Consider the following 56,193-nt stretch of genomic DNA (forward strand, 5'->3'; position numbering starts at 1 on the left):
CAACTTCGCCCGGAAGTAATAACCGACGCAACCTCCACCAGCCGCCTTGCTCCCACCTCAGCCAGAAAAGGACATCGCCTTACGAACCGCTCACTAAGACGGTCCGCAGCAGGGTGGCCACCCACGGCTGGGCCGACTTGGGCACCTGGCTCAGCAACGTGCGGGCGTAGTGGGTGCGGCAGCGCTGCCAGCTCGCGCCGGGCAGGGTGGCGCCGATCGCGTTGACCAGCCCCATGTGCGCGTCGGAGAGGACGAGTTGGACGCCGGACAGGCCGCGGGCGACCAGGGAGCGCAGGAAGGCGAGCCAGCCGGCGCCGTCCTCGGCGGTGGCCACGTCGATGCCGAGGATCTCGCGGTGGCCGTCGGCGTTGACGCCGACGCAGGAGACCGTTGACCGCGACTATGAGGGACGTTTGGTTCTACCGGAGACGGTGACGACGATTGCCGCCATCGTGCCGCTGGACGCGCTCATCTCTGCAACGCCGAATACGGGCAGGTCAGCGACGAACGCGTAACCGACAGCTACCGCGGCCAGGGCAAGACCGATGCCCGAGATGCCCGAGTCATCGCCGACCAGGCGCTCATGCGCCGCGACCTCCTGCCCATCCGCCTCGACGACGAAGACGTCGTTGAACTGAGACTGCTGACCGACCGCCGCAGCGACCTCGTCGCTGAGCGCACCCGCGTCATCAACCGGCTCCGCGCCTTGCTGAACAGCATGTTCCCCGCGCTGGAGCGGGCCTTGGACCTCGACAACACTGGGCCTTTGCGGCTCTTGAGCGGCTACCAGACTCCTGCCGCGATCCGCCGGGCCGGCGCCAAGCGGCTGACGACCTGGCTGCGCAATCGGAAGGTTCGCGGCGCCCAGGCTCTCGCTGAGAAAGTCGTCGAGGCCGCCGAACGGCAGCACACCGCAGTCGCCGGGGAGAAGGTTACGGCCAGGATGGTCCACACCCTCGCCGAGGAGGTGATGATCCTCAACGAGAAGATCGCCGCGACCGACACGCTCATCGAGGTGCGGTTTCGCGAGCACGAACTCGCCGAAGTGATTACCTCGATGCCCGGCATCGGGTCCACCCTCGGCGCGGAGTTCCTCGCCGCTGTCGGCGGCAGCCTGGACGCCTTTGCCACTGCGGACCGCCTCGCGGCCTTCGCCGGCGTCACCCCAGCCCCGAAGGACTCGGGCAAGGTCAGCGGCAACCTGCACCGGCCCACGCGCTACCACCGACGCCTGCAGCGCGTCTTCTACACCTCCGCGCTGATCAGCATCCAGCACGACCCCAACTCCCGAGCCTTCTACGACCGGAAGCGCGCGGAAGGCAAGCGTCACGTCCAGGCCGTCCTCGCTTTGGCCCGGCGCCGAGTCAGCGTGCTCTGGGCGCTGATCCGTGAACGAAGGTGCTACCAGGTGGCACCGCCCGTCACCGTTGCGGCTTGACTTCAGCATTGGGAAGCACCAGCCGCTCAACGATCGAAACCACAACCGACAGGCTACCGAGCCAAATGAGATGACGTCTTAGCGTGCGATGATGGCGCTGGTGTACCTGCGCGAGCACGCCACCTTCGCGAAGATCGCTGCCGAGTTCGGGATCAGCGAGCCCGCCGCTCACGCCTTTCATCGACTGGCTCGGCGGACGTGCGCCGGGACTGCCGAAGGTCCTGCGCGACTCCGACCCCAACTCCTCCTGCTGGTCGGCACACTCGCCGAGTGCGACCGGGTCGGTACGCGTGGTTGCACCGGTCGGCACGGGCGCCTGGAGATGGGCGCCATGCCCAAGAGCGCGGGCCGCTCGTGAGGATTGATGACCTCAGGCGCAGTGACAGCTCGCTGGTGGCGCGGATACGGCCGGAGTGTCAGCTACTGCTCAGCGGGCCATAGAGCGGCCAGAGGGGCGGGCAAGATCTCTCGGGCCGTGTCGAGGAACTGTAGGCCTTCGTCCGTGGCGTCTTTTCCCCCTTCGTGAATGGCTCGTATGGCCCGCTCCACCCAGTCGTGCTCGAGCCTTTCCCACTCCGCTGCAAGGCGGCGCAAAAATACATGGCGAAAGCGCCGTCTGGTGTCCGCGTCGAAGGGGGCGAAGCCGTTGAGTGCGATCTGGAGGCAGACGTCGAAGGCGGCGGTGAGGTCCGCTGGCGTGCTGTCCTGATCGCTGGTCAGCCACAGGTGAACAAGCGCGTTCGCAGCGGATACAACGGGGCGTCCTGCGGTCGCGTGGAAGGTGACGACGGCCGTCTCCCACACACCGGCCCACGGTTGCATCCCATGCGCGAAGATGTCATCAGCAGTGTCACAGAGGAACTTCGCCTGCTGGTGCAACTGATGGTTGTCGTCCCGGATCCAAGAGAACCAATGGTCGTCCGTCCGGGGCCGGTACGGGTTGTCTGGCCCGAAGTCGTAGGTCCAGAACGGGTCCGTGCTCCATGGCTCGGCTTCCGAATCGTCTCGCAGGCGCACCCGGATCTGCCGACGGCCGTCGTCCCAGAACCTGTCGATCGCCACGGTGGAGAGGAGTCCGCTCCAGCTCTCCGGCGGACACTGGGAGCGCCACAGCAGTGCCAGGCGGCGCCAGGCGGGGACCGTTTCGCTGGTGTCGGGGAAGAGGTCGTCGGCGCTGAGGCCCTCAGCGGTGGTCGCGGCTACGGCGAGGAGCATCAGGTTGAGCGAGTATGTCGCCGGCCGGGCCGGCACCGGCAGGCGCTGCGGCGTGTAGTCGTCGTAGCGGGTGTCGTGGCGTGTGTGCAGTGCTTGGTGGAAGAGGCTGAGCAGGACCGTGAGCGACTGCGTTCGTAGTGACTGCGGCCAGCCCTGCAACCGTTCCACGAGGAAGGAGACGGTCGTTCCGCGTGTGGTCAGGGGTATTTGGGACAGCAGTGCATACAGGTACGCGTCGTCCAGGGTGGACGGCCTGCTGCGGCGTGTGGGGTGGCGCACCGTCTCGGCCAGCTCGTGCAGTTCCTGCGTGGCGAGCCGGGCTACCAGGTACTCCCCGAAGGTGGCGTGGAGGAATTCATAGGCGCTTAGGGGCCGGCCTTCGCGGCTGGCGCGCGCCTCATGGACGAAGAAGAACCGACCCAATAGCAGTTGTGCGGCGGTGAGGCGGGCGCGCAGGCCGGTGGGGTCGGAGTGGCTTTGCGGTGTGAGGGCGTCGAGGTCGGCGTTCAGTTCTGCCGCACTGATCCATTGCTGGCCGCGGTTGAACATCGCAAACGCCACGATCGACAACTGGGTGAGTTCTTCCTCCACTGCGTCGCCGAGTTGTTCGTCGGTCAGCCCAGCCGCACTCTTGCGGACCTCCCGTTCGGCGAAGCTGATGAGGAGGCGTTCGTAGAGTTCAGCCTGGCCCAGCGCGGCACTGTGGAGTTCCAGCGCGTTGCGGTCGGCGTCATACAGCGCCAGCATGAGCAGTAGCAATGGCTGGGACGCCAGTTCGCGGTGCGCAAGAACGGTGTTCGCAGTGAGGGGTTGAAGGCCGCGGGCGGCGAAGCCAGCAGCGTTGGTGGTGTTCCACACCTGCAACCACTGTGCCACCTGACGGTCGTTGAAGGGCTCCAGTCGCAAAGCGATCATGCCCTCCGCGGGACGCGCCCGGTCGGCGACCGCCGTGCGGCTGGTGACGAGGACGGCGACGGGACGTCCCTGACTGGCCTCGCGTGCCTGAAATTCGGCCACCCGCAGCAGATAATCGGTCTGGCTGGTGCCGGTCGCCTGCAGCAGTTCATCAAAGCCGTCCAGCATGATCACCGGAAGCGCGCACTGGCCGCGATGGACCAGCTCAGGCCAGTCTACGGACTCGCCGGTGGAGCCGCGGACCGCATGCTCGATCTGAGTCTGCAGGTCGGCGTCGGCAGCGGCTTCCCGAAGTACGACGCGCACGACGAGGAAGTCGGCCGGAGGGAGACGGGCCGCTAGCACCTGCGTAAGCACCGACTTACCCGAACCAGGCTGGCCCAGCACGAGCAGCGGGACGCGCACGGCCTGGACCGACGTCAAGTGCCCCAGCAAGAACGCATCCAGGTCGCCGCGCACCGGCCGCTGTTGCCACCAGCTCTCCGTGGCGAATGGATCGGACGGGCCCACATCACACACCCGGAAGTCCGGATTGAGATACGCGGCGCCCAGGAGCGGCAGGCTCGTCCCGTCCAGGGCATCGCGGGAGGTGAGGATCGGACGATTAAGCACCGCCGCGTGAGCACGCGCCAGACCGGTGACCCAGGCATCGGCAGGTCTGCGCTGTGCCATCGGCGCGAGAACCTCCTGCAGCCCTTCCAGGGAGGCTCTCACCGCCCCCAATTGCGCCCGCGTCGCCTGGTGATCCACCAAGTTGGCCCAGAAAGCGACCTCCGGGCATTCAAGCGCCAACTGCACGAAGAGTTCCTCATAGCGGGCGACGGCCTTCCCAGGAAGATCGTTCGCCAGCGTCCCCGCGAACCGCTCTTTGCGCGTGTCGTCGAGACCGTCCCACACTGCCAGACCCGACACGAACCGGGTCACTTCGCCCGACAGACGCCGGTAGAACACTGAAAGGGCTTCCAGCGTCGTCTCGTAAGGCCGCTGCGGCACGGGCATCGGGACCTCGGCCTGAAGCAAGCCGGCGGCAAGAGAACCCAGCCGCTGGGAAGCCACCGCATCACCCCCCGCCAGGGTCGTCTGTTCGGCAGCCGTCAGCTCAAGATCTTGTGGATTGCACGGCAGCTCCGTCTCGGAGAGGACCTCGAAATAGGCGGAGAGAACTACCACCGCATGGGCCGCAGCCAGGCGTTCGCTGCGATCGAACCGGGCCAGACCGCGCGCCTGTTCACCAAGCCTGCGCCCCAGACTCGCACTCAGCCGGGCCAACTCACCCCGCACGTCGAACAGGCTGGAAAGCAGACTGATGCCCGTGGCTGAGGTGGCGAGCAGCAGCCCGCCCGTCAATCGGTCCAACGCCTCGACCGTACGCTCCTCTGACGCACCCAGCAGGCGAATGGCATCCCGATAACTCAGCCCCACCCCAACCCCCGACAGAGGACCTTCACCACCGTCCGGATGAACACCGTATCCGCACTCGGCTGTCCGGCGGGAGTGAATCACACGCTCCGCAAGCGAGTGTCAAGAGCACCAAGGGCTCATAGATTTGATCACCTGGCTTTAATGCAAAAGGAGCCACCCGACGCGCCGGATGGCTGCCAGACTGGTAAATGGCCCGTCGCGCCCCTGACCGCGATGCGTGCTATTCCATCCGCCGCCCGGCTGCCGGGACGCCGTGCCGCTGGGTCACCCGGCCCGAAACCGGGGAGGCGGGAACAGCGGAACCGGGCCGCGTGCGTATCCCCGAGTCCGGTGTTTTCTGTACGCGAGGTAGTGGTCGGGCCTCGAGTGGAAGGCAGTGGTTCCGACACGCTAGACTTGATCACGAGCTGGTGGCCGCAACTCAAGCCAACCGGTGCTGCGTTGGTGGTCCAAGGAAAGACGCCCTGCTTCCTGTGGGGAAATGCAGGTGCAAGGCCTGCCCGGCGCTCGAGTGTGGGGCCCGTCCGCTAGCGCGGACGGGCCCTGCGGCTTTCTCGGTTCACGGTCCTGGGCCAGGCCCGGCCCAATCGTCATCGCCGTGATGCACTGCGTCCTCGGCGCCAGCGAGGCACTGCACGCACGCCGATTTTTGTTCCCGGACCCGTACGGCACATGCTTTGGACACGTTTGAACCGGCCGGGAGGCTGCCCAACGGCAGACCGGTGACAGGCTGTTCACACCCGGGTGCGGCTCGCTGGCCGTGTGCGGCGGCCGCGCGCAAGGCGTCGATCTACAGGGAGCGCCGGCGGTCAGGAAGTGCGGTGGGCCGTTACCAGGAGGGTGGCGGCGCAACGAGGCCCCGCGGTCGGCGAGGGCAGTAGGTGAATGTCGATGCCGGTGAATCCGGCCTCGTCCAGGAGCTTCACCCACACGTGTTCCTGAAGCACCCAGCGGCGCATCGTGGTCTCCTTCCCCTGGGGGGTTCGCGCCGGGATGTCGGCAGCCACGACGTCCGGCTGCGCAGGCCGGCCGCCCAGATAGTGCGCCAGAGTGGAGAAGGTTAAACGGCCGCCTGGGCGCAGTGCGGCGGCTGCCGCTGGCAGCAGCGAGTGCGGGTCGGTGAAGTCGACGGCGCCGAAGACGCTGTACAGCACGTCGTAGGTGTCAGGATGCGCCGTCAGGTGGCGTACGGCGTCGGCTGCGACGATGCGCAGCCGCGGTGCGAGGTGGCCGAACAGCGTGGCGGCCATGTCGCACTGGGCCGGTGAGCCGTCGACGGCGACGATGCGGGCAGGGGAGTGGTGAACCGCCAGATAGGCGGCGTGCCGGGCAGACCCGGCACCCAGGTCGCCGACGGCGCGGCCCGTCAGATGGCCGAGGACCTCCGGGCCGGGACCGCCGTCTTGGCTCCAGATCCAGTGGAAGGTCTGCGGGACAGCGCGGTCGCGTTCGGCGCGGACGCGACCGTAGTGGTGCCAGAGGTCTGCGGTACTCGTCACCGCCTCATCCTGGTGGCGATGGCCGGCCGGGTGGCTGATTTCGGGGAATCTCACCCGGACGATGCGGGGGCCCGACCGGAATCCGGCCGGGCCCAAGAGCCGGGTCAGTGCGAGTCGCTGCCCGGGTGGCACGGGCCGCAGTCGGCGGCGTCCTGCCAGAGCGACAGATCGACTTCCCAGCCGTCGGCGGCGACGAAGTGCGCCGTCTTCATCACTGAGCCGTCGTTCTTCATGTCGACCTTGGGCACGTGATGCAGGAAGTGCCCGCCGTTGAAGCGCGCGCACAGTTCGGCGTAGGCCACGGTGTCGAGGATGATCGTGTGCACGCCGATGTCCACGAGCTTGCTCGGGGCCAGGCCCAGGGACTCGCCCCGGTGGGTCATCGCGGTCAGCAGGTAGGCGTAGCCCTGGTCGAGGACCCTGGCCGCCATGACCGTGTCGTATGGGTAGTCCCGCACGAGGAGTTGGACCTGCTTCTCCCACAGCTGGGGCGGGACGACCTCGCGTGCGGAACGGATCGGGCCGAGCACCGGGTCGATGGCCAACGTGGCCGCGGCTGCGCTTGTCATGATGCCTCCCAGGGACGGGCCCCGCACGGTTGGGGCGCTGTACCCAGCACACCGCGCCGACGCGCCCGGTGGTGGTCAACCATCCTGCTGCGCAAGGCATTTGCACGTCGTGCAAGCCGCCTCGACGGCACCTTCCGGCGCCCGTACCGTGGAAGGCCCTCGGTCGTGCGGTGTGGGAGGGACCAAGTGCCCGTTGACCCGCTCTGGAACACCCCCAAGGCGCGCGCTTTAGCCGCACAGCGGCTGCCTGGCGCGCTGATCCGCCTCGGCCGTGAACACCGTTCCTGGTCTCTTGCCGCCCTCGGCGACCGGCTCGGCTGCTCGGCGGCCACCGTATCCCGGCTGGAGCGGCGCAGCCGGGTCTTCGACCTGACCCTCGTCCACCGCGCTGCGCGCGAAGTGGGCATTCCGCTGCCCATTTTGGTGAGTTCTCTTGCGCCACCGGCCCCGTCGGCATCTGCGGACACTAAAGTGACGGCCAGTCCGCACGCGCAGGAGGACCCGATGCACCGCCGCACGCTGCTCACCGCCACGGCGACCGCCGGGCCCGTCGTCCTGGTGCTCGGCGTGGACCAGGCGCTGGCTGCCACTCCGCCACCAACCGGCAGGGGATCGCTGGACGCCCGCATGGCCACCGCCCGCGACCTGTACGACCACGGCACACACGCGAAACTGCTCGCCGCCCTGCCCGGACTCATCGCGGACGGACATGCGGCTGCTTCCTCCCGGCGGGAGCTCGACCAGGCGCGGCTCTCCTGCGTCTACAGCCTCGCCGCCTCCGTGCTGAACAAGCTCGGCTCCTACGAGCAGGCCCGGCTTGCCGCCGACCGCGCCCGGACCTGGGCCGAAGTATCCGGCTCGCCGCTCGCCTCGGCTGCCGCCGCCCGCGCGCTCGCCGTGGTGCTGCGCCACCAGGACCGTACCGAGGAAGCCCAGCACCTGATGATGGCTGCCACCGCGCAGGTCGAAGCGACGGGACTACGGACCGACGCTCTGGCCTCCGCCTACGCACAAATGCTCTGCACCCTCGCCTACACCGCTGCCCGGGGCGGCCGACGCGCCGAGGCCTCGGCGATGACAGAGGAGGCCCGCCGCGCGGCCCGGGCTCTTCCGCATATCGCCCCGGCGGGCCGCCTGTTCCCGATTAGCCCGGCCGGCGTCGACCTCTATGCGGTCGGGGTGCACTGGGCGCTCGGCGACGCGGGCGCCGCATTGGAGGTCGGGAAGAACCTGCGCCCGGATCAGTTCGCGACCGTCGAGCGGAAGGCGAGGCTGGGAACGGACATGGCACGCGCTTGGTGGGCCTTGGGACGGCCCGCGCAGACTGCCAGCGCCCTCCTCGATGCCTACCGGGCGAGCCCCGGAGAGGTACGCGATCGTCCCGCGATCCGCAGCGTGGTCACCGAGCTGGCCGAGCGGCACCCGCAGACCACAGGGGTTCGCGACCTGCAGGCTGCCGTGGCGAAGACGGCAGGCTGAAGCCAGCATGCAGGTCTCCGATAGCCTCGCCTCAGCAGCATGAGCAGGAGCGATCCCATCGCGGCAGCGGAGCACCAGGCCCAGATCTCCGGGACCTCCGCCGATGTGCAGCACGGCCAAGGCCAGCGCCACAGGGGACACGGCGGTGCTGGCCCACGACAGGACACGGGCTGTGACGTGCCGTCGGAACAGGGGATATGGCAGCGGCCGGCAGGCCGTCACATACGGTGGAACAAGGGACGGCACCCCATACTCGTGCACCCCGCGGGACACCGATCCCCACGGGATGTGGAGCCCCGGAGGCCTCCGAAGGCACACACCCATGCCGACTCTTCTGGGCCGACCGCGAGAACGACGCAGCCCTACGGCTGCCACCCATCGGCGCCGGCCGGACATTCTTCCGGGCTCCGATTCCGGTCCTCCCGGCCGGGCGGCGTCAGTTTCTGTCACCCGGACTCGCCCACGAGACCACTGGACTGCGCCAGCCACGGTCACGACTGGGCGAACGTGCATGCGAGCTCTCGTGGCTACGGGCTGACAAATCATAGGACCGTCCGAAAGTGATCGTCTACTGTCCTCAGGGACAGTAGACGATCACTTTCCGCCTTGATTCACTCTTCGTTTGCAGGATCTTGATGATTCAATTGCATAGAGCAGGAGGCGGAGTTGAACGGTAGTAGAACGGTAAGACGTGCTTCGGCACTCACTGTATCGCTGGTCGCGATCGGCGGACTCGCACTGGGCACCGCGGGACCGGCGGTGGCCGAAACCCAGGACGACGGCATTCTGGAGGCGGGAGAGTTCGGCCTCTACTACAACTCGGGCCGGGGCGGCTGCGTCTTCGACCTCGATGCCGGGGACAACGACTTCACCAACAACAACTTCAAGGATCGCCCGACCTATGTGAACTGCCCCGGCGAGGGGCAGACGGTGAACGACAACACGGCGTCGTACTGGAACCGTGACACCAGAACCTGGTACGTCTACACCGATACGTTCCACGAGGGTACTCGGGGCGATCTCCCTGCCGGTTACATCGGCGACGCCACCTCCACCTTCAAGAACGAGATCTCGTCAAGCTATTACTACCTATGAACCGGCTCAGTGTGACCGCTCTCGGCGCCGTCCTTGCCCTGACGGGCTGCTCCGTCGGTGGCTCGGACGGCTCCGGCGGGAGCACCGGACCAACAGCGCCCCCCACGCCTACGATGCGCGGAACCGCCGACCTGAGCTTCCCGCTGGACGCCTACCAGGCCACCACCGAGCAGCAGACCACGCTCGCACAGGCCCAGGGCGTCCTCACCAGCCGGTGCATGGCCCGCCTCGGCTTCACCTACCGGGCTCCCGAGCAGCCCGCCACCTCCGCGAGCGGGTCGAACGCACGAGTCTTCGGCCTGGTCGACCAGGACATGGCCGCCAGGTACGGCTACCTGAATCCCGAGACGGCGAACGCCCCCGTGCGAGCAGTCACGGAGTCACTGTCCGAGGCCGAACAACTCGCGCTCAACGGTGAGGACGATCTCGACCCAGCCGATGCACCCGCGAACCTGGAGGAGGCTGAGAAGACTGGTGGCAGCGACGTGACGTTCAACGGGGAGCGAGTGCCCGTCGGTGGCTGCGTCCGGGAGTCCTACCTCAAGCTCTACGCGCGCAAGGCCAACGAGGTCGACATCCTCTTCGTGTTCAACCTCAAGAGCGAGGCCCAGTCGAGAGCACGCGCGGACTCCCGAGTCCGCGCGGTCGACAAGCGCTGGTCGTCGTGTATGTCGAAGGCGGGATACAAGCTCACGGAACCCGCCAACGCGGTCAAGGAACTGGGCCTCACCGAGTCGAACCTGTCCAGTTCGAGAGCAGTCGCCGCGGCCAAGGCCGACGTGGCGTGCAAGCAGCAGGTCGACTTCGTACAAGTGCGTTACGCGGTGACGACCACCTACCAGCATCGGCTGATCGAGGAAAACACGCAGGCCTTGTCGATGGCCAAGGAACAGCTGGAGAGTCGCCTCCTACTGGCGGCCGAACTGACCTGAACCGATCCGAGACGATCTGATGCCGAACACATGTCGGCTGTGCCGGCTGCCAAAATCGCTGCGCGAGATCCTGGCTACGGCACTATTCCGTGTGCCCACCCTCACCGACCGGGAGCGCCAGATACTTGGGTTACTCGTCTTCGCCGAGGAGTACAGTGAACTCGCGAGGTCACTAGGGATAGCCGAGCGCACTGTCAAGTTCCATGTCGCGAATCTGCGCACCAAGCTGGGCGGGTTGAGTCGGCTCCAGCTGTGCCAGGTGGCCCTGCTGGATCTGACCGGCCTGCTGGACACCGTCGAGATCTGCGGCGCGCATCCGGCGCGATGAGTGGGTGAGGCCCGCCGCGTTCGTCCTTCCGTTCTAGCTAGGACTTGCCCCGTAACTGCTGTTCACAGGTGAGATGTTCTTGGTGTAGCTGGTGTGATCACGGCGTCGGAGCCGCGCTGGATAGGCCAGTTCACGGGTCTGAGTCCGCGTCAGTTCGGCAAGCTGCTCACCGCGTTGCGGCGCGAGGGCGCGGATCCGGTCCGCAAGGGCCGGTCCTGGAACCTGTGGCTGGAGGACCGGGTCCTGCTGGTCGCCGCGTACTGGCGAACCAACCTGACGCTGCGCCAACTCGCGCCGCTGTTCGGGGTGTCAAAGTCTGCGGCGGACCGCATCGTCAACCACCTCGGGCCGGCGCTGGCACTGCAGCAACGCAAGCGGTTCCGCAAGGACAACCCGTCCGGTCCAGGCGATCCTTGCTCTCCACTCCAGCGCTTGAAGCCGAGGTTGGACAATGCTGACTCACTCGGCCGTGTAGGGATCAACAGCGTGGTTGAGCCTGTCAACTGATCTTCCCGCGACGTCTTCTCGAACGCTGCGACACGATCTGTTTATCCAACTCGGCGGCGCGAGGATCACCCAGCACGCGGAGCTCCAAGACCGCCCACTGGTGGAATTCGAACGTGGTGTCGGTGGCCAAGGTGTGTAGCAGGCCGGAGGCCCTAGGGTCACCCAGCCTGGCCAGCTTCGCGGCCGCCATCATGCGGCGGGCGCCGTCGAGGGTGGTGTCGGTGGCCAAGGTGTGCAGCAGGTCGGGGGCGCGGGAGTCGCCCAGCCTCGCCAATGCCTCGGCGGCGAGCACGCGGGCGCCGTCGAGGGTGGTGTCGGTGGCCGAGGTGTGCAGCAGGTCGGGGGCGCGGGAGTCGCCCAGCCCCACCAGTGCCTCGGCGGCCCGCACGCGGTAGTCGTTGTCGAGGGTGGTGTCGGTGGCGAGCGAGGCGTAGAGGTCTCGGACGCGGGGATCGTTCAGCTCGGCCAGAGCCTTGGCGGCCCGTACGCGCTCGTAGTCATCCAGGGTGGTGTCAGTGACGAGCAAGGCGTAGAGGTCCGCAGTACGGGCGTCGCCCTGTCTGGCCAGCGCCTCGGTGGCCCGCATGCGGTCGTCGCTGCGGAGGGTGGTGTCGGTGGCCAAGGTGTGCAGCAGGTCGGGGGCGCGGGAGTCGCCCAGCCTCGCCAGTGCCTCGGCGGCGAGCACGCGGGCGCCGCCGAGGGTGGTGTCGGTGGCCAAGGTGTGCAGCAGGTCGGGGGCGCGGGAGTCGCCCAGCCCCGCCAGTGCCTCGGTGGCCCGCACGCGCAAGTCGCTGCGGAAGCCTGAGTCGATGGCGAGCGAGGCGCAGAGATCCGTGGCGCGGGGGGCGTCCAGCTCGACCAGTGCTTCGGCGGCCCGTACGCGCTCATAGTCATCCAGGGTGGTGTCAGTGACGAGCGAAGCGTAGAGGTCCGCAGTACGGGCGTCGCCCTGTCTGGCCAGCGCCTCGGTGGCCCGCATGCGGTCGTCGCTGCGGAGGGTGGTGTCGGTGGCCAAGGCATGCAGAAGGGCGCGGCCGCGGGGATCGTCCAGCCTGGCCAGCTGTTCCGCCCCCTGGACGCGTAACCCGCCGCTGGAGGTGTTGTCCGTGGCCAAGGCGTGCAGATGGTCGCCGGCCGCACGGAGGACTTCCTCAGGGAGTCGGGTGCGCAATTGGACTTGCTCGCCGAGGAAAGCGTAGCCAGACGGGCCTGCTCGGGGAGAAGCCAGACGGGCCAGGTATCGGGTGCACAGCCGGCTCAGCTCGGGGTTGGGCAGCACGGCGTCGATGAAAAAGCCCACATAGGACCAGCTTTGCCGCGGAGGATTCCAGTGCCTTCCGAGTCGCAACCTCAGACTGACGCTTGGTGACCTGGTGAGGAGGCTGTCGTCCCGAAGAGGTTGGTGAAAATGCCGGTGGAGCGCGCGAGCCGCGGCACGGGAGTCACGGGCGGCGTAGCGGGCGGCGAGGTACTCCCGGAACGTCTGGTGGAGGAAGAAGAAGTCGCCTGCGACTTCGGTTACCAGGCCGGTTGCTCGTAAAAGCATGCCTAGAAAGCGATTCCAGTCCTCCCGGTCCACCTTGGTGGGACGGTGAGCGAGTGGGTGCTCGGCCAGCACCTCAACTGCCAGGTCAGCGATCCGTATGCGGCGGAGGTGAGCGAGTAGTGCTGGCTGCTCGGCCAGTATCTCGAACGGGAGGCCAGTTCCAGCGACGCCGGTGGGGCGCCGGTAGGCGAGGTACTCGATCAGCTCTGGGAGCCTGTCTTGCACTTGCACTGCCGCAGCTTTGACGGCGGCCCTTTCTGAGGGGATCTGGAAGGATTCCGTCAGGGCGGTGATGGCCCGGTCGTGGATGTTCTTGACTTCTTTGTGGGCGTTTTGTTCATAGATCAGTGTGACGAACTCTTCGTAGGCGCCGGTGCGGTCTTTGGGAAGCGGCTTACGAGGGTTCGCGGCGTGAAGCTGGCAGAGTACGGAGGCCATCAGTGGGATGCGGGCCAGCTCGGTCAGTCGGGCCTGGGCCAGAGCCTCGATGTACTGGTGGGCTTTCTCAGTGGCATCGGGCAGTTGGAAGAGGTCGAACCAGCGGGCGGCGACCTGCTGCATGTCATCACGGTTGAAGGGCTGCAGGTCGTAGCGGGGCACCTCGGGTCCGAGGATGTCGAGTTCGCCGTCGGGCAGGGGACGGGTGGCTACAGCGAACCGGTACAGGTCGGCGTGCGGGTCCTTAGCGGTGTCGGCGATGCGGCGCAGGATCTGGCGTCGGGTGTCCGCGTCGGGGATCTCGTCCAAGCCGTCGACCAGCACCAGCCAGCGGACGTCCGGCCGCGGCGGGGTGGCGAAGAAGGCCGGGGGCAGTGAAGCCCTCAGATTCTCCCCGGCGAGCTCGGTCTTGACAGCTGCGGCGAGAGCCTCGGAAAGCGGTCCGACCAAGGCTGTGGCCCGGACCAGCACAGGCACAACGTCTTCGCCGGGCCCGGTTAGCCAGCTCTCGGCCCCGTTTGCGAGGCGGGTGCGCAGCAGACTGGACTTGCCGCCGCCCGGTCCGGAGATCACTACGGTTGTTTGCTCCCCGGCCAGGATTTCCTCGGCTGGCGACCGGCCGGTATCGGGGCCAAGCGCGCCGCTCTGCTCGTCGCCGGCCGCAGGTGTGTGCTGCAGAATTGCCTGCTGGCCTTGGTAGACCGCGGGGAGCCGTCGTTTCTCTTCGGAGATGTTGATGACGAGTGGATAGGGGTGCCGCTGAGCTGCGTTCCTGGCGGCTTTGAGGTAGTCCCGGAGGCGGACATCATCGGGTGACTCGGTGGTTGGCTCCAGGTCCTGGAGTACGCCGATGGCGGCTGCGGCCGCGTTCCTTGCGGCCTCGCGCTGGGAGCCCTCCGCGTCCCTTTCGTGCTTCTGCGTGTCGGCCTTGTCGCTGATGCCGCGGATGATCAGCGTGTCCAGCTTGCCGGTGAGGTGGGCGGCGTGGGCGACGCCAGCGCTTTCCATCTCGATGGCGACGGCGTCGTTGTAGTGCTCGTGGAGGTGGCGTGCGATCGCGGACTCGGCGTCGGCCAGGACGACGTCCCCGACGGCGATGGGCTTGAAGTGGGCTTTGCCGCGGAGGGCGTGGCGGGCGGCCTGCTCCAGGCGGTAGGAGGAGTGCCAGGCCTCGGGGCGTACGAGAAAGCCTTCGGGGGTCTGCTTGCCGCCGTGGATGCCGTACACCTTGGTGGCGACGACGACATCGCCGACCTTGATGTCGTCCTTGAGCCCGCCCGCGACTCCGACGAGGAACAGCACCTCAGGCTTCAGCCAGGTGTTGAAGCGCTCGGTGATGGCGGCGGCGGTGAGGGTGCCCTCGCCGATTTCCGCGAGGGCCACGCACCACGGGGTGCCGGCGAGCCGGCCGCGCTCGGCGCGGGTGCCGGTGGGCTGGTGCACGAGCTTCTCGACTTCGGTGAGGTGGGCCCGTACGGCCTCGTACTCCAGCGGGAGAGCCGTCAGGATGACGGCGGTGGGGCGCCTTACGTGGTCTGCTGCCACGAACCACCTCGCCGCGTACGGACCAGAAGCCTGGAATTGCCGGAGTCCACGGTAAAGGATACGAGAGAGGGCTTAGCAGTTCCCTTCGCGATCCCTGTCTACTCCTACTGATTGATCACGCCACTGGAGCCTCGCCCTCGTGTCCGTCCTGCCGGATCCGGCCGCGGATGGCGAGGGCCGCCGTGCCGGTCCCACGCAGACATTGCGTCATCGGTTCCGGGCCTCATGTTGGAGACCCCGGCCGGACCCCTCTTTACGGCTCACAGCCAGCCTTCCACTCCTCGCGCGAGGCAGCGGCGCAACTGGGGTTCTGCGGGCTGAAGCAGAGGCACAGAGTGGCAGAGGGCTCGCGCGATGATCACCCGCGCTGCCCATACGGTCAGCATCCGGGTGCATGCCAATGCTGACGCGTCGACTCACTTTGCCGTCGACAGGCCATCGACCAAGCATCGAGAACTTGCTGCTCCCTCTCGCTTGGCGGATCAGCTCCCCAGAACCCGCTCTCTCCTGGAGACAGGGAACCTTAGACGAACCAGCGGAACATCTGATCGGACGGTTCCATCCGCAGCAGCTCAGACGCCCTCCATGGGTTTCAGGGTTCTGGAACCTACACACGGGATCTCGCCGCCCTGTTGACCGTACGAGCCCAGGCGGATCTTAGGCTAGGCGGCGGCGAGTTGGAGGAGCTCGGGTACGCCGTGCGCGCGGGCGTAGGGCTCGAAGCGGGGGAGGAGGTTGTCGACGAGGCGGGCGCAGCGGGGTGCTCCGATGCGGCGGGCCAGGAGCAGGGACTGGGTGGCGGCGGCTGCGGCGGGTTCGGGTTCTTTCAGGTCGAGGTAGCTGGCGGCGCGGTAGGCGAGGAAGACGCCCTTGGTTTTGTCCCGGGTGGGCGGCAGGAGGTGTTCGCCTTCGCTGATGAGCTGGTGGGCGCGGCGGGTGTCGCCGAGGTCCAGGAGGGCTTGTCCGGAGTCGACGGCGAGGTCGGCTTCGGATACCCAGGTGCACCAGGAGGGCCGGTCGGTGCCGGCGTCGTTGAGGTGGTGTTCGGCGGAGGTGAGGGCGCGTAGTACGGCGCCGCGTTCGCTGCCGTCGCCCCGTGCGGCGATGGTGCGGGCCAGCCGCAGTTGGAGCAGGCAGCGGGCGGCGGGGTTCTGAACGCGGGTCAGGGCGTGGTGGAGGATGTTGGCTGCGGTGGTGTGATCGCGGCGCCAGGCGGCCTGGTAGGCGAGGTCGCCCAGGAGGCCGGAGCCCAGGTCGCGATCCCCTGCCGCGTGGGCGTGGTGCAGGCCCGCGATCCAGTTCTGGCTGGTGTGGGTGTGGCGGCGCAGGTCGAAGGCGGCGATGGTCTGGGAGAGGGAGGCCGCCGGGGTGTGCAGGCGCATGCCGAGGGCGGGCGTGTAGCGGCCGGTTTCGAGCAGTTCGGTTTCCGTGGCGAGCTGGCCGTCGAGGAGCGCGGGGGTGTGCTGTCGCTGCTCGGTGGACGGGCCAGCGAGATGCTGGGTGGAGTTCTCCAGGTAGACGACGAGATCTTCATCGATGGGTTTGCCCTCGTGGGTGGCAGCCTGGACGGCGCCGTGTTCCACTCCGACCACGGGGCCCAGCCCGGATCCCGGGCCTTCGCCGGCCTCTGCGACCAGCTCGGGGTCACTCGGTCGATGGGCGCGGTCGGCACCAGCGCCGACAACGCGGCCTGCGAAGGCTTCCACGCCACCCTGAAACGCGAGACCCTCCAGGGCGCCCACGACTACGGCGACGCCAGTACCTTCCGCAGGACCTTCTTCGCCTGGCTGAGCCGTTACAACGCCCCTTGCTCAAATTGATCAGTGATGTGCTGGAGTTGAGCGGCGGTGAGCCGGTGACGTGGGCGATCGACCTCAACGTCGGCGGGGCTGCCCTGCTGATTGCGCTGCTGACCGACCACGGGCAAAAGGTCCTCTGCATCCCCGGCCGCACCGAAATCTGGGCAGTTTGACCGTCCGCCATCTCCTCCAACGCATCGACGCCTCGCGTGTGTTGGCGTTGTCCCGCACTCCCGGAAAGGAGCGCCGGCCAGGGCGTGGGCACGCGCCATGGCGACTTCGACGAACCGGAGGCGCTGGTGCGGGCCCTGGACGGGGTGGAGCGGCTGCTGGTCATCAGCGTTGCTACCGACGACCGGCTGCCACCTCAGTGCAGGCCGTCACTGCTGTAGTCGTGGCGTTGAGGAAGAGCATGAACGTCCACGACGCGTCGGCGGCGTCGATGCGGCCGATCCGCCTGTTGCGAGATGTGGGGCGGGCGCTGGAGCCGGGCTTGGTCGCCCAGCTCACCGGGAGATGGAAGACCGGCAGAGCCCCGAACGGCAAGACCATTTGGTGCGACCATGCCCTTGGCGAACGGTCGCGATCAGAGTGTTGCCGCCGCAAACACACAGAGCTGTGGGCACCCAGTGGTCCGGGTGGCCACAGCTTGTGTACAGGCGGTCAGGCGAGGGTGACCTCGACCGGCAGTTTCTTGATGCCGTTGACGAAGTTGGAGCGGACCCGGGGGACGTCGCCGGCGAGGCGGATGTCGGCGAGGCGCGGGATCAGTTCCTCGAACATGATGCGGATCTCGGTGCGGGCGAGCAGGTTGCCCAGGCACAGGTGGGGGCCGCCCTTGCCGAAGGTGAGGTGGTCGTTGTCCTGGCGGGTGACGTCGAAGTCGTACGGGTTGCCGAAGACCTCTTCGTCGCGGTTGCCGGAGGCGTACCACATGACGACCTTGTCGCCCTCCTTCACCCGCTTGCCGCCGAGTTCGACATCGCGTGTCGCGGTACGGCGGAAGTGGTAGACGGGTGTGGCCCAGCGCAGGAACTCCTCGACGGCGACCGGGATGAGAGAGGGGTCTTCCTGGAGCCTGGTCAGCTGCTCGGGGTGCTGGATGAGGGCCAGCATGGAGTGCGAGATGGTGTGCCGGGTGGTCTCGTTGCCGGCCACGACCAGCAGCAGGAAGTAGTTGTCGAAGTCCTGCGCGGAGAGCGGGACGCCGTCGCGCGGGGTTTGGTTGATGAGTCTGGAGATCAGGTCGGTGCCGGTGCCGCCCCGCCGCTGGCGGGCCAGCTCCTGTCCGTACTCGAAGACCTCCAGCGAGGCCGGGCTGCGGAAGGGCAGGTCCTTGTACTGCTCGCTCTCCTCGCTGTGGAGGAGGACATCGGCGTAGTCGGGGTCCGTGTTGCCCATAATCCGGTTGCCCCAGTCGATGAGCTGCTGGTTGTCCTCCGGGGGGACGTCGAGGAGCCGGGCGAGGACGTTGATGGGGAAGTCGGCGGCGACGTCGGCGACGAAGTCGAACGTGCCCTTGGCGAGGGCCGTGTCCAGCGTCCTGGCGGTCAGGCCGCGCAGGAAGTCGGCGTACTCGTTGATGACGGCCTGGCCGAACTGACGCTGTAGCAGGCTGCGCATCGCGCGGTGGCGTACGCCGTCCAGTTCCAGGATGGAGGCGCGCTTCTTGATCTGGTCGTCGTCGAGTTCTTCGAGGTTGGCGAACTTGGTGGAGGTGAAGGTCTGCGGGTCGCGTCCCACGCGGGCGATGTCCTCGTGCCGGGTGACGGCCCAGAAGCCGTGGTTGGGCTCGGGCTCCGGTTGCCAGTGGACCGGGTCCTGGTGGCGCAGGGTGTGGAACATGCGCCAGGGGGTGACGCCGTCGAGGAACTTGTCGTTGTCGGCGAGGTCGACCTCGTCCAGCGGCATCGGGTCGTCGGGGGCGTGGTGGGTGTCGGTGGTGTTCAGGGTGCTCGTCATGGTGTGCTCCTGCGGGGTGCTCAGAGGTGGTAGGAGTATTCGGCGAACTCCCAGTCGGTGACGTGTCGTTGGAAGCGTTCGGCCTCGTCGCGCTTGTAGGCGAGGAAGGACGCGGTGAAGTCCTTGCCCAGCAGGTCGATGAGCGCTTCGTCGGCTTCCAGGGCGTCGAGTGCGGCGGTCAGGTTCATCGGCAGGACCTGGGACTTCTCCAGGTCGTAGCCGTAGCCCTCCAGCGGCGCGGGCGGCTCCTTGCCCTCCTGGACGCCGAGCAGGGCGGCGGCGGTGAGCGCGGCGATCGCGAGATACGGGTTGGCGCCGGCGTCTCCGAGCCGTACCTCCAGGCGGGCGCCGGAGCCGCGCTCGGGCGGGATGCGGACCATGGCGCTTCGGTTGTCCAGGCCCCAGTTGATCAGCCAGGGCGCGAGGGTGTCGGGCCCGAAGCGCTTGTACGAGTTGACGGTCGGGTTGAGCAGCGCGGCGAGCGCCGGGGCGTGGGTGAGGATGCCGGCGATGGCGTGCCGGGCGTTGCCGGAGAGACCGAAGGCGCCGGCCGGGTCGTCGAAGACGTTGCGGCCGTCGGCGTCGACGCAGGAGAAGTGCAGGTGGAAGCCGGAGCCGCCCGAATCGTTGAAGGGTTTGGCCATGAAGGTGGCCAACTTGCCTTCCTTGCGGGCCAGTTCCTTGACAGCGGCTTTGAAGCGGAACGCCCGGTCGGCGGCGTCCAGGGCGTCGGAGTGGGTCAGGTTGATCTCGTACTGGCCGCCGTCGAACTCGTGGTTGCCGGTGATGGCGCCGATGCCGAGGTCGCGCAGCTGTCGCAGGGTACGCAGCAGGTGGTTGTCGGGGTCGGCGCGCAGGCCGGCGGTGTAGACGGACCCGGTGACGGTGGGGCTGCGCCGCCAGCCGTTCGGCGCGGTGGCGTCCTCTTCGAGGAGGAAGTACTCCAGCTCCGGGCCGACCACCGGGCTCAGACCCGCGTCCGTACATCGGGCCAGCACCGAGCGCAGCAGATCGCGCGGCGACTCCGCGGCCGGGCCGCCGGTCGCCGGGTCGGTCGTGTCACCGAGACACCACGCAACGCCGGGCTCCCAGGGCACGCGTGCGAGGGTGGTCAGGTCCGGTCGCACGGAGATGTCGGGCAGGCCGGCATCGATGCCGCCCTGGATCGCGACGACGTCGCCGCGCGGAGTGGTGTGGTAGACGGCGCGGCAGAAGGCCAGGCCGTGCTCGTAGGCCGACGGCAGGTGGTCGAGCAGCACGTCGCGGGCGCGGTCGGTGCCGATGAGGTCGGGGTAGGTCACCCGGACCACGTCGATGCCGTCGGCGGCGAGCCGGTCCTGGTGCCGGCGGACGGATGGGGTGTCGTGAGCGCTCACCGATGTCTCCTCGGCGGATTCGGGGCACCTCTCGGGCGTCGCGCCCGGGGGAGGGTGGCGGAGCGAAGACTGGTTGGGGCGCCGGGCGATGCCGCGGTCGTGAAGCCCCGGTCAATCATTTGAAGCCAAACGGTATGGAGGTGGCCACCTTCCCGCAAGGGGGTGTGCCAAAGAATTTATCCATCCGGATAGGTATTGACCAGGGCGTGGTGGCTTCCTATGTTGTTTGAAGCCAAACGAGTCAGGGGTTCGGCTTCCCGTACCCCTGTGGCTGGGGGCCCGGCCACCGGCCGGGCCCTTCCATCCCGCCCCTGCCCCTCGCTCCCGCCCGCTCCGGCGCACCCACCTTCCAGGAGGACCGGCCATGAAGGTCGTCGTCGACATGAACAAGTGCAAGGACCACGGACAGTGCGTCTTCGCGGCCCCCGACGTTTTCCAGCTGGACGACAACGGACGGCTGGCCTACGTCAGCGACCCGGACGACACCCTGCGCGACGAGGTCGAGGAGGCCGCGGACGTCTGTCCGCTGCAGGCCATCCGGATCCAGGACTGACCGGCATGACGACGCAGCGCATCATCGTGGCCGGGGCCTCCATGGGCGGCCTGCGCGCGGCCGAACAACTCCGCGGCGCCGGGTGGACCGGCGCGATCACCGTGATCGGGAACGAGCCCCACATGCCGTACAACCGGCCGCCTCTCTCCAAGGAAGCGCTGGCCGGAAAGGCGTCGTTCGAGTCCCTGGCCTTCACTCCCAAGGCGAGCGCGGCCGACGTGGAGTGGCGGCTCGGTACGAGCGTCACGAGCGCCCGACTCGCCGAGCGGGTCGTCGTGCTCGACAGCGGCGAGGAGCTGCCCTTCGACGGACTGGTCGTCGCCACGGGTATGCGTCCCCGGCGCCTGCGCTGCGAAGGCCCCGCGGTCGGCCGTCACACCGTACGGACTTTCGGTGACGCTCAGGCCCTGCGGGCGGAGCTGGTCCGGCCGGGCGCCCGGGTCGTCGTCATCGGTGCCGGGTTCATCGGCTGCGAGGTGGCCGCCACCGCGGTCGGTCTCGGCGTCACGGACGTCACCGTGGTCGACCCGCTGCCGCTGCCCATGGTCGGACCACTCGGCGAGCTGCCGGCCCGCGCGCTGCTGGGGCGGCACGAGGAACGCGGTGTGCGCTTCGCTCTCGGTGCGGGTGTCTCGGGGTTCGAGGGCGAGGAGCACGTCACCGGGGTCGTACTGAGCGACGGGACAGTGCTCCCGGCCGATGTGGTCGTGGAGTCGGTCGGCTCCGTCGGCAACACCGAGTGGCTCGACGGCAACGGTCTTGACCTGACCGACGGCGTGCTCACCGACGGGCAGCTGCGGGTCGGCGGACTGCCGTACGTCGTCGCGGTCGGCGACGTCGCCCGCTTCCCCAATGCCCGCTACGACGGCGTACCGCGCCGGGTCGAGCACTGGTCGATCCCCGGCGACACCGCGAAACATGCGGCCAAGGCACTGATGGCTCATCTCACGGGTGCGGAAGCCGGCTTGCCGCCGTTCGCGCCGCTGCCCACCTTCTGGAGCGACCAGCACGACTTCCGGCTGCAGTCCTTCGGTTCCCCCGTACTCGGCCTCGCCGACATCCGCGTCCTGGCCGGCGATCCGGGCGGCGACATGATCGTCGGCTACCACACCGACGGCGGGCAGCTCGTCGGCGTCGTCGCCCTCGGCGGCCCAGCCGCTGCCACCGGCGCCGCCCGCTACCGCGCCCAGCTGCTCAAGCAGCCCGCCCTCACCGCGTAAGGAACCAACGTCATGGCCAGCGTCCGTGGTTACTTCCACCCCAAGACGGCGACCGGATCGTCGTCCCTGATCCCCTCACCCCCCTGGCACTACTCCGGCGACCTGCTCACGATCGAGTACCGCACTGATCCCGCACGTGTACGGGAGTTGCTGCCCGCACCGCTGGAACTCGCCGAGGAGGACCCGGGCGCGGTCGCGCTGATCTGGGCCGACTGGCAGTCCTGCTCCGGTACGAAGGAGGAGCTGCTGGACCCGGTGCGCGCCCAGTACAAGGAGGCCTTCGCCGTCGTCCGCTGCTCGTACCAGGGGCGGACATACTCGCGCTGCGTGTACATCTGGGTCGACAAGGACTTCGCGATCGCCCGCGGACTGCACCAGGGCTACCCGAAGAAGCTCGGTTCGATCCACCAGACGCGCCCGCACCTGTACGGTCCGGCCCCGCGCATCGAGGCCGGAGCCCGCTTCGGCGCCACCCTCGCCGCAGCCGACCGACGCCTGGCACAGACGGTGGTGACCCTGCGCGAGCCGTCCGAGACCAACGGCTTCGTCAACGGCCACCCGATGGCCCACCACCGCTGGCTTCCCTCCATCGAGAACGGCAAGGGCCTCGCGCTCGACGAGTTGATCGAGACCGGCGCCGCGTCCTTCGAGGCCGGACAGCCGTGGGTCGGCGATGCGGAACTGGAGCTGTTCGAGGCGCCGACGGAAGAGCTGGCCCGGCTGGAGATCCGAGAGCCGATCGCCGCGTACTACCGGCAGGTGGGCGTCGTCTGGGACGGCGGTCGACTGCTGGAATCCGGCACCTCCGAGGCCGAGTAACCCCCTAACACATCAGAAGACCTGGAGACCGGACATGACCGAGCACATCACCACGGTGGCCGGGGTCGCCGTCGACACCCGGCACTGGATCGGCGGCGAACGCGTGGCGTCCGTCGAGACGTTCACCGACGTGTCGCCGATCGACGGAAGCACCCTTGGAGAGATCTCCCGGGGCACGGCGACGGAGGCCGCGGCCGCCGTCGCCGCCGCTCGCGCCGCCTTTCCCGCCTGGGCCGCCACGTTGCGCGCCGAGCGTGCCCGCATCCTGCACGCCATCGCCGACGGAGTCGAGAAGCGCATCGAGGACCTCGCCAATGTCGAGACACTCGACAACGGCGCCCTCCTGCGTTCCCACCGCCGCGGTGTGATGCCGCGCGTGGCGCACAACTTCCGCTTCTTCGCCGACTGGCTGCTGAAACTGGAGCACGAGGACTTCGACACCCGCGGCCACACCAACCACGTGAGCTGGGACCCGGCGGGCCCGTGCGTGCTGATCACGCCGTGGAACGCCCCGCTGATGCTGGCCACCTGGAAGGTCGCCCCGGCGCTGGCCGCCGGGAACACGGTGATCCTCAAGCCCGCCGAGTGGTCCCCGCTCACTGCTTCGCTGCTCGCCGACATCGCGGCCGAGGCAGGGCTGCCGGCCGGTGTCCTCAACGTCGTGCAGGGATACGGCACCGAGGTCGGCAACGCTCTTGTCCCGCACCCGGACGTCCGCCGGATCAGCTTCACCGGTTCCGTGCCCACCGCCCAGCACATCGCCCGGGCGGCCGCCGCCAACCTCACCCCTCTCAGCCTCGAACTCGGCGGAAAGTCACCGCTGTTGGTCTTCGCCGACGCGGACCTCGACCTCGCCGTGGACCTGGCGGTGGAGCAGTACGACAACGCCGGACAGGTATGCCTGGCCGCGACCCGCATCCTTGTCGAGGAGACGGTCTCGGACGAGTTCACCCGCCGGTTCGTGGAAAAGGCGAGCCGGCTCAGACAGGGTGACCCGCGTGACGAGGGCACCGACCTCGGCCCCAACATCCACCCGCGCCAGCTGGAGAAGATCGACGGTTTCGTGCGTCGCGCGCTCGACGACGGGGCTCGCGCGGTCATCGGCGGCAAGCGCAAGGACGCTCTGTACTACGAGCCGACCCTCCTCACCGGCGTCGCCCAGGACTCGGAGATCGTGCAGGAGGAGGTCTTCGGTCCGGTCCTGACGCTCCAGACCTTCGGCGACGAGGAAGAGGCCGTGCGCTTCGCCAACGACACCCGCTTCGGTCTGGCCGCCACCCTCGTCACCGGCGACCACGAGCGCGCCGAGCGGGTCACCGCGCGGCTCGTCGCGGGCACGGTCTGGGTCAACTGCTTCTTCGTACGCGACCTCCAGGCTCCCTTCGGCGGCTCCCGCCACTCGGGCGTCGGCCGGGAGGGCGGCACATGGAGCTTCGACTTCTACTGCGACGTCAAGAACACCGTCACCGCGCCGAACGGATGGCAAGACCATGGGTGAAATCGTCGGGGCGGGTCTGCTCGCCCACGTCCCCACCATCGTGCTGCCGGAGGGGGACCGGCTCGAGCTGAACCAGGGCAAGGAGATCACCCTCGTCACCGGCTTGCGACAGCTCCGCGAGGACGTCTTCGACAGTGACGACTACGACACCGTCGTGGTCCTGGACTCGCACTGGGCCACCACCGTCGAGTTCGTCGTCACCGCCCAGCAGCGCAGGGCCGGACTGTTCACCTCCGAGGAACTGCCGCGCGGCATGTGCCGGATGCCGTACGACTTCCCGGGTGATCCCGAACTGGCCCACAACATCGCCCGGTTCGCCGACAAGCACGGCACCTGGGTCACCGCGATCGACGACGAGTACCTCCCGATCTACTACGCCACCATCAACCTGTGGAAGTTCCTCGGCGAGGGGCTGCCGGACAAGCGATGGGTGACCATCGGCGTCTGCCAGACCGGTGACATGGAGGACCACCTGCGGCTCGGCCGCGCCCTGGCGGACGGTATCAAAGCCACTCCTGGCCGCCGCGTGCTGCTGATCGCCTCCGGAGCGCTGTCGCACACCTTCTGGCCGCTGCGCGAGCTTCGCGACCACGAGTCGAGCGACCCCGGCCACATCTTCACGTCCGAGGCCCGCGATGCCGACTACGAACGCATCGCCTGGTTCAAAGAGGGCCGCCACGGCAAGGTCCTCGACACCATGGACGAGTTCTGGAAGTACAAGCCCGAGGCCCGCTTCTACCACTACCTGATGATGGCCGGCGCCCTCGGCGAGCAGGCATGCGTCGCCGAGGCACGTCAGTACGGCGAGTACGAGAACTCCATCGGCACCGGCCAGGTCCACCTCTGGTTCGACCGCCCGGCCGGGGGCTGGACCGGCACCGGCGCGTCCGCGTCCGCCTCCCCGCGCACCCCGCACAGCCGCTCCTAGAAAGGCCCCGCCATGCCCGAATACCGCCGTGTCCTCCTCGACGGAGCCGCCGTCGAGACCGTCCGTGACGGTGACGAACTCGTCGCCGGGGACGGCCGCCGGGTCAAGATCGAGGACGCCCAGCACCTGCCGCCGGTCGTGCCGTCCAAGGTCGTCGCCGTTCACCTCAACCACCGCAGCCGGGTCGACGAGTTCCAGATCCAGCTGACCCCGACGCCGACGTACTTCCACAAGCCGACCTCCGCCCTCAACTCCCACAAGGGCGCCATCGTCCGCCCCGAGGGCTGTAAGTGGCTCAACTACGAGGGAGAGGTGGCGATCGTCATCGGCCGGACCGCGCGCAACATCTCCCCTGCCGAGGCGGGCGAGTACATCGCGGGCTACACCGTAGCCAACGACTACGGCCTGCACGACTTCCGCGACACCGACGCCGGTTCGATGCTGCGGGTGAAGGGCTCCGACACCCTGTGTCCGCTCGGCCCGGGTCTGGTCACCGACTGGGACTTCCACGGCAAGTACCTGCGCACGTACGTCAACGGCGAGGTCGTCCAGGACGGTTCGACGGATGAGATGGAGTGGGACATGCACTACCTCGTCGCCGACATCGCGCGCACCATCACTCTCCACCCCGGCGACGTGCTGCTCTCCGGTACCCCGGCCAACTCCCGCCCTGTCCAGCCCGGTGACGTCGTCGAGGTCGAGGTCGAGGGCCTGGGGCGGCTCACCAACCACATCGTCACCGGACCCACCTCGATCCGTACGGACGTCGGAGCCCAGCCCACCGAATCGGAAGAGGTTCTGTCCACCGCGCTCGGCGGCGACTGGGAGTTCCGCGGTATCCGGCCCCCCAAGCGCTGATGCCCACCGCAGGCGGAACCGCACCCGGCCTGCCGCGACGGTGCCAGGCGTGGTGCTTCACCTGTCCGTCCCGTGCGGCCGGGCAGGGGAGAGGCCGCCGTGCGTGTACGGGCCGGTAGGGTCGCACCCATGACCGAAGCCACCGGGACCCCTGAGGGCCGCAGGCCGCGCAAGCGGGTGAACTACGGGGAGGGCCGGGAGGCCCTGCTCAACGCGGCCGTGCGGGTGGTGGCCCGGGGTGGTCTGCGCAAGCTCACCTATCGCGCGGTGGCGGAGGAGGCAGGGGTCACCCACGGTCTTGTCGTCCACCACTTCGGCACCCGTGACGCGCTGATCGAGGAGGCGCTCGCCTACACCGTACGCTCCAGCCTGAGCGTCAGCGCGGTCGAGCCGGGGACCGGCAAGGTGTCCGACTTCTCGGCCGGAGTGTCCGAGATGGTCACGGCCGATCCGGACACCCAGGTCTTCCAGTACGAGCTGCTGCTCGAATCCCGGCGAAGGCCGGAGCTGCTGCCGCTGATCCGTGGGCTGTACGACGAGTACTTCGATGCCACCGAGCGCGAGCTGTCCCGGATGCTCCCCGAGGGTGCGAACCGGGCGATGACGCGGCTGGTCTTCGCCGCCCTCGACGGTCTCGTCCTGCACCAGCTCGTTCTGGGCGGCGGACCCGAGGTCACTGACGCGGCCATCGAGGAGCTCCGCTCCCTGCTGCGGTTGCTCGACGCCGACGCAGACGGCGAGAGTGCGGGCGACAGCGGCGCCTGACTCGCCGACCTGCCTGTTGTGCGGCCCCGGACGCTTGGCGCCCGGGGCCTCGTTCGGCTCGGATGCCACCTCGGCCACGGCCTCGTACAGACGATGCGGTGGCCCAAAAAACACCACACAAACCCTTGCCATCTGGATAGTTCCAGCCCACTATGAGGCAACTCGTTTGGCTCGAAACGAAACCTCTCCCCCTTCCAGGCAGGTGATCCGCGTGGACAGTCAGACGGTCGAACCAACACAGACCGTACAGAGCCCCTCCGCTGCAGGCCGGCTCAAACCCAACTCCCTCGGTGTTCTGGGAATCGTCTTCTTCGTTCTCTCCGCGCAGGCGCCGCTGACCGGCATAGCCGGTGCCGTGCCCATCGCCGTCGCCATCGGCAACGGCGCGGGCGCGCCCGCCGCGTATGCCGCGGTCGGCGCCGTCATCCTGCTGTTCTCCGTCGGCTTCGTCGCCATGGGGCGACATGTCGTGGACGCCGGCGCCTTCTACACCTACATCGGCAAGGGGCTCGGCCGCCCCATCGGCTCCGGGAGCGCAGGAGTCGCGCTCTTCGCCTACTGTGCGGTCCAGGCCGCCATGTACGGCTTGTACGGCTTCATCGTCAGCGGCCTGGTCGAGCAGTACGCGGGGCTGAGCGCACCGTGGTGGGTCTGGGTCCTGGTCACCGTGGTGATCGTCCAGATCCTCGGTGCCGCCGGGATCGAGATGGGCGCCAAGATCCTCGCCGTCTTCGTCCTGGCCGAGTTCAGCATCCTGTTCGCCTTCGCCCTGGTGACCTTCTTCAAGGGCGGCGGTACCGAGGGGCTGGGCTTCGCCGACAGCTTCTCGCCCCATGCGGCCCTGCAGGGGGCACCGGGCGTGGCGCTGATGTTCGCTGTGGCGTCGATGTTCGGCTTCGAGGCCACAGCGATCTACGGCGAGGAGGCACGGGAGCCCCGCAGGACCGTCCCCCGGGCCACGTACCTGTCCGTCATGGTCGTCACCGTCTTCTTCGCCTTCACCTCGTGGATGCTGGTCTCCGCCCATGGCGCCTCGAAGGCCACCGCGGCCGCCGGGAAGGCACTGGAGAGCGGCGACGCCACGTCCTGGGTCTTCGCGCCGATCACCGCGCAGTTCGGCGGCTGGGCAGGCGACGCGCTGCCCATCCTGCTGGTCACCTCCCTCTTCGCCGGCGTCCTCGCCTTCCACAACTCCGCCAACCGCTACCTGTTCTCGCTCGGCCGCGACGGCCTGCTGCCGCGCGGGCTGACCGCGGTCAACCGACGCCACTCGCCCTGGGCGGCCGGCGGCGTGCAGACCGTGATCTCGCTCGCGTTGGTCATGCCCTTCGCGCTGCTGGGCAAGGACCCGGTGCTGAGCCTCTTCTCCTGGTTCAGTGGGGTCGCGGTGCTGGCGGTCATGCTCCTGTACTTCCTGACCTCCGTCTCCGTGGTCGTGTTCTTCCGCCGGGAACGGCTGGACACTCGCGCCTGGAACACGCTGATCGCCCCCGTCCTGGGTGCGCTCGGCATCGCCGGCGCCATCTGGCTGATCCTGGCCAACTTCACCACCCTCATCGGCGGGGACCAGGGCACGGCGATGTGGCTGGAGCTCACCGTCCCGGCGGTCCTGGTCCTGGGCGTCATCGCCGCGCGACTGCCTCGTGGCAGGGCGATGGCCGACGTCTGAGCCTGGCCCGCGGTGTGGTCGGCCAGGTCCTTGTCCTCCCCCTCGGGCCCGGACCGGCCACACCGACCTCTCCGGGCCGGGGGAGGGCTTGCCCTGAGCCCGGGGTGCGTGAAGAAGCCGTCAGTCGGCCGCTACGTCAAGTGGCCGACGTGCCAGCCGTACGCACCGCTCCGCGCCGCCGAGGTCGAGGCGGTCGCGCGTCATAGCCCTGGTGATCTCCGGATCCGCATCCCCAGAAAGCGCCCCACCTGGAACGCCGGCCGATCTCCGGGCGCGATGACGCATTGACCGATCCACCGAGCGCGGTGGTCGGCCCCCGGCCGCCGAAGCAGACACCAAGCACCGGTACGCCGAGGCGGTGATCCGTGCGCAGGGACGCGAGTTCGCCCGTGCATGCCCATAACCCGTTGACCGTACGACCGAACGACAAGCCGGTCGAGACCCCGGTCTCCCGTGCGGGGACCGCCCGTGGCTTATCGTTTGGATTCAAACGTAATGCCCTGACCTGGAGGCTACGCATGCTGGACACCACCCACGACGACTGGCTGCGCCGGGCCACGGCACTGGACGTGTCAGGTGCGCACCACATCGACGGCGCCGACGAACCCGGCGGCGGGCAGTCCTACCCGGCCCTCTCGCCCCGCGACGGGCAAGTGCTGGCGCACGTGGCCGACGCCCAGCCCGCCGAGGTGGACGCTGCCGTGGCCGCCGCACGCCGGGCCTTCGACTCGGGGCCGTGGCCACGCCTTGCACCTGCCGACCGAGGCCGGGCCCTGTTGCGGATCGCTGATCTGCTGGAGGAACAGCGTCACCGGCTGGCGCTGACGGTCAGCCTGGAGATGGGCAAGCCGATCACGGACGCGTACGACATCGAGCTGCGCGCCGCGATCAACACCTTTCGGTGGTACGGGCAGCTGGCGGACAAGCTCACCGACGAGTCGCCGCACACCGCGCCCGACGCGCTCGCCCTGGTCACCCGCGAACCGGCGGGTGTCGTCGGCGCGGTCGTCCCCTGGAACTTCCCTCTCACACTGGCGAGCTGGAAGGTCGCTCCGGCGCTCGCGGCCGGCTGCACCGTGGTGCTCAAGCCGTCGGAGAACTCGCCGCTGTCCGCGTTGCTGCTCGGTCGGCTGGCGACCGAGGCCGGGCTGCCGCCGGGCGTACTCAACGTCGTCACCGGCGACGGGCCCACCGCCGGACGGGCGATCGGCCTCCACCCGGACGTCGACGTGCTGGCCTTCACCGGGTCCACCGTCGTCGGGCGGCACTTCCTGCGGTACGCGGCCGACTCCAACCTCAAGCGCGTCTGGCTGGAGCTGGGCGGCAAGTCACCCAACATCATCCTCCCGGACGCACCCGACCTGGAGAAGGCCGCCGAAACCGCCGCCTGGGGCATCTTCTTCAACCAGGGCGAGATGTGCACGGCCCCTTCGCGGCTGCTCGTCCACTCCTCTATTGCCGAGCGCGTGACGGACACCATCGTGGCGCGGGCCCGGGAACTACGGATCGGTGACCCGCTCGACCCGGCGACCGAGATGGGGGCGCTGGTCGGTGAGTGCCACCTGCAGCGCGTACTGGAGCACATCGGCACCGGCCTCAACGAGGGCGCTCGGCTGCGGGCCGGGGGCAGCCGCACGCTCGCCGACACCGGCGGCAGTTACCTGCAGCCCACCGTCTTCGACCACGTGGATCCGGGCATGCGGCTGGCCCGTGAGGAGATCTTCGGCCCCGTCCTGTCGGTGCTCACTTTCGACGACCTCGACGAGGCCGTCGCGCTCGCCAACGACACCGAGTACGGCCTGGCCGCCGGGCTGTGGACCTCCGACCTGTCCACCGCCCACCAGGTCTCACGCGCGCTGAAGGCCGGCACGGTCTGGGTCAACTGCTACGAGGAGGGCGACCTCACCGTGCCCTTCGGCGGCGTGAAGCAGTCCGGCAACGGACGCGACAAGTCCGCCCACGCCATCGAGAAGTACACCGAACTCAAGACCACCTGGATCCAGCTGTGACGACGCCCGCGCGACCGCTGATCGCGATCCCCGCCCGCTTCGCCGCCTCCACCTCCGCCCTGCGCTACGCCGCCGAGGTCAACGCCCGCGCGCTGGTCGAGGCGGTCTGGCGGGCCGGCGGCGAACCGGCCACCATCCACCCCGCCGAGCCCACCGCCGCCGGCGTGGCCGCCCGCCTCGCCCGCTTCGACGGCGTCCTCCTCCCCGGCGGCGGCGATCTCGCCCCGTACCGCTACGGCGCGACCGACACCCACGACAGCGTGTACGACGTCGACGACCTCCAGGACGCCTTCGACCTGGAAGTGGCCCGCCAGTCCCTCGACCTGGGCCTGCCCCTGCTCGCGATCTGCCGCGGCCTCCAGGTCGTCAACACCGCCCTCGGCGGCACCCTCCACCAGGACATGGGCGGTCCGGACCGCGAGCACCGACATGTCGTGCACCCGATGGCGATCCGGCGCGGCTCGCTGCTGGAACAGGCCACCGGCGCCGAGAAGGTGGAGGCATCCTGCTACCACCACCAGCGGGTCGACCGTACGGGCGCCGGCCTCACGATTACCGCCCGGGCCGCCGACGACACGGTGGAAGGGCTCGAACTGCCCGGAGTTCTCGGCTGGTTCGCCGCGGTCCAGTGGCACCCCGAGGACACCGCCCATGAAGACCCCGCCCAGCAGGGACTGTTCGACGCCCTGGTAGGCGCCGCACGGGACCGCCGTTGACAGCACGAGAACCTACCGCCGTCTTCCTCGTCGGACGCCGCGCAAGTCCCGCTCCCGCGGCTGCCTCGGTCCCGGCATGACTCTGCGGCGCATCACCGCCGCCCGAGGGCTGGGACCACAGGACATCGCCATCGCCCGATGCGATCAGCCGCCGCGGTCCACCGGCGGGGAGGGGGATCGCTGCCACCGCGTCACCGGTAACGCGAGGGCTCCGAGCGCCGCCGGCCGTCATCGCGGCGGAGGCGTTCTCCCTCTGAGTCCTGCCCCGCTGCGCGGGCTCCCCTTCACGCCTTCGGCTTCGGACGGCGACCACTGCGACGCAGGGCGGGCTCGGCACCGTTCAGCAGGGCGCGCCGACGCTCCTCGCCGTGCTCCTCGACCTGGAGCACAACTCGCCGCAGTCCGTCCGCGACGCTGCGGCACTCGTCGTCGTCCAGCTGCTCGGCCACGAATGCCTCCTCCTCGTTGAACTGCGGAAACACCCGCCGCATCAGTTCCTCACCCTCGTCCGTGAGGCTGAGCAGAACCAGCCTCCCGTCGGTGGGATGACCGCCCCGCCGCATGAGCCCCCGAGCCTCCAGCGTGCGCGCGACCCCAGTGAGTGTGCCCTTGGAGATCCCCGCTTCCTCAGCCACGTGCCGGGTCTCCGACTCGCCCCAGATCCAGACCACCCAGAGCACGACGAACGCCGTCCAGGTGAGATCGGATCCGCGGAGCACGGAGTTCTCCAGATGCTGTCGTACCGCCGAGGCCGCCCGGTGGATATTGGCCACCACAGCCATCTGCTCATGGCGGATCGGGATGCCGCCGAGCTTTGCAGCGGCCAGCTTCTCGGCTTCGGTGATGGATCGATGGCCGGGCACGGGCACACCCCTTCGACGTCTCTGCGACGCACTGGTTCGACATTACCGTTCGGACCCAAATTGTACGAAGCCCGAGTGAGGGAGCGCTCGGCCATCGGCCGCCGATGTCCACGGCACCTGCCTACGCCGCCGCTGCCGAGAAGCCCGACGCATTCGATTCTCGCCCCTTCGTATGTCTGCAGGGCGGAGGACGGCGCGAAGCCGGGACGGCGGTGGTCCACGCCACCCGGACCACGGGACGAACGGGTTGCTGAGGCGCCCCGGCTGCCGTAGTTTTCCGCTGCCGACGGTGGTGTCGCGGGTCCATGGGCACCGGTGGTTGTGACACAAGGGGCGGATCAGATGCAACTGATCCAGAGGTGAGTACTTCTGCGCCTGCGTGTTCACATCATGAGGTGCCGGTCTGCAACCCCGCGATGAGTCCGTCGAGTATCCGCAACTGGCGGGAGGGTGTGGTCAGGCGAGCCGCGAAGATCGCGTTGATCTGGAGTCCCATCAGCGTGGCCATCGCAAGGTCCAAGAACGCATCGAGATCGCAGGATGGGTTGATCTCTCCCGCTTCAGCCGCAGTGTGCAGATACGAGAGCATCTGATCGCGCCAGCGCGATATCGCCTGGTCGTAGACGCCGATCAGTTCCTGATCGGCTACCGCGTAATTCCAGAAGCCGATGACCACGCGGGCCTCATTGAGACGCTCGTCGTCCAGGGGCATGATCTCGACGCAGAACTTGCGGAACGCGTTCAGGCCGTCGGCGCCGGCGATGGTGCGGGCGGCCCGCTGCTCGGTGGCCGCATTGGCGCGCTCCAGCGCGGCCCGCAGAATGGCTGCTTTGGTGGGAAAGTATCGTGCGAGCGCACCGTTGGTGAATCCAGCTTCGGCGGCGAGATCCCGCATGTTCAGCGCCGCGAATCCTCGCCGCGCGACAAGGCGCCATACGGCTTCGATGATCTCTTCACGCCGCGCGTCGTGGTCCACGATCTTGGGCATGGTGACACCTTACCAACGGGTAGACGCCTGAATGCTGAGGGTTGTGGTCGCACTCGCGGGCCTCACGGCGGATGAGTCCGAGGGGTCGTGTGACCCGCAGACCCAACCCTGTGACCTGGTGAACCTCTTACGCCACGTGCTCGCGGCAGGGGCGCACGGAGCGAGGGCAAAGAGCTGTCATTCCCGGTCGCCGTGAGAGTGGTCCCCATGGCGCCCCCTTCCCAGCGACCCCATAAGGGATTACATTGGAGCTATTAATCTACAACTGTAGACTCAAGGCTCTGGTGCGGCACCAGTCGGTACGCGGCATCGAGGCCCTCTGAATCCGGTAGCGGCCGGCTCGCCCCGGACACCTGATCGTCCCCAGCGCTCAGGTGGGCGCTCAGCCCTCGTCATGACCAACACCACCTCTTAAGGACAGCGCATGCCTGATCTTGAGCCAGATGAATTCCGCCGCCAGGGCCACCAGTTGGTCGACTGGGTCGCCCAATACCGCACCTCGCTCCCTACCCTGCACGTGCGGCCGAAGGTCTCACCGGGCTCCGTGAAGGCGCAGCTTCCTCGTGAACTGCCTGAGCAGCCGTCCCAGGCGCTGGGCGATGATCTCATCGCCTTGCTCAACGACGTGGTCGTCCCCTCGTCGCTCCACTGGCAGCACCCGGGCTTCTTCGGCTACTTCCCAGCGAACGCGTCCCTGCTGTCGCTCCTCGGCGACATCGCATCGGGCGGGATCGGGGCGCAGGGAATGCTCTGGTCGACATCGCCGGCCGGGACGGAGATCGAGCAGGTCCTGCTCGACGGCCTGGCGGAAGCCCTGGGCCTGGGTCGCGAGTTCACTTTCGCCGGAGGCGGAGGCGGTTCGCTGCAGGATTCTGCTTCGTCGGCATCGTTGGCCGCCCTGCTGGCTGCGCTGCAGCGCAGCAACCCGGACTGGCGCGAACACGGCGTGGACGGCACCGAGACGGTGTACGTCACTGCCGAGACCCACTCGTCACTGGCCAAGGCCGTGCGTGTGGCCGGGCTCGGCGCGCGAGCATTGCGGATCGTCCCCTTTACCCAGGGCACGCTGTCCATGTCGGCGGATGCCCTGGCAGCCATGCTGGCCAAGGACGCGGCCGCCGGAAAGAGGCCGGTCATGGTCTGTCCGACCGTGGGAACAACCGGCACGGGTGCCATCGACCCCGTGAGAGACGTCGCGCTGGTAGCGCGTGCGTACGAGGCGTGGGTGCACGTCGACGCCGCGTGGGCAGGAGTCGCGGCGTTGTGTCCCGAGTTCCGCTGGCTCCTGGACGGCGTGAACCTTGTCGACTCGTTCTGCACCGACGCACACAAGTGGTTCTACACCGCCTTCGACGCCTCGTTCATGTGGGTGAGGGATGCCCAAGCGCTGCCCACAGCGCTGTCCATCACGCCGGAGTACCTGCGTAACGCTGCGACCGAATCGGGCGAAGTCATCGATTACCGCGACTGGCAGGTCCCGTTGGGCCGTCGTATGCGCGCGTTGAAGATCTGGTCGGTGGTGCACGGCGCCGGACTGGAAGGCCTGCGCGAAAGCATCCGCGGCCACGTCGCCATGGCCAACTCCTTGGCCGGCCGGATTGAGAGCGAGTCGGGCTTCGCCCTGGCCACCCCGCCATCACTGGCCCTCGTATGTCTGTACCTCGTCGACCGGGAAGGGCGCCCCGACGACGCCGCTACCAAGGCAGCAATGGAGGCGGTCAACGCCGAAGGGCATTCCTTCCTCACGCACACATCGGTCAACGGTCACTTCGCGATTCGCGTCGCCATCGGCGCGACGACGACGCTGCCCGACCACATCGACACCCTGTGGGACTCGCTTCGCAAAGCCGCTCGCCAGAGCGGTGGATGACTACTGACCTTATCGGATTGGCCTCGGGTGCCGGGGTTGAGGGTCAGGCCCGTTTCGGTGAGGCAGCCGTCGATGAGTCCCGGGTGGCGCTCAATGTGGGCGGGCCTCGGCGGAGGGGGCGGGTGAGGTGGTCAGGGTCGGTGAATGCGGTGCTGGCCACCGGGTCTCCTCGTAACAGGCGCCAAACCCCTTCCACCGGGTTCAAGTCGGGGCTGCAGAAGGGGAGCTGGACGATCGTGAGCCAATCGTGGCCCGCAGCGTAATCACCCAGGCCGGCGGTGCGATGGGTGATGAGACGCATACCGCATGACACAGGCGGGGCGATCTGACAGACCTGGAGTGGGCTCGGCTGGAGCCGCACTTGCCGAAGACCACAGGACGGGGCGGACGGTGGAAGAGCCATCGCGTGATCATCGACGGTATCTTCTTCCGGCAACGGACGGGCATCCCCTGGCAGGATTTGCCTGAGCGTTTCGGGAGCTGGAAGACCGTGCATGACAGGCACCGCCGCTGGTCGGCGGACGGCACGTGGGACGGGATACTTCAAGCCGTCTTGACCGCGGCTGATGCCGATGGCCGCATCGACTGGTCCATGGTGGGCGTGGATTCGACGGTGTGCCGTGCACATCAACACGCGGCGGGCGCCCGCAAGGCGCCTCCACGGATTCCGGGCAGACGGGCCCGGTCTGCACATCATCGGGGCGACGAGGGGCTGGGTCGTTCCCGAGGAGGGCTGACCACGAAGATCCACTTGGCGGGCGAAGGCGGTCGGCGGCCGCTGGCCATCTTGGTCACAGCCGGTCAGGCTGGCGACGGGCCCAAGTTGATCCCTGTACTGGAGCGTATTCACGTACCGCGTCCGGCCGGTGGCCATCCTCGCACTCGACCCGACCACCTGAGCGGGGACAAGGCGTACAGCTCCCGCCGCAACCGCCGTTACCTGCGTCGCCGACACATAAAGCACACCATTCCCGAGCGCCGCGATCAGCGAGACCATCGACAGAAGCGTGGCAGCAGGGGAGGGAGACCTGCCGGCTCCGACCGGGCCAAGTACGTCCGCAGGAACGAGGTAGAAGGAACGATTAATGGCCTCAAGGGGTCACGCGCCGTGGCGACACGCTTTGACAAGCGCGTCTATGTCTTCCATGGCACGGTCACTGCCGCAACGATTCGGCTCTGGCTTCGTTGACGAGGCTCAGTCGAGAAGGCGCATCACACGCCCTGAGCCAGCAGCCCGTCCGCGGTACCGAAAAGCAAAGGACTGTCCTTCCTCCAAGGCGACAGGCCGTTCAAGCGTGATCGTCACGTCGCCCCAATGGAGCGGATTCAACACATCCAATCCCCCGGTAAGCGTCACGTCTCCCGCTACAGCGGCAGTGCCGAACTGGAAGTGGAGTCGCTCACCAGTGCGTACTTCAGTACCACCGTGCTCCTCTGACAAGAGCGTGATGTCCGCGGCAAAACGGGTGTGTCCGCTGATTGAGCCAGGCGCCGCCAGCACCTGCCCCCGCTCCACCGCGCCGGCTGCCGCCCCACGTATCAGCAGGCCCACGTTCATGCCTGCACTCGCCTCGTCGACAGACCGCCGCGAAGCTTCGATCTCTTCGACGGCGACGAGTGCGGTCCCACCGAAACCGACGATCTCCACCACATCGCCCTTACGAACCCGCCCGCGCTCGATCAAGCCGGCCAGCATGACCACCCTGCCCTGGTTCTGCCAGAAGAGATCTCCGACATGCATCAGGAACGGCCTGCCCGGTGCTTCCATCTGGGCTCCCTTCCCAACGACCAGCCATCAACGGACTGCCGAGGTTAACAGCGATCACTGGCCACCCTGTGCCCGATCAGTGCTGCGTCCCATCGGACAGGCCCTAGTCCTGCCGCACCGCCGGGCTGGTGACGTACACGCTCTCCAGCGGGGAGACCGCGACGAACCCGCCCTGGCTCGGCTTGAGCACGTTGTTGCGGTGGTCGACGTCGGCGAGCCGGTCCAGGCCGGTCTGAGCGAACACTTCCCGCAGTTGCGGCTCACCGTATGACAGTGGTGTGTCGAGGGTTGTGCGGCCATCGCGTAGCAGGGCCGTGGCGTGATACTCGGATTTGCCGACGTCCAGGGCGCCGCTAGGCAGGCTGAGCGGCGCTGATCGACGCGCGCGGCGCGGCGTCGTCGATCAACTCGTCGATGGCCAGCGGGGGTCGCTGGAACCAGGACCCCGCACGTGGTCAGCGCGCGCTATGGACAGCGTACGGCGCGCCCATGTCGCGGCTGGCTGCAATCCGACCACGCCGTATGACAACCCGAGGCCGTCGAACTCGCCACGTACGAGGCTTGATGGAGAGTCAGGCGCCCGGGTGCAGACCGGGCCAGCCGGGTGTCGGGTCGCCCTTGACCTCGCCGAAGTAGAGGGCGAAGGTCTGCTTCAGGCGCTCGACCTGGGCCCTGTCCTCCATGAAGCGCGGGAACCCGTCCACGTTGGCGTTCGGGTACTCCCAGATCGGCTTCAGGCCGGTGGGCGGAGCGATGTCGGTGCGCACCGACCAGCTGTTGGAGGTCTGACGCTCGGTGGACAGCTGCCAGTTGAGGTAGAGCTTGGCCGCTGTGGGGTTGGCGGCCTGCTTCAGGATCGCGATCCGTTGGCCCCACGCCATGAACGGGTGTCCGTCGGGCATCATCCAGCGGTTCGGGGTGGTGATGAGCGGGCTGCCGCCTGTGCCGACGCCGATGATCTTCTCCTTGTTGGTGACGGCGGTGCCGGGGGAGAAGGAGCCTCGGGCGAACTGCGGTTGCTGGGCGGCGAAGTCGGCTATCCAGTCCCAGCCGTAGGTCTGCGCGTAGAGGGCGAAGAGGTAGAGCACCGCGTCGTCGTCGTGCGGGTAGGAGGAGGCGATGGCGCCCTTCCAGCGCGGGTCGACCAGGTCCAGGGGCGTCTTCGGGGCGTGGTCCCCGGCCGCCGCCACGTCGTACAGGTAGCTGAAGGCGATGACCATGCCGGCCACCCAGGCACCGTCCGGATCGCGGAACTTCTTGTGGAGCTTGCCGAAGCCGGCGGGCTTGTAGTGCAGCAGCCGTCCCTGGCGCTTCCAGCGAGTGAAGTCGTGCAGCGTCTGCAACTGCACCACGTCGGGGACCAGGGTGTCGGTCGCGAACTGGTTGTCCACGCGGACGTCGTGGTACTTGCTGTAGTCCACGATGAGGTTGAGGTCGATCTGCGGGAACCGCTGGCGGAAGGCGGTCCGGGCGCCGGCGCCGCTGCCGGAGTTGGCGAGGTCGCCGCCCGCGTAGACGACGAGCTTGCCGCCTTCGGCGACGGCGTCCTGGTACAGCTCGTCGAGGCTCCTGGTCTCCTCGGAGCCGGCGCCGCGTACGGCTGTGGCCGGGGCGGCCGCGGTGGGGGTCGCGGTGGCGCCGAGCGCGCCGAGTCCGAGTGCGGCGCCCGCTCCGGTGGCAAGGAGGCGCCGTCGACTGGGGAGGCTGGTCACTGGGGTAACCCTTTCTGCGTGGGGGCAGGGGTGTTCCCGGAGCACGGGCGGCGGACCGCTCCGGCCGGGACAGCGGAAGGGGGAACGGCGAAGCCGGTGTTCTGGTACGGCGTGCTCAACAGGCCCATATCAACCCCATGTCGTCTCGCCCCGGAGTCCTGAGCCGTGGCTGACGAATACGGTGGTGAGCTTCTTGCCGCGATTGAGGATCTTGGCGGCGAGCCGGCCGGGTTCGCGGGTCGGACCGGGCGTTGACAAGTCCAGGCCGAGGACGGTGAATTCGAGCGTGCTCATCGGATCTGTCCTTCGTGGATACCCCGGCCTTCAGGCCGGGGAGGAATCGAAGCTCCTGCGGAGCAGGGCAGGGCAAGCCGGTTCGCCGCCAGGGCGGACCGGCGTGCGCCGTCCACCGGACAACACCCGCCGCCAGCAGGGAAGTTGATACGGTGTGAGGCGTGACGCGGCAGGTCAAGCGGGCGTTCAAGTACCGCTTCTACCCCACCGGCGTGCAGGCGGCTGAGCTGTCGCGCACGTTCGGCTGTGTCCGCCTCGTCTACAACAAGGCGCTGGAGGAGCGCACTCGGGCCTGGTCCGGGGAGCAGCGCCGGATCTCCTACGTGCAGTCCTCCGCCGCGCTCACGCAGTGGAAAAAGACCGGGGAACTGGCCTTCCTGGCGGAGGTGTCCTCGGTTCCGCTGCAGCAGGCGCTGCGCCATCTGCAGACGGCGTTCGGGAACTTCTTCGCCCAGCGCGCGAAGTATCCGCGCTTCAAGTCGCGCAAGAAGTCGCGTGCGTCGGCCGAGTACACCCGCAGCGCCTTCACGTGGCGCGAGGGGAAGCTGACGCTCGCGAAGATGGCCGAGCCGTTGGATATCCGCTGGTCGCGTCTGCTGCCCGAGGGGGCGGAGCCGACCACGGTGACGGTGTCCCGGGACGCGGCGGGCCGCTGGTTCGTGTCCCTGCTGTGCCAGGACACCATCACCCCGGCCCCGGCCACCACGGCGGCCATTGGCCTGGACGCCGGGATCACCTCCCTGGTGACGCTGTCCACCGGGGAAAAGATCGCCAACCCCCGGCATGAGCGGCGTGACCGTGCCCGTCTCGCCAGGGCGCAGCGTGAGTTGTCGCGCAAGGCGAAGGGCTCCAACAACCGGGAGAAGGCCCGCCGCAAGGTCGCCCGGGTGCACGCGCGGATCGCCGACCGGCGCCGGGATTTCCTGCACAAGCTGTCGACTCGACTCGTCCGCGATAACCAAACGGTCGTGATCGAGAACCTGAGTGTCCGCAACCTGCTGAAGAACGGCACCCTCGCACGCGCCATCTCGGACGCGGCCTGGACGGACCTGCGCTCGATGCTGCAGTACAAGTGTGCCTGGTACGGGCGTGAACTCGTGGTGATCGACCGCTGGTTCCCCAGCAGCAAGCTGTGCGGGAACTGCGGCACGGTCGCATCGAAGCTGCCGCTGAACGTCCGTACGTGGACGTGCGCCTGCGGCAGCGTGCATGACCGCGACGTGAACGCGGCGCGCAACATCCTGGCCGCCGGGCTGGCGGCGTCTGCCTGTGGAGACGGTGTAAGACCTCAACGGGAGTCCTCCCGGACGGGGCGGTCGTCGGTGAAGCAGGAACCCTGGCGGGCGACCGCTGGAATCCCCCGCCTTTAGGCGGGGGAGGAAGTCAACGGGGCTCTTCGCTCTTCGGTCGGGAATGGGGCTCGTTGGGCGCGAGCGGTTCACCTGGAGAGTATCTGACGAGTCAGGCGTTCTCGGGGTGGATGCACACGGTGTGATCCGAGTCGCATGGCCCGCTCCTTCGAGGCTTCGACACTTCGAAGATCAGCCGGTGGCAGTTCATCTATGCGGGCACCATCCCGATGCCGGAGCAAACCCCCGGATCAGGTCGAACCCGTACACCACTTCCCTGGACGCAACCTTCGGCCGCTGGGCGATGAGCGTGAGGCGGTCTCCTGGCACCTCTCACTGGCTTGTGCTGAGGCCTACGCCGGGGACCCCGCGCAGCGGAGACGGGCCAGCAGGTGATCGCTGCGTTCGAGGCGAATGGGAAGCGGTGGGGCCGTGCGCAGGTGCTGATGGCGCTCGGCCACGCCTCCTGGGCGCGCGGCGACCGGGAGGCGGCCAAGGCGCTGGCCCGGTCCGCACTGGACAAGCATGCGGGGCTTCAACGACTACGCGAGGATGCTTGAACTGCTCGCCTGGGCCACCGCCTCCGGCGGCGCCCCCCGGACGGGCGGGCGGTCTGCTGGGCCCTGCCGGTGCCCTGTGGCGTGGCGTCGGCACCTCCGGCGGCATGTGCGGGCGGCCAGGTGGAGGGGAGGCAAGCAACCCCGCAGACTGGTGAGCTGGGTGAACGAGGGAGCGGCGGGACAGGCGGGCCGCCCCCGTGACGTCAGCCGCTCACCGCCCGCAGGGCTCCGGGCCTGCGGCCGTTGAGACGGTCGAGCGCGGTGGCCGTGGCCTCGTCGGCCGGGAGATGCACCACCAGGCGCTGGCCCTCGTCCGAGAGCGTGAGTGTCTCGTAGGAGAGGCGCAGGCGGCCCACCTCCGGGTGGTCGACGAGTTCGGTCCCGAACCGGGAGGGCAGGGCCGGTACGGCGAGCCGGTCGCTGAACGGCGCTCCCACCGTCGCGGTCAGCTCCTCCGCGAGGGCGGCTACATGAGGGTCGTGCGGCGAGGCCTCGTCGCGCAGATGGGAGACCTGTTCGTCGGCCAGTCTGTCCCATCCCGGGTAGACCGCGCGGGCCCTGGCATCGGTGAACAGATACCGCATCATGTTGGGCGGGTCGCCGTCGAGCAGGCCGAGCGGGCGGGCAAAGCGCTCATAGCCCTGCGTGCAGGCCACGATGTCACCGATCCAGTTGAGCAGGACGGCCGGCGCGGGCTCCAGGCGGTCCAGAAGCGCCTGGACGGTGGGGCGCACTGTGCGTACTGGCGGGACGGTGACCGACTGACACACCGCCTTGGCATCGCCGTGGTCCTTGGCCAGCCTGTGGAACAGGAGACGGTCCGCGTGCGACAGCCGCAGGGCATCGCCGAGGGCGCCGAGGACCTGGGGCGAGGGGTTGCGGTCGCGGCCCTGTTCGAGTCGGGTGAGGTACTCGACGCTGATGCCGGCAAGCGTGGCGAGTTCGGCCCGGCGAAGCCCCGGCGTGCGGCGGCGCAGGCCCGTGGGCAGGCCCACCGCGGCGGGGGTGACAGCTTCACGGCGGGCGCGCAGGAAGGTGCCCAACTCGTTGTCGTTCACCTGCCGAACCGTACAACGCGTGCCGTCGCGGAGGATGGCCCTGTCACTACCACCCTTCGCCCGGCCTCCCTCGCGTGCCACGGAGCTCGCACGATGGAGCCATGAGCAATGACAACTCCGCGAACATCACCGCCGCTTCCGTCGCCGCGCTGCCCCTTTCCCCGGGTGATTGGGAACTCGACCCCTTTCATTCGGCGGTCAACTTCACCATCCGCCACCTCGGGATCGCCAAGGTCCGCGGCCGGTTCACCGACCTGAAGGCCGCGCTGTACGTCGGTGAGACCGCCGACGACGTGCGGGTGAGCGCCGAGATCGCTCTCGCCTCCATTGACACCGGCAACTCCGACCGCGACGCGCACACCCGCTCCGCCGAGCTGCTCGATGTGGAGAAGCGGCCGACGATGACGTTCCGCTCGACTCGGGTGATCGGAGAGGGCGAGGACTGGACGATGGCAGGGGATCTGACCATCGGGGACGTGACCTGCCCGGTCACGCTCGCCGTCGAGTTCGGCGGGGTGGTGGACTCCCCTGTGGACCAGAGGAAGCACGCCGGGTTCGAGGCGACGGGTGAGATCCGGCGCAGCGACTTCGGGCTGGACTTCGGTACCGGGCTTCTCGGCGATGTCGTCAAGCTTCACCTGGACATGCAGTTCGTCGGACCGCAGGGCCAGGACGGCTGACCGAGGACGGGCCGCGCCTCGCTGGGAGTCTCCCCACCGAGTGGTCTGGTTAGGAGTTGGTGAGCCTCTTCCAACCTGGCGAGGTTGACTGCGTGTTGGACGGTTCTGCGGAACGGCGAAGCTCCTGGTAGACGAATTGTCGACCAAGATCAACTGTCGTTCCAGGAGCTCCGTGTGCTTGTCTACCCGTCGGCGATACATCTGTCCACCGCGCGCCTGCGCCACCTGAGCCGGGAGCCGGCCGCACGACGCCGGGAGATCGGGAGTCGGTGGCGGCGGCTGACTCCGGGGCGCCAGGCCCTGCTAGCCCTGGCCCACCTTCGCTGCGGCGACACGTACGCGCAGCTCGCGGCCGGGTTCGGCATCGGGATCGCCACCGCGTACCGCTACATCCGCGAAGCGGTCGACGTCATGGCCGCGTTCGCACCGACGCTCGACAAGGCGATGGTGACGGCTCGCACGAAGGCGTTACGTGATCCTGGACGGCACCATGCTCCCGATCGACCGGATCGCCGCCGACCGGCCCTACGCTGTGCCGGCCGCCGCATCTGCGGTCCGCATGTTGGTTCGCCCCCTGTTCGTCGACCGGCATTCTGTCTGAACTCAGCGCCGATCGATGCGAGTCGGGCCATCATGGATGGGTGAACGGATCGAGGCGCGTGTGGATGTGGGCTGAAGTTGTACCCGCGGCCGCTGTCGGGCCCGGTGTCGCCGCATCGGGTGAACGGCCCATCGGCATCGGCGGAGTGCGGGCTGTCCTCTCCACCGGGGACGACGCCGCGCTGAGTGCTCCTGCTGCGGGCCCGGCGGCTCCGACTCCATCGGGCGGTTCACCGACACCGGGCCCGGTCAGCGCGGCTGGCGACCGCGTTCTTGTGATCGGAGCCGACCTGGACGGCATCGCGTCGACCGGCGACGACGCCTTGACACCCTCTTGAGCGAGGCCCCAGCCCCCGTACCGGAGCGCGCTGAGAACCGTGACTCCGATGCCCGCCGTTCCAGGCCCGCCGCACCGACCGCCGGTTCACGGTCTGCCCCTGTCACTGCCTCGGGACAGGGTGCGGTCGCCATCGGCGGCGACAACCTAGGGATCGTCTCGACGGGCGACAGGGCCACGATCCACTTGGAGATCCACCCCTACGGACCCGCTCCGACGGCGCTGGCCTCCCTGCCCCCGAAACCGGCAGGATTCACGGGCCGCGACGAGGAACTCACCGTCCTGATGGATCTGCTCCGGCCGACCGTCGGCGCCGGACCCCGCCAGGTTTGCGCCGTCAGCGGCGCGAGGGCCGCCCCCGCTCACGACGGCATACTCGAAACCGGTGCAGGGGTGGTCGCAGCGGTGGCAGGCACCGCGGGCGTCGGAAAGACGTCACTCGTCGTGGCCGCCGGCCACGTCGCCGCGCAGCTGGGGTACGTCGACGCCTTCCTCTTTATCGACCTGCGCGGGTACGACACGGCTCCGGTCCTGCCGGCCCAGGCCCTGGACGCGCTGCTGCGCTCCCTGGGCGTCGAGGACGCGCACATCCCACCCACGCTGGAGGAACGCGCCTCCCTATACCGTTCCCAGCTCGAGACCCTGGCCGTCAGTGGCTCGACCGTGCTGGTCATCGCTGACAATGCCTCCACGCCTCAGCAGGTCCGCCCCCTCCTGCCGGGCAACGACTCACACCGGCTCCTCGTGACGTCCCGGCACACCCTGCCGACTCTGGGCGCCCGCCTGTTGGACCTCGATGTCCTCGCTCCCTGCGGCGCCCTGCGGCTGCTCGACACCGCTCTGCGGATCGCCGATCCGGCCGACACGCGCGCCGTTCTTCAGGAAGCGGATGCCCTGGCTGTCGCACGCCTGTGTGGGCATCTGCCCCTGGCTCTGCAGATCGCCGCGGCTCTGCTCATCGACGACCCGCAACAGCACTTCGGCGAGCTGGCCGCCGAACTGGCTCGTACCACCAGCCCCCTGGATCTCTTGGACGATGGCGAGCGCGCTCTGCGCTCCTCGTTGGATCTGTCCTTCCAGTCGTTGACCGGACCCCAGGCCGATTCCTTCCGTCGACTGGCGCTGAACCCCGGACCTGACATCTCCACCGCCGATGCCGCGCTTCTCCTGGAGCGCGACGAGCGGGAGACGGGCGCACTGCTGGCTGCCCTGACCCGAGCGCATCTCCTCGTTCGTGGTGTGGTGAGGGATCGGTGGCACATGCTCGACCTCATCCGTGCCTACGCTCAGGAACTGGCCGACCGGTACTCCACGACAACTGACGTGTACCGCCGAGTTCAGCGCCTGCTGTTCGACCATCGTGTCGCCACCGTGAAAGCCGCCGACGAGCACCTCACAGCATTCCTCGGACAACCCGTGCCGCAGGTCTTCGCCGGAGAACGGCAGGCGCTGGACTGGTTGGACGCCGAACGGGCCAATCTCCTGGCCACCGTCGAAGCGGCCCACCTGCTCGGTCACCACGACCTGGCCCGCCGTCTGCCGCCGCTGCTTGCCGAGTACCTCGAACGGGGCCGCTTCATCGACGACTGGGTGGCTGCAGCCACCACCGCGCTCGCTTCCGCACGCGTTCTCCTGGTCCGGAGAGACCAGGCCACGGCCTGGATCCGTCTCGGCGCCGCCCTCGACGGAGCACGACGGTTCCAGGAGGCGGCAGAGGCCCACCGGCAGGGTCTGATCATCAGCCAGGAGATCAAGGACCGGGAACTCGAAGGCGTGGCGCTGAGCAACCTCGGCTGTGCCCTGCTCGAACTGGGCGCATACGCAGAAGCGGCCGACGTGCACCGGCGGGACCTGGCGATCTGCCAGGAGATCAACGACCTGAGCGGGGAAGGCAAGGCATGGCACAACCTCGGCAATGTGATGCGCCACCTAAGACGCTTCGACGAGGCCCTCCGCGGCCACGAGCGGGACCTGGACATCTGCCGGTCCCTCGGCGACCGGCGCGGTGAGGCGGCGGCGTGGCAGTGCCTCGGCACCGTGCTCACTGAAGTCCGCAGGTTCGACGAGGCGGTCGACGCGCTGGAGGAGGCCCTGGCGCTCTTCGTGGCGACCGAGGACAGATTCGCCGAAGCCGGCGTGCTGACTGATCTAGGTGTCGTGTTCCGCGAGACGAGACGATACGAGGAAGCAGCCGCGACGCACCGCGAAGTCCGCGCGATCTACGAGGAGTTCGATGACGCGCACGGTGTGTCCTGCGCATGGGACAACCTCGGCAGGGCTCTCACGGGCCTGGGTGAATTCGAGACAGCGCTGGACGCGCACCGAAAATCCCTGCGCATGTGTCAGGAAGCGAATGACCTGTTGGGCGAGGCGGCGGCATGGTGCAACATCGGCGTCGCACACTCCGCAGCCGGAAACTTCCCCGAGGCCATCGAGGCACATCTGCGCGACTTGGCTCTGTGCCTGCAGGCGGAGGACCGGTCACGTGAAGGCGCCGCATGGAACGGGCTCGGCATCGCTTACACAGGCGTAGGAAGGTTCGACGAGGCCATCGAAGCCCACATGCGTGACATCGCCATCTGCCAGGAGACCGAGGACCAGTACGGCGAGGGTACGACCTGGAACGACCTCGGCGCCTCACTTGCCGCATCAGGGGCGTATGACGAGGCGGCACAGGCCCATCGACATGCCATCGGCTTGTTCCGGAGAACGAACGCCCCATACGAGGAGGGCGAGGCATTCGCGGGCCTCGCGACAGCGCTGGCTTGGGACGGGCATGACCGAAGCGAGGTCCGTGCCGCCTGGGAAGCGTCGGCCGCTGCCTTCATCACGGCGGGCGCCGATCCCGAGGCAGCCGCATCCCAGGGTGCCGCAGCAGCGGTCTGACCGGAGCCGATGCCCCGCTCCGGTCCACAGTGCTGCGAAGGGAGGGTGGCTGTCGTTTGGACATCTTGGACGAGGGCGGTGGAGCATCGGAGCTTGCGTAGGAGCCTCCTGACGCGATGATGCCCCAACTGCTTCGCAAGTCGAGTAAAGAGAACACAGGACTCATCCCTCTTCAGGTGTGACGGCCGTTTCCAGGACGGGAACGAGGCCGGATCCAGAGGGGACGGGCGAGATGGATCTCATGTCGATGGTGCTGGTAGTGCTGGGCGTGCTGTTGCCGAGTGTGGTGGACCTGGTGCGGAGTGCGGCTGACCGCAACCGAGCGGTGGCCCAGCGCACCCGTGCTAGCGGGGAGGCCGAAGTGGTGCGGGCCAAGCTCGGTCAAGGCGGCGAGAGTGGTACGGGGACAGGGCGGGGGACCAATGTCTGACAACGAGCAGACCGTTGATCTCGAAGCCGTGTTCGCTTGCTACTACGGCGAGATGGTGGGCTACGCCCGCAAGTGGCTGCGCGCGGCCGGGGTCGCGGACTGGCACGAGGAAGCCGAGGACATCGTCCAGCACGCGTTCGCGAAGGCCTGTCGGGATCCGGGACGGATCAGCCAGCCGCGGGCGTACCTGTACAAGGTGATCAAGAATCAGCTCAAGGAGTACGAGGCGCGGGCCCAACGCGCTGAGCGGACAGCCCTGTTGGAGGCGCCCGCCGCGGTCGTGGGCGTCGAGGAGATGGTCGTCGAGATCTGCGATGTGCAGCGCGCCTTGGCCAAGCTGCCCCCGCAACAGCGGATGGCGGTCTACGCGGCGAAGGCGCTGGCGTTCACTCAGGCCGAGGTCGCGGAGGCCATGGGCAAGCGCCCGGGTACCGTCGCCGTTCATATCGCGCGGGCCGTGCAGATACTGAGGGCCACCCTGGTCACGACCGCGGCGGTGGCAGGCGTGCTGATGTGCTTGGGAGCCACTGCCGGGCTCCGGTTCATCAGCGCCGCGTCCCGCGACTGGCGCCGGCTGCCCGATCAGGGAGGGCTGCTGCACTGGGGCGGGCTCGTTCCGTGGCTCGCGGTGGCCGGTGCTGCGAGCACCATGGCCCTGGGCTTCTCGCTCTACCGGATCCGCCCGGAGCCGACAGGCCGCCATCGCCCGGACTTCACGACGATGGGGCTGCTGCTCGTTCGGGTGCCGAACCTCCTGTGCAGCTTCTTCGTGGTCGTCCTGCTTGCTTCGCTCCTCGGCCGGTTCTCCGTGGTGGCGGTTGTGGCGTGGCTGGCCAGTGGCGTGCTGATGTTTCACCGGGCTACCGAAGACCTCATCGCACGGTACGTGCTGCGGATGCGTCATCCCACCCCACTCGAACGGGCCCGCCTGGAGCCGGTGTGGCGGGAAGTCGCTGCTCGGGCCGGCCTGAAGGAGAGGACCTACACGCTGTGGATGGAGGACAGCAACGGGCTGACCGCCGTCTCCGCGGGCGGCCACATCCTCGGCGTCACCCGCGCCGCCCTCCACCAGCTCAACGACGCCGAGCTGGCCGCGATCCTGGCCCACGAGCTGGGCCACCAGGTCGGCGGGTCTGCCTGGTCGTCGCTGCTCGCCTACTGGTACGCCCTCCCCGGACGCATGGTGTGGTTCATTCTTCGCACACTCGCGACCGCCCTGTTCGCGGTTGCCCGTGTGTTCGGCCTGGTCGGCATCACCGCTGTCGTCCTCCTCTTCGCAAGCCTCGCCTGGTGCGCGCTCCTGGTTCTCTACGGGCTGCCGGTGCTGATGCTCGCAATGCCGTACTTCCTGGCGGCCGTTGGACGTCGCGCCGAGTTGAACGCTGACCAGTTCGCCGCTTCACTCGGCTTCGGACCGGTCCTGTCCGACGTGATCCAGCGGCTACAGCATCAGGAACGACCGGATCAGGGCGCTGCCGGCGGGAGAACCACACCGCATAGGTTCGCGAAAGTTCTGGCCCCGCATCCGGACTGTGAGACTCGGCTGGAGCTGCTGAAGCCGTACGGCGATACGAGCAGCCGCCGATAGGTCAGAGTCACTGCTGAGGAATGGCTTCGGTATCTGCGGTTCGGCCGGGACCGTGCGGAGCCGACGACGGCTCAACGAGCCCAGGGCCGTCCGGGAGGCCAATCGCGGGACTACGTAATGCCGTTCGTCAAGCCGCGGGGTATGCACGAGGCGGGGGCAAGGAGGTGTCGGAGCGCGGTAGTGTCCGTTTCTCCGACTGGGGAGGGCTCATGGCGACCAAGTGGAGCTTGACGATCGACTGCGCGTACCCGGGGAAGCTGGCCGCGTTCTGGGCGCTGGCGCTGGGCTATGCGGAGAAGCCCGCGCCCGCAGGGTTCGGGAGCTGGGAGGAGTGGTTCTCACATCATGAGGTTCCGGAGGACGAGTGGGATGACGGGGCGTACCTCTCGGATCCGGACGGCGCAGGCCCCACCTTGTCCTTCTTGAAGGTGCCGGAGCCGAAGGTGGTAAAGAACCGGCTGCACATTGACGTGCAAGTCGGTGGCGGCCGCGAAACACCGTGGGAGGTGCGCTGGCCGCGCGTGGTCGAAGCGGTGGAGCGGTTGACTGCTGCGGGCGCGACCGTGGTCCGCGAGGACGAGTTGCAGGGCAGGCCGGATCACGTGGTGATGGCAGACCCGGAAGGTAACGAGTTTTGCCTGGTCTGACGAGGGCCGTCAGACTGGCTGGCCCGCGTGCAGCGGGTCGCGTTCTTTCCTACACGCGGCAGCCCTTGCCAGTGGAGCTGGCTCGTAGGGACGGCATCGACGGCTCCGGCATCTCCACGCTGATGTCGGACGCCGGACATCGCGTCCCCAAACTCGGGCCGGGCAGCCCCCGCAAGAAGCCCGACAGCGTCGCGGCGGACAAGACACCCCATGCAGCTGTTGGTCAAGCAGCTGCCGCGAGCTGGGCTGATGCGGGGGTGCTGAAGGCGATGGCTTCGTCGAACGTCTGGCGGTTCGTCAGGCAGTGGTGGAGTTGACCGAGCATGCGGTTGAAGAGGTTGCGGAGCGCGGCGTGGTAGCGGTCGCCGGTGTCCCGGCGCCGGTTGTAGTGGGCATGTGCGCCGGGTGAGGCGGTCAGCGCCGCGAAGGCCCAGTGCCGGCCGGTCGCGGCCAGCCGGCTGTTCTTGATCCGGCGGTGGGTGACGTGGCGGCTCTTGCCGGACTCGCGGGTCACGGGTGCGCTTCCCGCGTAGGCCTTCAGATTGCCGGCGCGGCTGAACCGGGCACGGTCGTCGCCGATCTCGGCGAGAATCCGCGCGCCGGTGAGCGTGGCCAGGCCAGGGAAGCTCGTGATGATCTCCGCGTCGGGATGTTGCAGGAACAGCTCTTCGGTGTGGGATGCGAGGTCATCGCATGCCTGGCAGGCTGCGTCGAGTTGGGCAAGGAGGGCAAGTGTCTGGCGGCCCATCGCTTTCTCGACCAGGGCAGGCCGGCGGAGCCAGGTCCGGCGGAAGACTTCAAGCAACCGGTCGGTCTCGGCCTCGATGCGGCGTTGGCGTCCGGCTCTGGTGACGGCATTCCGCAGCCGTCCGCGGGTCAGCCGTGCGGCCTCGGCCGGAGTAGGCGCGACCGCCAGGATCGTACGGGCCTCCCGGGACAGCAGCCGTTCGCGCTTTGCTGCGAACGCCTCGACGATCGCGGGGTAGTACTCGCACAGGTGTGATCGGAGCCGGTTGTGGGCGCGTGTGCGGTCCCAGACCGCGTCCTGCTGAGCCCGCGCCAGGACGGCAATCGCCCTGACCAGGTCAGAGTCGCATGGCAGCGGGCGATGGAACTCGGTGTCCGTGCGCAGGATGTTCGCCAGGACGACGGCGTCCTGGTGGTCGGACTTCTTCCGGGAGACAGCGTGCCGGTCACGGCATTGGGCGACAGCCATCGGATTGATGGCATAGACCCGGCGTCCGGAGGCCCGCAAGCAGGCAACCAGGAGTCCCCGGGAGGTCTCGATCGCAATCGGGATCCGATCGTCCGGGCTGTCACCGTGCTCGGCGAGCAGACGCAGCAGGTCCTGGAAGCCCGCCGCGTCATCGCTGATCCTGAGGGCCATGTCCGCTGACGTCGTGTGCGGTTGTCGATGGTGGTGTCCCGTTGTATGCAACCCCGGTGCGTTAAGGGTGTGTGCGCCCTGTCAACACGCGGGACCTCTGGTAGTTCGCATGGTGTCGAAGCCATTGAGTGTGTCCCGGAGGTCCCGTCCTCGTGCTCCATCTGCTGCGCCGCCACCCCGTGCAGGCGGTGGCCGCAGGGTTCTTCAGCGTCTCCCAGGCCACCGTCTCCCGACGCTGGGGCCTGCTGAGGCCGCTGATCGCCGAGGCTCGCGGACCTGGTGCCGAGCCTCGTGCGATAGTCCGGGCCGGTACCGCCCTGATCGACGGCACCGTCTGCCCCACCTGGGACTGGAACCACCACAACGACCTGTACTCGGTCAAGGCCGGGTACGACGGCATGAATGTGCAGATCGCCTGCTCGATGGATGGCGATCTCGTCGCGGTTGGACCGGTGCCGATACCCGGGGCGCGCCACGACGCGCACGCCTACGCCGCCTCGGGCCTGAAAGACCTCGGCTACGTCGGCGTCGACCTCGTGCCGTACAAGCGCCTACCCGGCCGCGACCTTCGGAGAACCACAAGCGGGACAACGCCCTACTCTCCAGTGTCCGCGCGGCCGTCGAACGCGCCGCCTACGTGAAGTCCTGGCGGATCCTGAGCGAGGAGGCGGACGCTACCGCGCACCGATCGAGAAGTTCCCCGAGCTCCTCGTCGCCGTCACCGGACTCATCAACCTACGAAGGTTCATGAGAGTGGCGTATGAATGGGGCTCCGGGATTCTGGTCGAGATCGGCCAGGAACCTCGCGGCGCGGCGAGCGAAGAGGTGGGCCCCGCGTTCGCCGGATCGGGTGCGGGCTTCGTCGGCGGCGGCTCGCACGACATCGACGGGTTCGCCGCGGGCCTGCAGCAGGCGCGCGCGCAGTAGCAGGAGAAGCCCTTCGGCGTAGCGTTGGCCGTGGGCTTTGATGGCCTGGTCGGCCTGGTCGAGGGCGGAAGCGGCCCGGTCGGGCAGCTCGGCTGCCAGCCACATCTCGGCGACCAGTCCGTACCAGTAGGCGAGGCCCCATCTCGGCGGGTCGGCCAGGGTCGCGGCCAGGAGCTGTTCGGCCTTGGCCGCGGCGCCGGCCGGGTCATCGCCGGTGAGGGCACGGGCCCAGTACCAGTCCAGCCGTATATAGGTTTCCTGGGCGACGCCGGGAAGGTCGGCGCTGGCCGCGACCCACCGTTCGGTCGCTTGCATCGCCCAGTCCGCGTCACCGGCCATCGAGGCGGCCATGGTCTGGTAACGGGTCCAGCCCGACATCTCGAAGAGGTCCCCCTCGGCCTGGTACACCGTGCCGAGCAGGGACCGCCCCGTCTCGACATCGCCATGCAGCGAGGTAATGACCCCCAAATAGCCGATCCACTCATCGGGGATCCGCCAGCGTCCGCGGTCGTCACGGCGTCGAATCGGGACACCCCCGACCTGGTCGGCAAGGTGGTACAGACTTTCTTGAGCCGGTCCCGGGTGCGGGTCGGCCGAGTTCGCGAGCAGCGAGGCAACGTCGTCCGCAGTGGTACGGCCCAGCCAGCTGAAACACTGATACGCCGCGCCGATGTCGCCGATATCCCAGTGGTACAGGCCCCAGGCCTGCCGGCCGTACGCCTGGATTTTCGGGTCCGCGGATGCCTGGCCTTGCTCATGCAGCCGGCGAGCCCACATCCCACGGTCTTTCTCGGTGGAGACGTAGGCCCCGGTCATCCGATAGAAGAGAAACTCGGCCTCGGCCGTCTCGCGGCCGAGTCTGCGGGCCAAGTATGCGCCCCGTTCCAGCAGATCGTACGTCGAGCCGCCCATTCCCGGAGGCTCGACGGCGAGGAGGTTGAGCAGCGCCAGGACGGACAGCTCGATCTCCTGCAGCCCTGCTGTCCGGGCGATCTGGATGGCCGATTCCAGGTTCCGATAGGCGGCCGCGAACGCGAGCTTGGTCGCCGCGCGGCGACCGGCGCGTGCCAGTGCCTTCGCGGTGCGACCCGGGTCGGCCAGGGGGCCGGCGGCCCACAGGTGGTAGGCGAGGCGTTCGGCGACGGACTCGTCGTCGGCGTGGATGGGTTCGAGGGCGTCGGCGACACACAGATGCAGCTGGACGGCCTGCTGCCGCGCGGTGGTCTCGGTGATCGACTCGCGGATCAGGTCGTGCGCGAAGTGCCACGAGAACGGGTCTTGCGGCTTGGCCTCCAGGAGACCGAGTTCTTGCAGCGGTTCGAGGCGCTCGAGGCACTCCGCGATCTCGACGCCCATCGTGCGGGCGAGCAGGCCGAGGTCCACGTCGCGGCCGATGACCGCGGCGGTGCGCAGCAGGCCGTGAGCGCTGTCGTCGAGGCCGGTCATCCGATCACGGACGACGTCTCGCACGGTGGCCGGCACGCCGGCTGGTGCGGATGCGCCGCCGTCGCCGAGCGAACCGCCCTCGCTGAGCAGCCGGGACAGCTCCTGGACGAAGAACGGATTGCCGGCGGTGCGAGCATGGATGCCGCGGGCGACTTCGGCGCCGGGCTCGCGGCCAGTTTCGCGGCGGATGAGCTCGGTCACGTCGGTCAGGCCGAGCGGGCCGAGCCGGATCCTGCGGTGGCCGGGCAGCCGGCCGGCCGTGGCCAGGACCCGCGACAGGCTGGAGCCGGGTGCGGGTGCGGGTGCGCGATCACGTAGCGCTCCGATGATCACCGTGCCGGTGGGCGGCCGGGCCGTCAGGTGGCCGAACAACTGCAGTGAGGCGGCGTCGGCCCACTGCAGGTCATCGACGATCAGCAGCATGGGCTGTTGCGCCGAGGCCTGCCCGACGACGGTGACGACCTGCTCGAACAGGCGGAACTGTGCACGGCTGTCGGGAATCGCCGACCCGGTGGCGTAGTCGTCTGGAGATTGGAGGAGTGCGCCGAGCTCGCTGGCGAGCCACTTCTCCCGCAACGGTGCGGGCAGGCTGTCGAGAATCGGGCGGAGTGTCTGTTCCCAGGGCCACATCGACGGTGTTCCGTCGCCTTCCAGGCACGAACCCCAAACGACCAGCGCGCCACGCCGACTCGCTTCTGCAGCGATCTCCTGCAATAGCCGGGTCTTGCCCACGCCCGGCTCCCCTTGGACGATGCCGAGCGCCGCACCGCCGGTGAAAGCCTTCTCGACGGCTTGGCGCAGTACGGCGAGTTCCCCGACCCTGCCGACGAGGCCGGCTTCCTTCCGCGCCGAAGCGCCGGCCGTACTCGCCACGGGCGGCGAGGTCTGGGGCTGCGTCAGCACTTGCAGGTGTGCGGCCCGTATTTCCGGACCGGGATCGATGCCGAGTTCGTCGGCGAGGCAGGCGCGGACCCTGTGGTACGCCGACAGCGCCTCGGCCCGGCGTCCCGCGGCCCCCAGGCTGGTGATGAGACCGGCGTGGACGGGTTCGTGGAACGGCGAGGTCGATGCGGCGAGTTGCAGCGCCGACAGCACCGATGCCGGTCGGCGCAACGACACGGCCAGCTTGGCCGCTTCGGTGCACGCGGTGTGGAACTCGTCGTCGAGACCGGTGAAGATCGGCAGTGCGGTCGACCTGTGGGTGAACCCGTCGCCCGCCCGACCCCGCCAGAGACCGAGCGCTTCGACATAGCGGTCGAGCGCCGTTTCCTGGCGTTGCTGTGCCATGGCCTCATTGGCGGTCGCAACGAGTTCTCGGAAGGTGAGGAGGTCCAGGGCGCCGGGGGCGGCGGAGAACAGATAGGCGTTGCCGCGGCGCTGCAGGTAGGAGCCGGTTTCACGGGCGGGGATCGCGGGTTCGAGCAGTCGCCGCAACGCGCCGACGTATTTGTGGATGATGTTGAGCGCGCTGTTGGGTACGTCATCGCCCCAGATCAGGTCGATCAGCTCGCTCGTGCTGGTTGGCTGGCCGGCGCGGGCCAGCAGCAGCGCCAGGAGGTATGCCTGTTGTGGTGGCCCGGCATCCAGTTCGACACCGTCGCGCCAGATCCGTACCGGGCCCAAGATCTGCAGATATGGCGAAGATCGGCCGGCCGGCTGATCCTCACCGCCAGAGGCGACTACCGGGACTGCCACCGCGGTACCTCTCGCCTCCGGAACGGCCATCGCTGGAAGCTTATCGTTTCGCTCCCGTCCGGCGAGAGTGACTTCCGAGGCGCACACCGGAGACGTTCCGGACGCCGAGCCGACGCTATATCAAGCCGTTCCGTCGGTGGGTTCCGGCTGGGCGTCGGGCGTGTAGAGCTCTTCCTCGCTGACCACCGGTGCGGCGGCTTCTTCAGGACGTCCGACTCGCGTGGCCGAGCCGAACAGGTGGCCACGCGCCGGCCGCACGGGGGCGAAGGAGGCGAAGCCCCGACGGCTCGGGATGTCGTCATACACCGCCTCCATACCGCCGCGGATCAGGTACGTTTCGTGCCAGAAGCCGGTGCCGCCGCTGTCACGCAGGAAATCTCGCCACCAGCGCCGGTGCGGTTCGGACCGCGCCCATGACAAGAGCGAAGGCAGGTCGCGCCAGTACTGGCGGATGCCGACGTGCATGGGGAACAGCGACCACAGCAGCGACTCGTGCGACAGCAGGCCTTCCGGCTGGTCTTTCCCGGATCGACCGATCTGCGGGCCGTAGCCGGCCAAGGTGCGTAGGCCGTAAAGCCGATTGACTCGCATACCGAGGTAGACGACCACGAGGTCGGGATACGGAGTGAGGTCGACTGTCTGCCGATTGACGCGCGTAGGCATCGCTGGTGCCTCCTTGGCTCGTTGGGTGACGAGCCAAAGCTAATGACGGGCACGGAATGGACACTTGACGTCGACTGAACGCGCGGGCGGCGGCATCCGTGCGGTCGCACTCAGCTGTGGAGTTCGGCGAGCAGACCGCCGACGCGTGCGCACAGCAACCCTCTGCCCAGGCGGAGTTTGCAAACACTGGATCGCGGTCCCCGGAACGGTCCACTCCACGTCAATTGGAGGGCGCCGGTCTCTCGGTATGCGGCGGCGTTAATTGAAGCACCGCTACTACAAGACATCCCGCAAGTACCAGTTCCAGCGGGACCAACACCCACGCAGTGCAACGGCGTTGCCGCCGAGCGGCGTAAGGGATTTCCACGGTTGAGTGCGCGGGTCCCGCCTCCTGGCGTACACCCGTCGGCTGGTGAAATTCCCTACTCAACTGTAGTCATTACGTTCGGCAGATGGTCTTGAACTCGTCCGCGAGGTGGCCGAGCGGCTGCCGCAGGAACTGATCGAGGCCGAGGGGAGTGTGAAGATCAGGGACCACGCCGGCTGGCGACCTCAAGCTCGCGATCCCGAAGCTGCGGCGGGCAGTTTCTCCCCCGTCCCTACAGGAGAGCCACACTCGAAGTTGGCCCGCGTGACATCCGCCGATGTAGACACTCAGCCATCACCCCACTGCGGTGATCGTTCCGGCCAGAGCGCTGCATGCCCTGGTAGGGCGTGTGCCGCGGGCGGTTCGCAACGGCGTGTGATCCGCCCACATCACGTCCGCATGATCTTCCAGGCTTGCTGGGGCTTCGATGGGCCCCACGGACCAAGACTGCGCCGACCAGCCCTGGCGGATGCCGCTCGGACAGATCACTCCCTTACCTCTGAAACTCCCCACCATGTTGCTGGAGTGGTGGAGTTGAACGTGAACAGCAGGCGTCGGCGCTGGTGCTGTTCGTTCAGGCTTCGGCTGTCTGCGCTTTTGCTTGTCGATCCGCGCCTGGCCATTCCTCGTGATTTCCCTGTAGCTCAAGGCGGTTCAGTTCCTCGCGGGACGGACGCCTACTCCTTCGCCGCACTCAGCCGCTGGGCCGCCGTATCCCCGCGGCGGCCGACCGGCACGACACCCGTCGCGGCAGCGAGGCCGTATGCGGGCATGTCGTCGTACACCGTTTCGTGGGAGCCTGCCGGGACGTTGACTTCCTCCCCCGCCTAAAGGCGGGGGATTCCAGCGGTCGCCCGCTGGGGTTCCTGCTTCACCGACGACCGCCCCGTCCGGGAGGATTCCCGTTGAGGTCTTACACCGTCTCCACAGGCAGACGCCGCCAGCCCGGCGGCCAGGATGTTGCGCGCCGCGTTGATG

40 protein-coding genes and 9 pseudogenes are annotated in these 56,193 nt (G+C 68.4%); 29 read left to right on the forward strand and 20 right to left on the reverse strand.

The genetic code is table 11. The features are described 5' to 3' along the window. Positions 1–97: 97 nt before the first annotated feature. Positions 98–391, reverse strand: a pseudogene (locus ACIOHP_RS48925) (transposase); the annotation flags it as partial. A 117-nt stretch (positions 392–508) separates the two neighbouring features. Here ACIOHP_RS48925 and ACIOHP_RS48930 point away from each other — a divergent pair. Both ACIOHP_RS48930 and ACIOHP_RS48935 read left to right on the forward strand, forming a co-directional pair. Then, a pseudogene (locus tag ACIOHP_RS48930) lies at positions 509–1,438 on the forward strand (IS110 family transposase); the annotation flags it as partial. 82 nt (positions 1,439–1,520) lie between these two features. Further along, positions 1,521–1,724, forward strand: a pseudogene (locus ACIOHP_RS48935) (transposase family protein); the annotation flags it as partial. A 134-nt stretch (positions 1,725–1,858) separates the two neighbouring features. Here the strand turns inward: ACIOHP_RS48935 and ACIOHP_RS48940 are convergent. From ACIOHP_RS48940 to ACIOHP_RS48950, 3 genes are all read right to left on the reverse strand, one after another. Continuing rightward, positions 1,859–5,071 (reverse strand): NACHT domain-containing protein, encoded by a 3,213-nt coding sequence (locus ACIOHP_RS48940; protein ID WP_401898192.1) that lies wholly within the window; start codon positions 5,069–5,071, stop codon positions 1,859–1,861. 728 nt (positions 5,072–5,799) lie between these two features. Further along, entirely contained in the window at positions 5,800–6,489 is a 690-nt protein-coding gene (locus ACIOHP_RS48945) for a class I SAM-dependent methyltransferase (RefSeq protein WP_401898194.1), read from the reverse strand. A 104-nt stretch (positions 6,490–6,593) separates the two neighbouring features. Further along, positions 6,594–7,058: a glycine-rich domain-containing protein gene (locus tag ACIOHP_RS48950; RefSeq protein WP_401898196.1), complete on the reverse strand. Its 465-nt coding sequence runs from the start codon at positions 7,056–7,058 to the stop codon at positions 6,594–6,596. 186 nt (positions 7,059–7,244) lie between these two features. Between ACIOHP_RS48950 and ACIOHP_RS48955 the strand changes: the two genes are divergently transcribed. The 5 genes and pseudogenes from ACIOHP_RS48955 to ACIOHP_RS48975 all read left to right on the forward strand — a co-directional run. Then, entirely contained in the window at positions 7,245–8,537 is a 1,293-nt protein-coding gene (locus ACIOHP_RS48955) for a helix-turn-helix domain-containing protein (RefSeq protein ID WP_401898199.1), read from the forward strand. A gap of 666 nt (positions 8,538–9,203) precedes the next feature. Beyond that, a complete protein-coding gene (locus ACIOHP_RS48960) occupies positions 9,204–9,632 on the forward strand; it encodes a peptidase inhibitor family I36 protein (protein ID WP_401898200.1) in 429 nt (142 codons plus the stop codon). Between the two features lie 113 nt (positions 9,633–9,745). Beyond that, positions 9,746–10,564: a hypothetical protein gene (locus ACIOHP_RS48965; protein WP_401898203.1), complete on the forward strand. Its 819-nt coding sequence runs from the start codon at positions 9,746–9,748 to the stop codon at positions 10,562–10,564. A gap of 91 nt (positions 10,565–10,655) precedes the next feature. After that, positions 10,656–10,892, forward strand: a complete 237-nt coding sequence (locus ACIOHP_RS48970; RefSeq protein ID WP_401898204.1) for a helix-turn-helix transcriptional regulator — start codon at positions 10,656–10,658, stop codon at positions 10,890–10,892. 93 nt (positions 10,893–10,985) lie between these two features. Then, positions 10,986–11,282 (forward strand): annotated as a pseudogene (locus ACIOHP_RS48975) (transposase family protein); the annotation flags it as partial. A gap of 109 nt (positions 11,283–11,391) precedes the next feature. Here the strand turns inward: ACIOHP_RS48975 and ACIOHP_RS48980 are convergent. Both ACIOHP_RS48980 and ACIOHP_RS48985 read right to left on the reverse strand, forming a co-directional pair. Beyond that, positions 11,392–14,928 carry a hypothetical protein gene (locus tag ACIOHP_RS48980; protein ID WP_401898205.1) on the reverse strand — a complete coding sequence of 1,179 codons (3,537 nt, stop codon included), beginning with the start codon at positions 14,926–14,928 and terminating at the stop codon, positions 11,392–11,394. 662 nt (positions 14,929–15,590) lie between these two features. Beyond that, positions 15,591–16,511, reverse strand: a complete 921-nt coding sequence (locus ACIOHP_RS48985; protein ID WP_401898207.1) for an XRE family transcriptional regulator — start codon at positions 16,509–16,511, stop codon at positions 15,591–15,593. On the opposite strand from ACIOHP_RS48985, the pseudogene ACIOHP_RS48990 reads away from it, so the two are divergent. The 3 genes and pseudogenes from ACIOHP_RS48990 to ACIOHP_RS49000 all read left to right on the forward strand — a co-directional run. Continuing rightward, positions 16,491–16,730, forward strand: a pseudogene (locus ACIOHP_RS48990) (IS3 family transposase); the annotation flags it as partial. The gene ACIOHP_RS48985 and the pseudogene ACIOHP_RS48990 sit on opposite strands and share 21 nt — an antisense overlap. A gap of 5 nt (positions 16,731–16,735) precedes the next feature. Next, positions 16,736–16,882: pseudogene (locus ACIOHP_RS48995) on the forward strand (IS110 family transposase); the annotation flags it as partial. A gap of 102 nt (positions 16,883–16,984) precedes the next feature. After that, positions 16,985–17,119: a hypothetical protein gene (locus ACIOHP_RS49000; RefSeq protein ID WP_401898210.1), complete on the forward strand. Its 135-nt coding sequence runs from the start codon at positions 16,985–16,987 to the stop codon at positions 17,117–17,119. A 271-nt stretch (positions 17,120–17,390) separates the two neighbouring features. On the opposite strand, the gene ACIOHP_RS49005 is transcribed toward ACIOHP_RS49000, so the two are convergent. Both ACIOHP_RS49005 and ACIOHP_RS49010 read right to left on the reverse strand, forming a co-directional pair. After that, positions 17,391–18,689 (reverse strand): cytochrome P450, encoded by a 1,299-nt coding sequence (locus tag ACIOHP_RS49005; RefSeq protein ID WP_401898212.1) that lies wholly within the window; start codon positions 18,687–18,689, stop codon positions 17,391–17,393. A 20-nt stretch (positions 18,690–18,709) separates the two neighbouring features. Next, positions 18,710–20,065: a glutamine synthetase family protein gene (locus tag ACIOHP_RS49010; RefSeq protein ID WP_401898213.1), complete on the reverse strand. Its 1,356-nt coding sequence runs from the start codon at positions 20,063–20,065 to the stop codon at positions 18,710–18,712. 364 nt (positions 20,066–20,429) lie between these two features. Here ACIOHP_RS49010 and ACIOHP_RS49015 point away from each other — a divergent pair, with 364 nt between their 5' ends. The 10 genes from ACIOHP_RS49015 (at position 20,430) to ACIOHP_RS49060 (ending at position 31,100) form a co-directional block, all read left to right on the forward strand. Beyond that, a complete protein-coding gene (locus ACIOHP_RS49015; RefSeq protein WP_401898215.1) occupies positions 20,430–20,618 on the forward strand; it encodes a ferredoxin in 189 nt (62 codons plus the stop codon). 5 nt (positions 20,619–20,623) lie between these two features. Further along, positions 20,624–21,838: an NAD(P)/FAD-dependent oxidoreductase gene (locus tag ACIOHP_RS49020; protein WP_401898217.1), complete on the forward strand. Its 1,215-nt coding sequence runs from the start codon at positions 20,624–20,626 to the stop codon at positions 21,836–21,838. Between the two features lie 12 nt (positions 21,839–21,850). Further along, positions 21,851–22,657, forward strand: a complete 807-nt coding sequence (locus tag ACIOHP_RS49025) for an acetoacetate decarboxylase family protein (RefSeq protein WP_007379207.1) — start codon at positions 21,851–21,853, stop codon at positions 22,655–22,657. Positions 22,658–22,691: 34 nt separating this feature from the next. Continuing rightward, positions 22,692–24,155, forward strand: coding sequence for an aldehyde dehydrogenase (locus tag ACIOHP_RS49030; protein ID WP_401898219.1), 1,464 nt, complete (start codon positions 22,692–22,694; stop codon positions 24,153–24,155). Further along, the gene (locus ACIOHP_RS49035) at positions 24,148–25,083 is read left to right on the forward strand and encodes a 3,4-dihydroxyphenylacetate 2,3-dioxygenase (protein ID WP_401898220.1); all 936 of its coding nucleotides are present in this window, start codon (positions 24,148–24,150) and stop codon (positions 25,081–25,083) included. The genes ACIOHP_RS49030 and ACIOHP_RS49035 overlap by 8 nt, the downstream gene beginning before the upstream one ends. 12 nt (positions 25,084–25,095) lie before the next feature. Beyond that, positions 25,096–25,941, forward strand: a complete 846-nt coding sequence (locus tag ACIOHP_RS49040; protein WP_164415463.1) for a fumarylacetoacetate hydrolase family protein — start codon at positions 25,096–25,098, stop codon at positions 25,939–25,941. Between the two features lie 129 nt (positions 25,942–26,070). Further along, positions 26,071–26,706 (forward strand): TetR/AcrR family transcriptional regulator, encoded by a 636-nt coding sequence (locus ACIOHP_RS49045; RefSeq protein ID WP_401898221.1) that lies wholly within the window; start codon positions 26,071–26,073, stop codon positions 26,704–26,706. 211 nt (positions 26,707–26,917) lie between these two features. Further along, positions 26,918–28,375 (forward strand): APC family permease, encoded by a 1,458-nt coding sequence (locus tag ACIOHP_RS49050; RefSeq protein WP_401898223.1) that lies wholly within the window; start codon positions 26,918–26,920, stop codon positions 28,373–28,375. Positions 28,376–28,893: 518 nt separating this feature from the next. After that, a complete protein-coding gene (locus ACIOHP_RS49055; protein ID WP_401898224.1) occupies positions 28,894–30,384 on the forward strand; it encodes an aldehyde dehydrogenase in 1,491 nt (496 codons plus the stop codon). Further along, positions 30,381–31,100, forward strand: a complete 720-nt coding sequence (locus ACIOHP_RS49060; protein WP_401898225.1) for a gamma-glutamyl-gamma-aminobutyrate hydrolase family protein — start codon at positions 30,381–30,383, stop codon at positions 31,098–31,100. The genes ACIOHP_RS49055 and ACIOHP_RS49060 overlap by 4 nt, the downstream gene beginning before the upstream one ends. A 284-nt stretch (positions 31,101–31,384) precedes the next feature. Here ACIOHP_RS49060 and ACIOHP_RS49065 read toward each other — a convergent pair whose 3' ends face one another. Together ACIOHP_RS49065 and ACIOHP_RS49070 are read right to left on the reverse strand one after the other, a co-directional pair. After that, positions 31,385–31,963 carry a MarR family winged helix-turn-helix transcriptional regulator gene (locus tag ACIOHP_RS49065; protein ID WP_007379215.1) on the reverse strand — a complete coding sequence of 193 codons (579 nt, stop codon included), beginning with the start codon at positions 31,961–31,963 and terminating at the stop codon, positions 31,385–31,387. Between the two features lie 388 nt (positions 31,964–32,351). Then, a complete protein-coding gene (locus tag ACIOHP_RS49070) occupies positions 32,352–32,951 on the reverse strand; it encodes a TetR/AcrR family transcriptional regulator (RefSeq protein WP_329231574.1) in 600 nt (199 codons plus the stop codon). Between the two features lie 424 nt (positions 32,952–33,375). Between ACIOHP_RS49070 and ACIOHP_RS49075 the strand changes: the two genes are divergently transcribed. Together ACIOHP_RS49075 and ACIOHP_RS49080 are read left to right on the forward strand one after the other, a co-directional pair. After that, the gene (locus ACIOHP_RS49075; protein ID WP_401898227.1) at positions 33,376–34,821 is read left to right on the forward strand and encodes a pyridoxal phosphate-dependent decarboxylase family protein; all 1,446 of its coding nucleotides are present in this window, start codon (positions 33,376–33,378) and stop codon (positions 34,819–34,821) included. A gap of 325 nt (positions 34,822–35,146) precedes the next feature. Continuing rightward, positions 35,147–36,010, forward strand: a complete 864-nt coding sequence (locus tag ACIOHP_RS49080; RefSeq protein WP_401898256.1) for an IS5 family transposase — start codon at positions 35,147–35,149, stop codon at positions 36,008–36,010. A 6-nt stretch (positions 36,011–36,016) separates the two neighbouring features. Here ACIOHP_RS49080 and ACIOHP_RS49085 read toward each other — a convergent pair whose 3' ends face one another. The 4 genes from ACIOHP_RS49085 to ACIOHP_RS49100 form a co-directional block, all read right to left on the reverse strand. After that, on the reverse strand, positions 36,017–36,589 hold the full coding sequence (locus ACIOHP_RS49085) for an EF-Tu/IF-2/RF-3 family GTPase (protein WP_401898230.1): 573 nt from the start codon (positions 36,587–36,589) through the stop codon (positions 36,017–36,019). A gap of 103 nt (positions 36,590–36,692) precedes the next feature. After that, positions 36,693–36,833, reverse strand: a complete 141-nt coding sequence (locus ACIOHP_RS49090) for a hypothetical protein (protein ID WP_401898232.1) — start codon at positions 36,831–36,833, stop codon at positions 36,693–36,695. A gap of 328 nt (positions 36,834–37,161) precedes the next feature. Next, on the reverse strand, positions 37,162–38,301 hold the full coding sequence (locus ACIOHP_RS49095; protein WP_401898235.1) for an ABC transporter substrate-binding protein: 1,140 nt from the start codon (positions 38,299–38,301) through the stop codon (positions 37,162–37,164). Positions 38,302–38,430: 129 nt separating this feature from the next. Then, complete coding sequence (locus tag ACIOHP_RS49100) at positions 38,431–38,595, reverse strand: hypothetical protein (protein ID WP_401898237.1); 165 nt, start codon at positions 38,593–38,595, stop codon at positions 38,431–38,433. 161 nt (positions 38,596–38,756) lie between these two features. On the opposite strand from ACIOHP_RS49100, the gene ACIOHP_RS49105 reads away from it, so the two are divergent. Then, on the forward strand, positions 38,757–39,965 hold the full coding sequence (locus ACIOHP_RS49105) for an RNA-guided endonuclease InsQ/TnpB family protein (protein ID WP_401898240.1): 1,209 nt from the start codon (positions 38,757–38,759) through the stop codon (positions 39,963–39,965). Positions 39,966–40,707: 742 nt separating this feature from the next. Here ACIOHP_RS49105 and ACIOHP_RS49110 read toward each other — a convergent pair. Then, positions 40,708–41,562, reverse strand: coding sequence for a helix-turn-helix domain-containing protein (locus tag ACIOHP_RS49110; RefSeq protein ID WP_401898241.1), 855 nt, complete (start codon positions 41,560–41,562; stop codon positions 40,708–40,710). Positions 41,563–41,663: 101 nt separating this feature from the next. Between ACIOHP_RS49110 and ACIOHP_RS49115 the strand changes: the two genes are divergently transcribed. From ACIOHP_RS49115 to ACIOHP_RS49135, 5 genes and pseudogenes are all read left to right on the forward strand, one after another. Beyond that, complete coding sequence (locus ACIOHP_RS49115; RefSeq protein ID WP_401898243.1) at positions 41,664–42,242, forward strand: YceI family protein; 579 nt, start codon at positions 41,664–41,666, stop codon at positions 42,240–42,242. Positions 42,243–42,416: 174 nt separating this feature from the next. Then, positions 42,417–42,771, forward strand: a pseudogene (locus ACIOHP_RS49120) (transposase family protein); the annotation flags it as partial. Between the two features lie 594 nt (positions 42,772–43,365). After that, entirely contained in the window at positions 43,366–46,065 is a 2,700-nt protein-coding gene (locus ACIOHP_RS49125) for a tetratricopeptide repeat protein (RefSeq protein WP_401898245.1), read from the forward strand. Positions 46,066–46,487: 422 nt separating this feature from the next. Next, positions 46,488–48,083 (forward strand): sigma-70 family RNA polymerase sigma factor, encoded by a 1,596-nt coding sequence (locus tag ACIOHP_RS49130; protein ID WP_401898246.1) that lies wholly within the window; start codon positions 46,488–46,490, stop codon positions 48,081–48,083. Positions 48,084–48,292: 209 nt separating this feature from the next. Further along, positions 48,293–48,730, forward strand: coding sequence for a VOC family protein (locus ACIOHP_RS49135; RefSeq protein ID WP_037744795.1), 438 nt, complete (start codon positions 48,293–48,295; stop codon positions 48,728–48,730). Between the two features lie 223 nt (positions 48,731–48,953). Here the strand turns inward: ACIOHP_RS49135 and ACIOHP_RS49140 are convergent, their stop codons facing one another. Further along, entirely contained in the window at positions 48,954–50,168 is a 1,215-nt protein-coding gene (locus ACIOHP_RS49140) for an IS110 family transposase (RefSeq protein WP_401898249.1), read from the reverse strand. A 101-nt stretch (positions 50,169–50,269) separates the two neighbouring features. On the opposite strand from ACIOHP_RS49140, the gene ACIOHP_RS49145 reads away from it, so the two are divergent. Then, positions 50,270–50,758: a hypothetical protein gene (locus ACIOHP_RS49145; protein ID WP_401898251.1), complete on the forward strand. Its 489-nt coding sequence runs from the start codon at positions 50,270–50,272 to the stop codon at positions 50,756–50,758. A gap of 94 nt (positions 50,759–50,852) precedes the next feature. Here ACIOHP_RS49145 and ACIOHP_RS49150 read toward each other — a convergent pair whose 3' ends face one another. The 4 genes and pseudogenes from ACIOHP_RS49150 to ACIOHP_RS49165 all read right to left on the reverse strand — a co-directional run. Continuing rightward, positions 50,853–54,215: a BTAD domain-containing putative transcriptional regulator gene (locus tag ACIOHP_RS49150; protein ID WP_401898253.1), complete on the reverse strand. Its 3,363-nt coding sequence runs from the start codon at positions 54,213–54,215 to the stop codon at positions 50,853–50,855. 90 nt (positions 54,216–54,305) lie between these two features. Beyond that, the gene (locus ACIOHP_RS49155) at positions 54,306–54,848 is read right to left on the reverse strand and encodes a monooxygenase family protein (RefSeq protein ID WP_401898254.1); all 543 of its coding nucleotides are present in this window, start codon (positions 54,846–54,848) and stop codon (positions 54,306–54,308) included. 1,044 nt (positions 54,849–55,892) lie between these two features. Next, positions 55,893–56,024: pseudogene (locus tag ACIOHP_RS49160) on the reverse strand (DUF4188 domain-containing protein); the annotation flags it as partial. Between the two features lie 18 nt (positions 56,025–56,042). Further along, positions 56,043–56,193: pseudogene (locus ACIOHP_RS49165) on the reverse strand (RNA-guided endonuclease TnpB family protein); the annotation flags it as partial.

Origin of the sequence: Streptomyces sp. NPDC087859 (assembly GCF_044742595.1) — a bacterium.
In the GTDB taxonomy this organism is placed as follows: domain Bacteria; phylum Actinomycetota; class Actinomycetes; order Streptomycetales; family Streptomycetaceae; genus Streptomyces; species Streptomyces canus_F.

Bases quoted from the DNA above. Each gene is read 5' to 3' on its own strand.
- ACIOHP_RS48950 (WP_401898196.1), bottom strand. From the start codon at position 7,058: ATGACAAGCGCAGCCGCGGCCACGTTGGCCATCGACCCGGTGCTCGGC.
- ACIOHP_RS48965 (WP_401898203.1), top strand. From the start codon at position 9,746: ATGCGCGGAACCGCCGACCTGAGCTTCCCGCTGGACGCCTACCAGGCC.
- ACIOHP_RS49005 (WP_401898212.1), bottom strand. From the start codon at position 18,689: ATGACGAGCACCCTGAACACCACCGACACCCACCACGCCCCCGACGAC.
- ACIOHP_RS49015 (WP_401898215.1), top strand. From the start codon at position 20,430: ATGAAGGTCGTCGTCGACATGAACAAGTGCAAGGACCACGGACAGTGC.
- ACIOHP_RS49020 (WP_401898217.1), top strand. From the start codon at position 20,624: ATGACGACGCAGCGCATCATCGTGGCCGGGGCCTCCATGGGCGGCCTG.
- ACIOHP_RS49025 (WP_007379207.1), top strand. From the start codon at position 21,851: ATGGCCAGCGTCCGTGGTTACTTCCACCCCAAGACGGCGACCGGATCG.
- ACIOHP_RS49030 (WP_401898219.1), top strand. From the start codon at position 22,692: ATGACCGAGCACATCACCACGGTGGCCGGGGTCGCCGTCGACACCCGG.
- ACIOHP_RS49035 (WP_401898220.1), top strand. From the start codon at position 24,148: ATGGGTGAAATCGTCGGGGCGGGTCTGCTCGCCCACGTCCCCACCATC.
- ACIOHP_RS49040 (WP_164415463.1), top strand. From the start codon at position 25,096: ATGCCCGAATACCGCCGTGTCCTCCTCGACGGAGCCGCCGTCGAGACC.
- ACIOHP_RS49045 (WP_401898221.1), top strand. From the start codon at position 26,071: ATGACCGAAGCCACCGGGACCCCTGAGGGCCGCAGGCCGCGCAAGCGG.
- ACIOHP_RS49055 (WP_401898224.1), top strand. From the start codon at position 28,894: ATGCTGGACACCACCCACGACGACTGGCTGCGCCGGGCCACGGCACTG.
- ACIOHP_RS49070 (WP_329231574.1), bottom strand. From the start codon at position 32,951: ATGCCCAAGATCGTGGACCACGACGCGCGGCGTGAAGAGATCATCGAA.
- ACIOHP_RS49075 (WP_401898227.1), top strand. From the start codon at position 33,376: ATGCCTGATCTTGAGCCAGATGAATTCCGCCGCCAGGGCCACCAGTTG.
- ACIOHP_RS49085 (WP_401898230.1), bottom strand. From the start codon at position 36,589: ATGGAAGCACCGGGCAGGCCGTTCCTGATGCATGTCGGAGATCTCTTC.
- ACIOHP_RS49100 (WP_401898237.1), bottom strand. From the start codon at position 38,595: ATGAGCACGCTCGAATTCACCGTCCTCGGCCTGGACTTGTCAACGCCC.
- ACIOHP_RS49115 (WP_401898243.1), top strand. From the start codon at position 41,664: ATGAGCAATGACAACTCCGCGAACATCACCGCCGCTTCCGTCGCCGCG.
- ACIOHP_RS49130 (WP_401898246.1), top strand. From the start codon at position 46,488: ATGTCTGACAACGAGCAGACCGTTGATCTCGAAGCCGTGTTCGCTTGC.
- ACIOHP_RS49135 (WP_037744795.1), top strand. From the start codon at position 48,293: ATGGCGACCAAGTGGAGCTTGACGATCGACTGCGCGTACCCGGGGAAG.
- ACIOHP_RS49150 (WP_401898253.1), bottom strand. From the start codon at position 54,215: ATGGCCGTTCCGGAGGCGAGAGGTACCGCGGTGGCAGTCCCGGTAGTC.
- ACIOHP_RS49155 (WP_401898254.1), bottom strand. From the start codon at position 54,848: ATGCCTACGCGCGTCAATCGGCAGACAGTCGACCTCACTCCGTATCCC.